The organism is Enterobacter sp. 3U4, from assembly GCF_057224565.1.
The window spans coordinates 1951602-2006464 of the sequence record NZ_CP136665.1 but is presented as its reverse complement, the minus strand read 5'-3'; the positions used below and the strand labels follow the sequence as shown (position 1 = coordinate 2006464).

Here is a 54863-nt window from a genome sequence, read left to right as displayed (position 1 = left end):
CCTGCGCAGCCAGCAGTACCGCCGCGTCACCGCGTTTGCCCGCCAGGCGGGTGGCAAAGTGACGAACGCCTAAAGCCACCTGCTCGCCGCGCCAGTAGAGCAGGGCGCTGAAGAGCAGCATCAGCGTACAGTGCATCATAAACCGGCCGATATGCGCCGCCTGACCCACAAACCAGGTCGTGGTCGTGCCAATGTACGGGCGGACTTTTGCCATCAGCGCGCTGCCGCCCATCTCCAGCAGGCTATGCCAGCCGCTGTAGAGCTTGGCGCCCACTACCGGAATGCTGTTCAGCCAGGCGAGATCCGGCAGCGTCAGGTCACCGCTGCTAATAGCGCGAATAACGGGGCCGCTGGAATCCACCAGGCTATTCACCAGCAGGGCAATCGGAATAATAAACAGCAGGAACAGCAGGAGCGTCATGACCAGCACGGCTAACCCGCGACGGCCAAACAGCAGCTTCTGCAAGCGCAGCAGCAAAGGCCACGTGGCGACGACAACCGTCGCAGCCCACGCAAAGCCGAGAATAAAGGGTTGAACAATCCACAGACACGCAATAATCATGAGGGCCAGAAACAGCACCGACAGCAAAATTTGCGCAACATCCCTGGGCTGGCGAAGATTGACCATAAATGAAACTTTCCTTAAAAGAACGCCAGTACGACTGGCGGGAACGGAAAACCGCGTCTCTCTAATCATTGATGATCTGAGCGGTTTTTAACAGGCGGATTTTGCCTGTAATTCAGCAGAGATTATAAGAAAAAAATGTGATAAAACTTTTAAGATACACGCAAACGATTTCATACAACTCTAATTAGGGTCGACAGTCATGATCCCACAGATTTCTCAAGCACCTGGCGTCGTTCAGCTGGTGCTTAATTTTTTGCAAGCACTGGAGCAACAGGGTTTTACAGGTGATACCGCCACGAACTATGCCGACAGGCTGACGATGGCGACCGATAACAGTATCTACCAGCTTCTTCCCGATGCCGTCGTTTTCCCTCGTTCAACGGCCGACGTGGCGCTTATCGCCCGGCTGGCAACGCAGGAGCGGTTTGCCTCGCTGGTCTTTACGCCGCGCGGCGGCGGCACCGGGACCAATGGTCAGGCGCTGAACCAGGGCATCATTGTTGATATGTCGCGCTATATGAACCGCATCATTGAGATCAACCCGGAAGAGGGATGGGTGCGGGTCGAAGCGGGCGTCATCAAGGATCAGCTTAACCAGTACCTCAAGCCTTACGGCTACTTTTTTGCCCCGGAGCTTTCCACCAGTAACCGCGCGACCCTTGGCGGGATGATCAACACGGATGCCTCCGGGCAGGGCTCGCTGGTCTACGGTAAAACCTCCGATCACGTGCTGGGCGTGCGCGCCGTTCTGCTGGGCGGCGATATTCTCGATACCCAGCCGATGCCGGTCGAACTGGCGGAAACCCTGGGTAAAGACAACACCGCCAGCGGGCGCATCTATCGTACCGTGCTGGAGCGCTGCCGCGACAACCGCCAGCTTATCCTCGATAAATTCCCGAAACTAAACCGCTTCCTGACCGGGTACGATCTGCGTCACGTCTTTAACGACGACCTGACCCAGTTTGATTTAACCCGCGTGCTGACCGGCTCCGAAGGGACGCTGGCGTTTATTACCGAAGCGCGGCTGGATATTACCCGGTTGCCGAAAGTGCGTCGTCTGGTGAACGTCAAATATGACTCCTTCGACTCCGCGCTGCGCAATGCGCCGTTTATGGTGGAAGCGAAAGCGCTGTCGGTGGAAACGGTCGACTCCAAAGTGCTCAACCTGGCTCGGGAAGACATAGTCTGGCACTCCGTCAGCGAGCTGATTACCGACGTGCCGGATAAAGAGATGCTCGGCCTCAATATCGTAGAGTTCGCCGGCGACGATGCGGAGTTGATTGAGAGCCAGGTCACCACGCTCTGCCAGCGGCTGGATGAGCTGATTGCGCAGGGCCAGGGCGGCGTGATCGGCTGGCAGCTCTGTAACGATTTGCCCGGGATTGAGCGTATCTATGCGATGCGTAAAAAAGCCGTGGGCCTGCTCGGCAATGCGAAAGGGGCGGCGAAGCCGATTCCCTTTGCCGAAGATACCTGCGTGCCGCCTGAGCATCTGGCGGATTATATCGTTGAGTTTCGCGCCCTGCTGGACAGCCACGGCCTGAGCTACGGCATGTTCGGCCACGTCGACGCCGGGGTACTGCACGTGCGTCCGGCGCTGGATATGTGCGACCCGCAGCAGGAGATCCTGATGAAGCAGATCTCCGACGACGTGGTGGCCTTAACCGCCAAATACGGCGGTCTGCTGTGGGGGGAGCACGGGAAAGGGTTCCGCGCGGAATATAGCCCGGCATTCTTCGGCGAACAGCTCTACGCGGAGTTGCGGAAGGTGAAAGCGGCCTTCGACCCGCATAACCGCCTTAACCCGGGTAAAATCTGCCCGCCTGAAGGTGTTGATGCCCCGATGCTGCAGGTGGATGCCGTCAAGCGCGGCACGTACGACAGACAGATCCCGATTGCGGTGCGCTCCTCCTGGCGCGGCGCGATGGAGTGTAACGGCAACGGCCTGTGCTTTAACTTTGATGTGAAAAGCCCTATGTGCCCGTCGATGAAAATCACCAGCAACCGTATCCACTCGCCGAAAGGGAGGGCGACGCTGGTTCGCGAGTGGCTGCGTCTGCTGGCCGACCGCGGGGTGGACCCGCTCAGGCTGGAGCAGGAGCTGCCGGAAAAACGGGCCAGCCTGCGCTCGCTGATTGAGCGCACCCGCAACAGCTGGCATGCCAACAAGGGCGAGTACGATTTCTCCCATGAGGTGAAAGAGGCGATGTCCGGCTGCCTGGCCTGCAAAGCCTGCTCCACCCAGTGCCCGATCAAAATCGACGTGCCGGAATTCCGCTCGCGTTTCCTGCAGCTTTATCACACCCGATATCTCCGCCCGGTGCGCGACCATCTGGTGGCGACGGTGGAAAGCTACGCGCCGCTGATGGCGCGTGCGCCAAAGACCTTCAACTTCTTTATAAACCAGCCGCTGGTGCGTAAGCTCTCCGAAAAACATATCGGCATGGTCGATCTGCCGCTGCTGTCGGTCCCGTCTCTGCAGCGCCAGCTCGTCGGTCACCGTTCGGCAAACATGACCCTGGAACAGCTGGAGGCGCTGAGCCCTGAGCAGAAAGCCCAGGTGGTGCTGGTGGTGCAGGATCCGTTCACCAGCTACTACGATGCGCAGGTTGTGGCCGATTTCGTCCGTCTGGCGGAGAAAGTAGGTTACCAGCCTGTGGTTCTGCCGTTCTCTCCGAACGGCAAGGCGCAGCACATAAAGGGTTTCCTGAACCGTTTTGCGAAGACCGCGCAGAAAACGTCTGACTTCTTAAACCGCGTGGCGCAGCTCGGAATACCGATGGTCGGCGTCGATCCGGCGCTGGTCCTTTGCTATCGCGATGAATACAAGCAGACGCTGGGCGATAGGCGCGGCGATTTTAACGTGATGCTGGTACACGAGTGGCTGCCGATGGCGCTGGAAGGCAAAGCTGTTCAGGATGTCAGCGGTGAACCGTGGTATCTGTTCGGCCACTGCACGGAAGTGACCGCGCTGCCGGGTGCCCCCGCGCAGTGGGCGTCTGTTTTTGCCCGCTTCGGTGCGAAGCTGGAGAGCGTCAACGTAGGCTGCTGCGGCATGGCCGGAACCTACGGACACGAAGTGAAAAACCACGCCAACTCGCTCGGCATCTATGAGTTGTCCTGGCATCAGGCGATGCAGCGTTTGCCGCGAAACCGCTGTCTGGCGACGGGGTACTCCTGCCGCAGCCAGGTAAAACGGGTAGAAGGTAACGGCGTACGTCACCCATTGCAGGCTTTACTGGAGATAATTGGATGATCTGGAAACGTGCCGTGACGCTGCAGGCGCTGAACGCCATGGGCGAGGGAAATATGGTGGGGCTGCTGGATATCCAGTTTATCCGCATTGGCGACGATGAGATTGAGGCCACCATGCCCGTCGATAGTCGCACCCACCAGCCGTTTGGTTTATTGCACGGCGGAGCGTCCGTCGTGCTGGCCGAAACGCTGGGCTCGGTGGCGGGGTATCTCTGTACCGAAGGGGAGCAGAAGGTTGTCGGACTCGAGGTGAATGCAAACCACATTCGCTCGGTGCGCAGCGGGCGCGTACGCGGTATTTGCCGCGCGCTGCACGCCGGAAGCCGCCATCAGGTGTGGCAGATAGATATTCTCGATGAGCAGGATCGCCTGTGTTGCTCGTCGCGGCTGACCACGGCGGTTGTGTAAAGTTTTCAGATGTTTTGCCTTTGGTCAAAAACTAGCCAGCGCGTTGTGATATACTGGTCAGGTTTTGTACATAAGCGAGGACATCATGGATACTGAAATAACCCCAACGCAGCTGGCAATTGAATATTTACGTCGCGATAAGAGCAACCTGTCTCCGGCGCAGTACCTGAAAAAGCTGAAACAGCTTGAGCTGGAGTTTACGGATTTGCTGGCGCTCTCTTCGAATGAGCTGAAAGAAGAGATCTACTTTGCCTGGCGGTTGGGCGTTCACGTCCATTGAGTACATGAGAATAAAAGGGCCGCGAATGCGGCCTTTTTTGTGTCTGAAATTCAGTATCGGCGGTGAAGCCACCCGACATTTTCTTTAGACATTCACCGCGTTAATCAGCCGCGACTTCATGGACTGATACGCCGACGCCGCAAAATCCTCCGCCCAGCGCTGATCCTCAATCGCCTCCAGCTGCACCGCGCAGTACTTCGTTTCCGGGGTTTTGGAGATGGGATCGAGGTTATCCTGGGTCAGCTCGTTGCAGGCACCAATCCACCACTGATAGGTCATATAGACGGCTCCAGCGTTGATACGCCCGCTGATGCTGGCGCGGGTAATCACTTTGCCGCGACGCGAGCGCACCCAGACAAGTTGACCCTCCGTGATGCCCAGCGTTTCCGCATCGGCAGGGTTCATTTGCACCCGGCCCGGCTCGTCGGCCAGACTCTGCAGCGCGGCGCAGTTCCCGGTCATCGAGCGGCAGGAGTAGTGCCCCACCTCGCGTACCGTACACAGCACCAGCGGGAAATCCGTATCCGGGGTTTCCGCCGGCGCGCGCCACGGGGCGGCGAAGAGCTGCCCTTTACCGGTTGGGGTGTCGAACTGATTGTCTTTGTACAGGTACGGCGTACCCGGATGATCCAGCGTCGGGCACGGCCACTGCACGTGGCCCATCTCGCCCATTTTTTCATACGTCACGCCGTAGAAGAGAGGGCACAGCTCGCGCATCTCATCCCAGATCTGCTGGTTGGAGTCATAATGCATCGGGTAGCCCATCTCGGTGGCGAGCAGGCTGATGATCTCCCAGTCGCGTTTCACGTTGCCGCTGGCGTCGATGGCTTTGCCGAAGCGCTGAAACCCGCGATCGGCACAGGTAAAGACGCCGCCGTGTTCACCCCACGAGGTGGCCGGGAGCAGAACGTCCGCCACCTCTGCCGTTTTGGTCATAAAGATGTCCTGAACCACGACAAAGTCGAGCGCCTCAAAACCGCTGCGAACGAGACCGAGATCGGCTTCGGTCTGAAGCGGATCTTCCCCCATGATGTAGTAGGCCTTGACCTTGCCTTCCAGCGCCAGATGAGGCACCTCGGTAATGCGCGTCCCGACCCGATCGTCCATTTTGTTGACGTCAATTCCCCAGGCGTCGGCGAACTTCTGCCTGACCGCCGGATCGGTCACATCCTGATAGCCGGGGAACATATTCGGCAGAACGCCCATGTCGCAGGCGCCCTGGACGTTGTTTTGACCGCGTACCGGCCCGACGCCGACGGCGGGGCGACCGAGGTTGCCGGTCAGCAGCGCCAGGCTGGAAAGCCCTTTGACCACATCCACAGCCTGACCAAACTGGGTCACGCCCATACCCCACATCACGGTGGCGGAAGGGGCCGCCGCGAAGGTGCGCATTGCCTGGCGGACGTCGCGGGCGGGAATGCCGGTAAGATGTTCGACCTTCTCCGGGGCATAGTCTTTCACCGTCTGGCGGTAGGCCTCAAGCCCTTCCGTAAAGCGCGCCACGTAGCTTTTGTCGTAGAGCTCTTCTTCCAGCAACACATAGCCAAAGGCGTTAACCAGCGCCATGTTGCTGCCGTTTTTCAGCTGCAGATGCTGGTCGGCAATACGCGCCGTTTCAATGCGCCGCGGATCGCAGACGATAATTTTCGCGCCGTTTTCACGCGCTTTCAGCACGCGGCGGGCAACGATAGGGTGGGAATCCGCGCAGTTATAGCCAAACACCAGCAGGCATTTTGAGTTTTCAATATCGTTGATTGAGTTGCTCATCGCGCCGTTGCCGAGCGTTTCCTGTAAACCGGCCACGGAAGGGCCGTGACAGACGCGCGCGCAGCAGTCCACGTTGTTGGTGTTCAGCACCGCGCGGGCAAACTTTTGCATCACGTAGTTGGTTTCATTGCCGGTTCCGCGGGAGGAGCCGGTGGTCATGATTGACCGTGGCCCGTGCTGCGCTTTAATGCTGCTGAGCTTGTTAGCGGTGTAGCGGATCGCCTCTTCCCAGGTTACGGGGGTGAATGCTTCGCCTTTGTGGTAGCGGATCATCGGCTGGGTGAGGCGAGGGGTGAGCAGACGGGTATCGTTAAGGAAGTCCCAGCCGTAAAAGCCTTTCAGACATAAGGTGCCCTGGTTTGTGACCCCCTCTGCCGCTTCGGCACGGATGATACGATTATTTTCAACGATAAGGTTCAATTTACAGCCTGCACCGCAGTACGGGCAGACGCTGGCGATCTTTTTCATCAATAACAGACCTGTTAAGAAATGAAGCAAAGTTGACTGGAAATCCAGTCCCGTATGCGGAGGTAAGCAGGAACTGTGCCAGTTTGATATTGCTGGTTTAACAGGGTGTTAAGCGGGATAAACGCGTGTCATCGTCAGGCCGATCGTCAGTTTTGACGATGACACGTTAGGGGCGTGGCGTGCAGGAACTTAGAGATCGTCCATCGTGTAACCCACCACGATTTCCAGCGTCTTGCGAATCACATCCGCCTGAACCACGTCGTGAGTGGCTTCCAGCGTCTGAATGAGCCAGAGGATGATCGCCTTATTAGACAGATGCCCCTCGGAGGCCAGAACACAGCGTACTGCAGTAGAAAAAATAGCGGACTCTTCAGCAAAACGATCGCCTGCATGACGGAAATATTCCGCCAGCGCACTGTCTAAAAAAGCAGAGTGGTATTCGGGTTGAAGCTGAATATTTTGTCTCATTTGTTCTCACCGTAGCTGTTAATTGCAGTCAATGTATTTTTTTGGGGTCGGACGGTTTTCCACTTCCAAATAACGGCACAACATTGTCTCTGTTATCGTTGAGAGGTCCCTCTCTTTTCGTTCGTCCTTGCGCGGTTCTGCGACGTGTAAAGGCGATGCTGTTTGAGCCGATCTCGGCAATCACCACCGCAAGTGTCTCCCGCCGCCGGGGATCCTTTTCATGTTCTTTCATTACCCGCAGACGCTGCAGCAATCCTTCGGTTGTCACTGGCCCCCGCTCTTTCAGAAGAGAAAGAACGGCTTCACCGATAAGCGTGTCGATCAGTCGGTCTGCGTCACTGCTATTCATCACGTTACCGTTCGAAGAGCAGACCAAGCAGCATGTGGTAATGCTCTTCCTCTTCTGGCCCATCGGCCTTTTCAAGGCGACTGAGCAGTTTGGTACAGAGCGATTTGCGATTGAGATTTCGCCCGTCGCTGAGGATTTCGACAACTACCTGTCCCAGCGTCTCTTGTTGAGTAGGTAGCGCGGCCTTTTCGAAGTACTGTGCGATCGCTGCTGCGGAATCTGTGGCGTAACCTTTCTGCTGCATGTTTCGCTCCTGTAAAATTTTGTAATCAGTAACGTTACATTTAAGGTATACATAATTTTCAAATCTGTACATCTAAAATGTACAGATTTTTAAATTTTTTACGATATATTTTATAAATAACTTATTTTTCATATTGTTATGTGAGGTGGGTGAAGCGGTGGTGGTGCAGGATATATTGTACAAAAGGCGCGGGTGCTGGTAAGTTGTACAGCCGAGGAAAAAGGTCTCATTAACTGCTGTAAATGGTTGAGATGTAAATTATTTGTCAGGCAATTAATGTGCTATAAATGTACCTTCCCCACGTCTTTCGTGGTCAAAACCCTAACCCCAGGAATAGCATGCTCACAACCATCATTTACCGCAGTCATATCTGCGAGGACGTTCCAGTGAAGGCGCTGGAAGCAATGGTCGCTGCTGCAAATAGTAAAAACCGGCATTCCAACGTCACGGGGATCCTGCTGTTTAACGGCACGCATTTTTTTCAACTGCTTGAAGGGCCGGTTGAGCAGGTTTCGGCTATCTATGAGCAGATCTGCAACGACCCGCGCCACCATAACGTGGTCGAGTTAATGCGCGATCACGGGCCTGTCCGGCGTTTTGGCAACGTGGGTATGGAGCTTTTTGATTTGCGCCACTTCGACAGGGACGAAGTGCTGCAGCAGGTGCTCAATAAGGGGACGTCACGCTATCAGCTGACCTACAACGACCGCCCTCTGCAGTTTTTCCGCACCTTTGTCGAGGCCACGGAAAAAGCGAACTATTTTGAACTGCCGCCTGCGGACTCATGGGAATTCGTTCGCGAAGAAACGCGCTTGTCCGCGCAGCCTGAGGTGGTCGCGAAGGGGGCGAATTGCAGCTTCGCGTTCCAGCCGATAGTCGATCCGTTTATGCAGCAGGTTGTCTCCTGGGAGGCGCTTCTCCGCACCCCGTCCGGCGACTCGCCGGGGGCCTATTTCGCCAGCCTTCCGCATGAGGAAGTGTACGCGTCTGATTTGCAAAGCAAGCAGGTGGCGCTCTCCATGGCCAGCGCGCTGGGGCTACAGGACCAGACGTTATCCCTTAACCTGCTGCCTATGACGCTGGTTAACATTCCCAACGCCGTGGACTTTCTGCTCTCCGCGATAGAAGCAAATGGGTTTGTGCCCGAGCAAATCGTGGTGGAGTTCACCGAGAGCGAAGCCATTTCCCGTTTTGATGAATTCACGGATTCGGTCAGGCAGTTAAAAAGCGCGGGTATCAGCGTGACGATCGATCACTTTGGTGCCGGTTTTGCCGGGCTGCAGCTGCTGGCTCAGTTCCAGCCGGACAGAATTAAGATTAATCGCGATCTGGTCGCGAACGTGCATAAAAGTGGCCCTAGACAGGCCATTATTCAGGCGATTATCAAATGCTGCTCCTCGCTTGAGATCCAGTTCTGCGCGGTAGGTGTAGAGAAGGCGGAAGAGTGGATGTGGCTGGAATCCGCGGGAATTTCCCAGTTCCAGGGACATCTTTTTGCCAGCCCACGACACGGCGGTATTCCCGCTATTGCCTGGCCGGAGAAAAAGTTCGACTTATGATAATGCTGTACACAATCGGACAGAGTTAACTGTACGAACGGCAAATTTTATACAACAATGTATTAACAGGTGAAGGGAGAAGCATCCCATTCACCTGAGCAAAATGCGGTCTTAGTTATACAAATGGTGTGTACAATCTGATAAGGTTGGTGCAGTTAGGTATGGAAGTTCTGAGCGTGAGGGAGTTAATGGCCTATTACAGTATCGGCGAAGTGGCCGAACGATGCGGTATCAACCCCGTTACGCTGCGTGCCTGGCAGCGCCGTTATGGATTGTTGAAGCCGCAGCGAAGCGAAGGGGGGCATCGTCAGTTTGACGATGAAGATATCCTCCGCATAGAAGAGATCAAGCGCCTGATGAAAAGCGGCGTCTCGGTCGGAAAAGTCAAAGCCTTGCTGGAAAACAAGGAAGTTCTGACTCAGGGCAACTGGGTCTCGTTCCAGGAAGAGATGATGACCGTTCTGCGCTACGCCAGCCCGGCAAAGCTGCGCGCCAAAATGGGCGAATTCCGCCGCGATCACCCGATAGATGCCCTGATTGACAATATTATTTCTCCCGTCCGTCAGCGCATGAATCAGGATCAAAACACCGTGCGTCACATGGCGAGCCTGTTTGACGGTGTCCTGATCGAATTCGCGATTGCAAGCCTGGCGGAGTCCCGCAAAAAAGCCGGTAAAGACGCGCTCCTGATTGGCTGGGAATGCGATGACCGCACCCACCTCTGGCTGGAAGCCGCGCGCCTGTCGCAGAAGGGCTGGCACATTGACGTCCTGGCAGAACCGATTGATTCGCCGCGTCCTGAACTTTTCCCGGGGCAAAAAATCTTCGTCTGGACGGGGAAATCCCCCACGCCTCGCCAGCAGGAACAGCTCGACCACTGGCGTGAGCAGGGTTTTGCTGTCTCATTCCATCACTGAGTGTAAGAGGCCTTGAGGGCCTTTTTTTGTTTTTATCACTTTCTGCGCAAAAGCTATCTCAAAAATAGGCATTTCCGATGCATATTTTACTTTTCGCTTCTCCGTCACAAACGCCACGACGAAATGCATTATTAATCAATGCATTGAACAATTAAATCCATCCTGACTGCATCCTCTCACAGGGTCTATGCTTAATAAAAGTAGGCAAAAAGGGCGGTTAAGCCGAATGCCCCTGCTGACAGAGGGTTGAAGTGATAATCGTTATCACTAACATGGTGTTATGCCCTGATGGCTTATCAGATGAGGTGGACCTATGGAACTGCATTCAGAAACCTTTAATCCTGCCGATTTCACCTGGCGCGGGTTAACGCTCACGCCAGCGGCTGCGGCACATATTCACGAGCTGGTAGCGAAAAAGCCCGAGATCCTCGGCGTGCGTTTGGGTGTCAAACAAACCGGCTGCGCAGGTTTCGGTTACGTTCTCGATACCGTCACCGAGCCCGAAAAAGATGACCTGGTGTTCGAGACCGACGGCGCGAAACTGTACGTCGCGTTGCAGGCCATGCCCTTTATCGACGGCACCGAAGTGGACTACGTCCGCGAAGGCTTAAATCAGTTATTCAAATTTCATAACCCGAAAGCCCAGAACGAATGCGGCTGCGGCGAAAGCTTTGGGGTATAGGCGGAACTATGTCTCGTAATACTGAAGCAACGAGTGAAGTAAATACCTGGAGCGGCGGGCACCTCAACTATAAAGAGGGGTTCTTCACCCAGCTGCAGACCGATGAGCTGGCGAAAGGCATCAACGAAGATGTCGTGCGGGCGATCTCGGCGAAACGCAATGAGCCAGAGTGGATGCTGGAGTTTCGCCTGAGCGCCTTCCGCGCCTGGCTGGAGATGGAAGAGCCGCACTGGCTGAAAGCGCATTATGACAAGCTGAACTACCAGGATTACAGCTACTACTCCGCGCCGTCCTGCGGCAGCTGTGACGACACCTGTGCCTCGCAGCCCGGCGCGGTGCAGCAAACCGGCGCTGAGAATAGCTTCCTCAGCAAAGAGGTGGAAGAAGCCTTTAACCAGCTGGGCGTACCGGTGCGCGAAGGAAAAGAGGTGGCGGTGGACGCTATCTTTGACTCGGTCTCGGTGGCGACCACCTACCGCGAGAAGCTGGCAGAGCAGGGGATCATTTTCTGCTCCTTCGGCGAAGCGATTCACGATCATCCGGAACTGGTGAAAAAGTACATCGGGACCGTAGTGCCTTCAAACGATAACTTCTTTGCGGCACTTAACGCAGCGGTGGCCTCGGACGGTACCTTTATTTACGTGCCGAAAGGCGTGCGCTGTCCAATGGAGCTTTCCACCTATTTCCGTATTAATGCCGAAAAAACCGGCCAGTTCGAACGTACCATTCTGGTGGCCGATGAGGGGAGCTACGTCAGCTATATCGAAGGATGCTCCGCCCCGGTCCGCGACAGCTATCAGCTGCACGCGGCGGTGGTGGAGGTCATCATCCATAAAGACGCCGAGGTGAAATACTCGACGGTGCAAAACTGGTTCCCCGGCGACGGCAATACCGGCGGTATTCTCAACTTCGTGACCAAGCGTGCGCTGTGCGAAGGGGAAAACAGCAAGATGTCGTGGACTCAGTCCGAAACCGGCTCGGCCATCACCTGGAAATACCCGAGCTGCATCCTGCGAGGGGATAACTCCATCGGCGAGTTTTACTCGGTGGCGCTCACCAGCGGCCATCAGCAGGCGGATACCGGCACCAAGATGATCCACATTGGTAAAAACACCAAATCGACCATTATCTCGAAAGGTATCTCCGCTGGACACAGCCAGAATAGCTATCGCGGGCTGGTGAAAATCATGCCGACGGCCACCAATGCGCGAAACTTTACCCAGTGTGACTCGATGCTGATTGGCGCAGACTGCGGCGCACATACCTTCCCGTACGTCGAATGCCGTAATAACACGGCCAAGCTGGAGCACGAGGCGACCACGTCACGAATTGGGGAAGATCAGCTCTTTTACTGCCTGCAGCGCGGGATCAGCGAAGAAGACGCCATCTCGATGATTGTTAACGGCTTCTGTAAGGACGTGTTCTCTGAACTGCCGCTGGAATTTGCCGTTGAAGCCCAGAAACTCCTCGCCATTAGTCTTGAACACAGCGTCGGTTAAGGAAAGCACATGTTAAGCATTAAAGATTTACAGGTCAGCGTAGAAGATAAAGCCATCCTGCGTGGCCTCAATTTTGACGTCAAGCCGGGCGAAGTCCACGCCATCATGGGGCCGAACGGTTCCGGGAAAAGTACGCTTTCTGCGACGCTGGCCGGACGCGAGGATTATGAGGTGACCCACGGCTCGGTCGAGTTTAACGGCAAAGATCTGCTGGAGATGTCGCCGGAAGACCGTGCGGGAGAGGGCATTTTTATGGCCTTCCAGTACCCGGTCGAAATTCCCGGCGTCAGCAACCAGTTTTTCCTGCAGACGGCGCTGAACGCGGTGCGTAAGTATCGCGGGCTGGAGGCGCTGGACCGCTTCGACTTCCAGGATCTGATGGAAGAGAAGATCAGGCTGCTGAAAATGCCGGAAGATTTGCTGACCCGCTCGGTGAACGTTGGTTTTTCCGGCGGTGAGAAAAAGCGTAACGACATTCTGCAGATGGCGGTGCTGGAGCCCGAGCTGTGCATTCTGGATGAGACCGACTCCGGTCTGGACATCGACGCCCTGAAGATTGTCGCTGACGGAGTGAACTCTCTGCGCGACGGCAAGCGCTCGTTTATTATCGTCACCCACTACCAGCGCATTCTGGACTACATCAAGCCGGATTACGTCCACGTGCTTTACCAGGGGCGAATTGTGAAATCCGGTGATTTTACGCTGGTTAAACAACTGGAGGAGCAGGGTTATGGCTGGCTTACCGAACAGCAGTAATGCGCTCCAGCAGTGGCACCGGCTGTTTGAGGTCCAGGGGGGCACGCGCTCCGAGCAGGCGCAGCAGCATCTTCAGCAAATGCTGCGTCTCGGGTTGCCGACGCGTAAGCATGAGAACTGGAAATACACCCCGCTTGATGGCCTGCTGAACGCCGAGTTTGTGACCCGCCAGGCGGATCTCACCCCGGCACAGCGCGACGCGCTGGCCTTGCGTGTCGATGCCCTGCGCCTGGTGTTCGTCGACGGTCAGTTCCGTCCGGAACTGAGCGACACGGTTCAGGAGAGCGGCTTTGAGATTGAGATAAACGACGATCGCCAGCGCCTGAGCGCCCCGGTTCAGCCTGAGGTCTTCCTGCACCTGACCGAGAGTCTGGCTCGCAGCGTGACGCACATCCGCGTGAAGCGTAACCAGCGTCCGGCAAAACCGCTGCTGCTGATGCACATCACTCAGGGGCTGAACGGCGATGAAATCAATACCGCGCACTATCGCCACCATCTGGAGCTGGCGGAGGGGGCGGAGGCCACGGTCATCGAACATTACGTAAGCCTCAATGAGACGCGTCACTTTACCGGGTCGCGTCTGACGATGAATGTTGCCGCGAATGCGCAGCTTCATCATGTCAAGCTGGCGTTTGAGAATGCGCAGAGCCACCACTTTGCCCATAACGACATTGTCCTGGGTCAGGATGCCGCAGCGTACAGCCACAGCTTCCTGCTCGGCGGGGCGGTGCTGCGCCACAACACCAGCACGCAGCTTAACGGTGAAAACACCACGCTGCGCATCAACAGCCTGGCGATGCCGGTTAAATCGGAAGTGTGCGACACGCGCACCTGGCTGGAGCACAACAAAGGCTACTGCAACAGCCGCCAGCTGCACAAAACCATCGTCAGTGATAAAGGCCGCGCGGTGTTTAACGGACTGATTAACGTGGCGCAGCACGCCATTAAAACCGACGGGCAGATGACCAACAATAATCTGCTGTTAGGCCGCCTTGCGGAAGTGGACACTAAACCACAGCTGGAGATCTACGCCGATGACGTGAAATGCAGCCACGGTGCGACGGTCGGGCGAATCGACGACGAGCAGATGTTCTACCTGCGCTCGCGCGGCATCGACCAGCAGGCGGCGCAGAAAATGATTATCTACGCGTTTGCCGCCGAACTGACGGAAGCGCTGCACGATGGTCAGTTAAAACTGCAGGTGCTGGATCGGATCGGTCAGCGCCTGCCTGGAGGCGAAGCATGAGTTTTCCCGTCGAGAAAGTACGGGCAGATTTCCCGGTTCTGACCCGTGAAGTAAACGGTCTGCCGCTGGCCTATCTGGACAGCGCGGCCAGCGCGCAGAAGCCGAATCAGGTGGTGGATGCAGAAGCCGAGTTTTATCGCCACGGCTATGCCGCCGTGCATCGCGGTATTCATACCCTGAGCGCCGAGGCGACCCAGCGCATGGAAAACGTGCGCACGCAGATTGCCGCCTTCCTTAACGCCCGCTCGCCGGAAGAACTGGTCTTTGTTCGCGGGACCACTGAAGGGATTAACCTTGTCGCTAACAGCTGGGGCAACGCTCAGGTCCACGCGGGGGATAACATCATCATCACTCAGATGGAGCACCACGCCAATATCGTGCCGTGGCAGATGCTCTGCGAGCGCGTGGGTGCGCAGCTGCGGGTAATCCCGTTGAATGCCGACGGGACGCTGCAGCTCGAGCAGCTAGACGCATTGCTTGACGATAAAACGCGGCTGGTGGCGGTTACCCAGGTCTCCAACGTGCTGGGGACGGAAAACCCGGTGGCAGATATCGTCGAAAAGGCCCACCAGGCGGGTGCGAAGGTGCTGATTGACGGTGCCCAGGCGGTGATGCATCACGCGGTTGACGTCCAGGCGCTGGACTGCGATTTCTACGTCTTTTCAGGCCACAAGCTCTACGGGCCGACCGGGATTGGCGTGCTGTATGTGAAAGAAGATATCCTGCAGGCGATGCCGCCGTGGGAAGGGGGCGGGTCGATGATCGCCACCGTCAGCCTGACGGAAGGCACCACCTATGCGCGCGCGCCGTGGCGTTTTGAGGCGGGCACGCCCAATACCGGTGGGATTATCGGGCTGGGGGCGGCGGTTTCCTACGTTTCCGCGATCGGCCTCGAAACCATTCAGGAGTACGAACAGCTGCTGATGAACTACGCGCTAGCGGAACTTGCCAGCGTGCCGGATTTGACCCTCTACGGGCCTGCCGATCGGCAAGGGGTGATTGCGTTTAACCTCGGGAAACACCACGCCTATGACGTGGGCAGTTTCCTCGATAACTACGGCGTGGCTGTCCGCACCGGGCACCACTGCGCCATGCCGCTGATGGCGTTTTACCAGGTACCGGCAATGTGCCGCGCATCGCTGGTGATGTACAACACGACGGAAGAGGTCGACAGGCTGGTGGCGGGGCTTAAGCGCATTCACCAGCTGCTGGGCTAACGGAGAAGCGAAAGATGGCAGAGCTGCCGGACAAAGATAAATTACTGCGCAACTTTTCGCGTTGCGCAAACTGGGAGGAGAAGTACCTTTATATCATCGAGCTGGGGCAGCGTCTGCCGCCGCTCGGTGAAGAGGCGCATAACCCGGAAAATATTATTCAGGGCTGCCAGAGCCAGGTGTGGATTGTGATGGCGCAGTCTGATGACGGCACGATCGAATTGCGCGGCGACAGCGATGCCGCCATTGTAAAAGGGCTTATTGCGGTCGTCTTTAGCCTTTACCAGCAGATGTCGGCGCAGGATATTGTTGCGTTCGATGTCCGCCCGTGGTTTGAAAAAATGGCCTTAACCCAACACCTCACCCCGTCCCGTTCTCAGGGACTGGAAGCGATGATTCGCGCCATCCGCGCCAAAGCTGCAATCCTTAGCTAGACTTACAGAACAGCATTCATTCTGTTTCGCGAGGTGGTTCCCGCCTCGCTGGTTTTTCAGCTTTCTGGCGTTCTGTCAGTGAATAAGGAATCTCAGCATGAAGCGCGCGTCTCTCATTACTCTATTACTTCTCAGTTCGCTCGGTGCCCTTAATTCGGCCCGCGCGATGGACTATCCCTTGCCGCCCGCAGGCAGTCGTCTGATTGGGCAAAATCAAACCTACACGATACAGGAAGGGGATAATAAGCTGCAGACCATTGCCCGTCGGTTTAATACGGCGGCGCAGGTGATCCTCGAAACCAACAATACCATTGCGCCGGTAAACCCTGCGCCGGGAACCGTTATTACCATTCCGTCGCAAATGCTGCTGCCGGATACGCCCCGCGAGGGAATTGTGGTGAATCTCGCTGAGCTTCGGCTCTACTACTTTCCGCCGGGGCAAAACATTGTTCAGGTTTTCCCGCTCGGCATCGGACAGCTGGGGCTGGAAACACCGGTCACGACCACGCGCGTAAGCCAGAAAATCCCGAATCCCACCTGGACACCGACACCGGGCATCAGAGCACGCTCTCTGGAGCAGGGCATTAAACTGCCTCCGGTGGTCCCTGCCGGGCCAAATAACCCCCTGGGACGCTTCGCACTGCGTTTAGGCGTGGGCAACGGGGAATATCTCATCCACGGCACCAGCGCGCCGGACAGCGTCGGCCTGCGGGTCAGCTCCGGCTGTATGCGGATGAACGCCCCGGATATCAAAGCCCTGTTCGAGCAGGTGCGGGTTGGCACGCGGGTACAGATCATCAATGAACCCGTGAAGTTCTCCGTTGAGCCGGACGGTAAACGCTATATTGAAGTCCACCGTCCGCTGGCGCAGGTAGAAGGGGAAAATCCACAGGTCTCGCCCATTACCCATTCCGCCGACTTTGCGACCTTTGTTTCTCAGGCGGGAAGCGATAAGGCGCTAATTGAGAAAGCCCTGTCACGTCGCGCCGGCATCCCGGTGATCGTGTCGTCAGGCAGCGGCGCGTCGGCCAGCAATAGCGTGTTGTCGGTGCAGAACAGCCGGGTGTCCGCAGCGGTCGCGGAAGATGAAGGGGAGAAGGTGACGCAGTAGCGATTTGAGGCAGGCAAAAAAAATGGCGCACAATGTGCGCCATTTTATTAACAGGTACTATTACTTACGGTATTTAGTAGCCTGGTTGTCCAGACGCTGGTTAGCGCGAGCTGCGTCGTCTTTAGCAGCCTGAACGTCGGAACGCATTGCGTTCACGTCGTTGCTCAGCTGGTCAACTTTAGCGTTCAGAGTCTGAACGTCAGAAGACAGCTGATCGATTTTAGCGTTGCTGGAGCAACCAGCCAGCAGAGTAGAACCCAGGATTACCGCGCCCAGTACCAGTTTAGTACGATTCATTATTAATACCCTCTAGATTGAGTTAATCTCCATGTAGCGTTACAAGTATTACACAAAGTTTTTTGGGTTGAGAATATTTTTTTGATGGGAATACACCTATTTTTGATCGTTCGCTCAAAGAAGCATCGAATCAGCCCTTTTTGGGCAAAAATCTAAGGAAAAAAAGGCATTTATCATCGGATTCATCTTAGATAATTCGCAATTAAATAGAAAAACCCGATTTGCATTTTGAATGACTTTGGCTAATGCCTGGAATAAAAAAAGCGCCCGGAGGGCGCTTTTTATCCAAATTAATTGGTTCGGGAATTATTACAGCACGTGAACAGATGCGGTATTGGTAGTGCCGCTTGGTACCAGCGCGCCAGAAACCATGACCACAACGTCACCTTTCTGTGCCAGACCGCGATCAACCAGCTCCAGAGCCACTTCTTTACCGAGACGGTAGAAATCATCCGTAGAGGCGATCTCTTTCACCAGGTGTGGGATCACGCCTTTGCTCAGCACCAGCTGACGGGCAGTGGTTTCGTTGGTGGTCAGCGCCAGGATAGTCGCATCCGGGAAGTATTTACGCACCGCACGAGCAGATTTACCGCCCTGGGTGGCAACCACGATCAGTGGTGCTTCCAGTTTCTCAGCGGTTTCTACTGCACCGCGGCACACCGCTTCAGTGATGCGCAGCTTGCGGCTATCGTTGTTGTAGTCCAGACGGCTTTTCATCACGCGGTCGGTACGTTCGCAGATGGTGGCCATGATGGACACTGCTTCCAGCGGGTATTTACCTTTCGCGGATTCGCCGGACAGCATAACCGCATCAGTACCGTCGAGGATGGCGTTTGCCACGTCGCCTGCTTCAGCGCGGGTTGGGCGTGGGTTTTTGATCATGGAGTCCAGCATCTGCGTTGCGGTGATAACCACTTTACGCGCGCGCACGCATTTCTCGATCATCATCTTCTGCGCGAAGATCACTTCTTCAACCGGAATTTCAACGCCCAGGTCGCCACGTGCAACCATGATGCCGTCAGACGCTTCGAGGATTTCGTCGAAGTTGTTCAGGCCTTCCTGGTTTTCGATTTTGGAGATGATCTGGATCTTCTCGCCGCCGTGCGCTTTCAGGTGCTCACGGATTTCAACCACGTCGGAACGCTTACGGATGAAGGAGGCAGCAACAAAGTCAACGCCCTGTTCGCAACCGAAGATCAGGTCCTGTTTGTCTTTTTCAGCCAGGGCTGGCAGCGCGATGGAGACGCCCGGCAGGTTAACGCCTTTGTTTTCGCCCAGGTCGCCGTTGTTCAGCACTTTACAGATAACCTTGTTACCTTCGATCGCGGTGACTTCCATACCGATCAGACCATCGTCTACCAGCACGGTGTTACCGACGGACAGATCGTTGGTGAAGCCTTCATAGGTTACTGCAACGATTTCGCTGTTGCCGACGACGGATTTGTCGGTGGTGAAGGTGAAGGTCTGGCCCGCTTTCAGAGAGACGTCGTTACCGCCTTCCAGTTTGATGGTACGGATTTCTGGACCTTTGGTGTCCAGCAGGATGGCAGCTTTTTTGCCGGTTTTGCTCATCACGTTGCGCAAATTCTGGATGCGCTGACCGTGTTCTGCGTAATCACCGTGGGAGAAGTTCAGACGCATCACGTTCATGCCGGCGTCCAGCATTTTGGTCAGCATCTCTTCAGATTCGGTTTTCGGGCCGATAGTACAAACAATTTTCGTCTTTTTCATGACAGTCTTAGTCTTTAAGTTGGGAAGGATATGGATATCTCGCTCCGGGGGCGCACCGCCGCGGAGTCAAACCTGTGTTGCAAAAGAGTATATGACACGCACTAAGGATAGGAGACATCAAATGAGCGTGCAGAAGAAAGTGTGCCTGAGTGACAGCCCAACGAAGGAGAGGAGAAGTTGTACGTTGTTTTTTGTATTCCAAGCGCTGAAACCATTCACCAGGGATTTGGCGCGCATTATACGCTGATTTTAAGATAAAAGGAAAATGGAAACGGTGTTTCAGAAATAATCAATGCAGTTTCACATAATATTGTTATCAAGGCGTTAAGCCATGATGACAACTTGTGGCGGCAGGTGATTGACCTGCCGCGTTTTGCTTATTTTTGCAGCGCCTGACTGAGGTCGGCAATCAGGTCTTTCGGATCTTCAATCCCGACTGACAGACGGATCAGCTGCGGCACAATGCCGTTTGCCAGGCGTTGCTCCAGCGGAATCGAGGCGTGCGTCATGCTGTAAGGCTGACTCACCAGACTTTCCACGCCGCCGAGGCTCTCAGCGAGGGTAAACAGCTTCAGGTTGCGAATCACCTCGGTGGCGCGTTGCGCATCGCCTTTGACCACGACGGAAATCATCCCGCCGGGCAGGGCCATCTGCGTACGGGCAAGCTGATATTGCGGATGTGATTCCAGGCCGGGATAGAATACCTTCTCGACCAGAGGATGCTGATCGAGCCATTGCGCAATCGCCAGCGCGTTGGTGCTGTGCTTTTCTACCCTCAACGCAAGCGTGCGAATACCGCGCAGCGTCAGGAAGCTGCTGAACGGATCCAGGACGCCGCCCACCGCGTTTTGCAGATAGCCCAGCTTATCCGCCAGCTCCCTGTTGTCCCCGACAATCGCCAGTCCGGCCACCACGTCAGAATGGCCGTTCAGATATTTAGTGGCGGAGTGCACCACGATATCGAAGCCCGATTCCAGCGGACGGTGGATCGCCGGCGACGCGAAGGTGTTATCCGCCACGCTGATGACGTTATGACGACGGGCGATTGCCGCAATGGCTGCCAGATCGGCCAGCTTCAGCAGCGGGTTGGTCGGCGTCTCGACCCACACCATGCGGGTATCCGGGCGAATAGCGGCCTCAAGCCCGGCTAAGTCATCCGGTTTAACCCAGCTGACCTGCAGGCCGGTGCTGCGCTTGCGCACGTTTTCAATCAGGCGGTACGTCCCGCCGTAAACGTCATCAATAGCGACAATATGGCTGTCTTTATCCAGCAGTTCGAGCACCGTGGAGATGGCCGCCAGACCGGAGGCGAAGGCGTAGCCGCGCGTGCCGCCCTCCAGTTCGGCGATGGCGGTTTCCAGCGCGTGGCGGGTGGGGTTGCCGCTGCGGGAATACTCATAGCCGGTATGCTCGCCGGGCGCGGGTTGCGCAAACGTCGAGGTGGCATAAATCGGCGGCATGACGGCGCCGTGCTGGTCGTTGAATTCGCCGCTGTGGACGCTCAGGGTAGCCAGGTTTTTCATCATCTATTCCTTTATTGCTGAAGACGGTTGCGCCAGGCGGTCAGAACGTCGCTGCGCGTAATCAGACCGAGAAAACGGTCATTGTCATTTATGACGGCCACCAGACCGCGGTCAAAGATGGCGTTCAGGGCGCTTTCCGGGGCGTGTTTATCCAGGAACTCCACCTGACGCGTCATGGCTGCCATAACCGGAAGCGCGAAGCGATCGCCGTCGCCGCCGATATGCCGCAGGAGATCCCACTCGTCGATAATGCCTACCACCTTGCCGTTCTCCAGCACCGGCAGCTGGGAGATGTCATACAGGCGCATGCGCGCCAGGACGGTGGAAAGCGTGTCGTCCGGGGCGGCGGTGACGGTGGCGCCTTCATCGTGGCGCAGGGCGATGTAGTCGGAGAGATCGCCGGCCTGAGGGCGGGTGATGAGCCCCTGCTGCCGCATCCAGTCGTCGTTGAACATCTTCGAGAGATATTTGTTGCCGCTGTCGCAGGCGAAGGTCACCACGCGCTTCGGCGTAGTTTGCGCCTGGCAATACTTCAGCGCGGCCGCCAGCAGCGTGCCGCTGGAGGAGCCCGCCAGAATGCCTTCCGTTTTCAGCAGCTCGCGCGCGGTGGTGAACGCTTCGCGGTCGGTGATGCGCCAGGCGCGATTTACGCCTTCAATGTGGGCCAGCGGAGGAATAAAGTCTTCGCCAATTCCCTCAACCAGCCAGGAGCCCGCGTCGCGGTAGCGTCCGGTTTCCACCTGGTCGGCCAGAACCGATCCGGCCGGGTCAGCCAGGACAAACTCCGTATGCGGAGAGTGCTCGGCGAACCATGCCTGCAGGCCGCCCAGAGTACCGCCTGAGCCGACGCCCACTACAATGGCGTCGATCCTGCCGTCAAGCTGCTCATACAGTTCCGGTGCCGTGGTGATACGGTGCGCCAGCGGGTTGGCTTCGTTATTGAACTGGTCGATGTAAAACGCGCCGGGCAGTTCGTTCGCCAGGCGCTGGGCGTAATCCTGGTAATAGGCAGGATGGCCCTTGTTGACGTCGGAGCGGGTCAGCACCACCTGGGCACCCAGCGCGCGCAGGTGGAAAATTTTCTCGCGGCTCATTTTGTCCGGCACGACCAGGATCAGCGAGTAGCCTTTCTGAGCGGCGATCAGGGCCAGGCCGAGACCGGTATTGCCCGCCGTGGCCTCAATAATCGTGCCGCCTGGCTGCAGCTGGCCGGTACGCTCCGCTTCGTTAATCATCGACAGCGCAACGCGATCCTTAATGGACCCGCCCGGATTCTGGTTCTCCAGCTTCAGGAACAGCGAGCAGGGACCGGTATCAAGCTTATGCAGCTGGATAAGCGGGGTACGACCAATCAGTTCAGTGACGGAGTGATAAATCGTCATGATTTTTTCCTTTCTGGATGTCATGACGGGATGATAGGGCGGTGAAATTTTCTCAATAAAGAACCATTCACTGCTCTTTAGAACAGAAAAGAATATAAATGCCATTTTTGGAAGTCAGGACAGCAAGACGTAAAGTTGTCTGGATGTGAGGATGGCTATATCGGGATAAAATGCTGCAAAAATGAACGTTTTTTGCGGCTGTCCGCCAGCGGATATGCATCCGGCAGATAATCATTGCTGAAATTGGTCTAAATGCTTCCCACCCGTTAAATCCGGTGTTTATTTCTGAAAGTTATAACAAATTCTTTTTTGTTCATTTAAAAGCTGATAACGCCTGTTTACTATCGTTTGGACATCCATACTGCTAAACAGCCATGCGCGAAACGGATAATGAATAAGAATGATTGTACTCAGGAATATTTCGAAAGTTTTTGACAACGGAAAGGTCGCGCTGACTGCCGTTGATAACGTCAATTTGACGATAGAGCAGGGACAGATTTACGGAATTATTGGCTACAGCGGAGCCGGGAAAAGCACGCTGATTCGTCTGCTGAACGGCCTGGAAAAACCCAGCGCCGGAAGCGTCACCATTAACGGGCAGGATATTTCTGCTGCGAAGGGTGAAGCGCTGCGCCAGGCGCGCCTGAAAATCAGCATGGTGTTTCAGCACTTCAACCTGCTGTGGTCGCGCACGGTAAACGAAAATATAGCTTTCTCCATGCAGATTGCCGGCGTGCCTAAAGCAAAAATCACCGCCCGCGTCGCGGAGCTGGTGGATTTGGTCGGCCTGAAGGGCCGCGAGCATGCCTACCCGTCGCAGCTGAGCGGTGGGCAAAAGCAGCGCGTGGGCATCGCCCGCGCGCTGGCTAATAATCCGGACGTGCTGCTCTGTGATGAAGCCACCTCCGCGCTTGACCCGCAGACCACCGATCAGATCCTCGATCTGCTGCTGGATATTAACCGCCGCTTTAAGCTGACCATCGTGCTGATCACCCACGAGATGCACGTGGTGCGCAAAATCTGCGACCGCGTGGCGGTGATGGAGAACGGTAAAGTTGTGGAGGAGGGCGACGTGCTGAGCGTCTTTACCCATCCGCAGCAGCCGATTACGCAGCAGTTTGTCCGTCAGGTGAGCCAGTACGCTGAAGAAGAAACGTTCAATACCGAACTGGCAAACGATCTGGAAGGTACGGTCATCAGGCTGACCTTTACCGGGCACAGCACGCATAAGCCGATCGTGGGCGAACTGACGCTGCGCTACGGCCTGCCGTTTAACATCCTGCACGGAAAAATGACGCAAACCGCCCACGGCGTGTTTGGTCAACTCTGGGTACACGTCGTGGCATCTGATGAACAACTGAACAATATCCTCGCCGACCTGCAGCACAGCGATATTGAAGGCGAGGTGATTAAACATGGCTGAGAATCTCTTTCCGCATCTCAAGTGGGATCAGCTCTGGGCGGCGACGCTGGAGACGCTGTACATGACCGCGCTGTCCGGCGTGGCGACCTTTGTACTGGGCATCGTGCTGGGTCTGGCGCTGTTTTTAACCGCGCGCGGCGGGCTGTTCCACAACCGCACGGTGTATAGCGTCATTTCGATTGTGGTGAACGTGTTCCGCTCGATTCCGTTCATCATTCTGATCGTGCTGCTGATCCCGTTCACCAAGACCGTTGTCGGCACCATTCTTGGCGCCAACGCGGCGCTGCCGGCCCTGATTGTGGGTGCCGCACCGTTCTACGCACGCCTGGTGGAGATCGCCCTGCGTGAAGTGGATAAAGGCGTCATAGAAGCAACGCGCTCGATGGGCGCACGACTGAGCACGTTAGTGTTTCGGGTTTTACTGCCGGAATCATCACCTGCACTGGTATCAGGTATTACGGTGACGCTGATTGCGCTGGTGAGCTACAGCGCAATGGCGGGGGTGATTGGCGCCGGCGGTTTGGGAAATCTGGCTTATCTGGAAGGATTCCAGCGCAACCATGGTGACGTCACGCTGGTGGCAACGGTGACCATTCTGATCATCGTTTTCATTATCCAGTTCTGCGGCGATGTCATTACTTCACTGTTAGATAAACGCTAATAAATACACACAGGAACCACATCATGAAAAAGACACTGACACTGATCGCCGCTGCAACCCTGAGCGCCCTGAGCTTCGCATCCTGGGCCGACACCCTGACCGTGGGCGCATCCAACACGCCGCACGCCGAAATTCTGGAGCAGGCAAAGCCGATTCTGGCGAAGCAGGGTATCGACCTGGAGATTAAACCGTTCCAGGACTACATTCTGCCGAACACCGCGCTGGCGGGTCATGACATCGACGCGAACTATTTTCAGCACATTCCTTACCTGAACAGCGTGCTGAAAGATCATGCGGGCGATAAGGACTACGATTTTGTCAGCGCGGGCGCGATCCACATTGAGCCAATCGGCATCTATTCCAAAAAATACAAGTCGCTGAAAGACCTGCCGGAAGGTGGCAAGATCATCATGCGTGACGCGGTTTCTGAAGAGGGCCGTATTCTCTCTATCTTCGAAAAAGAGGGCGTGATCAAGCTGAAGCCGGGCATCGATAAAGTGACCGCGCGCATCAGCGACATCGTCGAGAACCCGAAAAAGCTGAAGTTTACGCCTAACGTCGAAGCGTCTCTGCTGCCGCAGATGTACAACAACAACGAAGGCGATGCGGTGGTGATTAACGCCAACTACGCGATTGACGCCGGTCTGGATCCGGTTCACGACCCGATTGCGGTAGAGAGCGGTGAAAACAACCCGTACGCTAACATCATTACCGTGCATCGCGGTGACGAGAAGAAGAAAGACATCGTCGCGCTGGTGAACGTACTGCACTCGAAAGAGATTCAGGACTGGATCCGCACCAAGTACAAAGGCGCGGTCATTCCAGTAAACAACTAATTTACTGATTTTACTGATGAAGCCCGGCGAGTCTCTCGCCGGGCTTCTTTTTTGTATCCGGCAGGAGAATCATTTAAGCTCAACGTTTAACAGGCAATGGAGTGATGACGATGGGTAACGTGACCAAAGATGAAGCGCTGTATCAGGAGATGTGCCGGGTGGTCGGGAAGGTCGTGCTTGAGATGCGTGATTTAGGGCAGGAGCCAAAGCATATTGTCATTGCCGGGGTACTGCGTACCGCGCTGGCGAACCAGCGCGTGAAACGCAGTGAATTGACAACCGAGGCAATGGAAACGGTGGTTAAAGCGCTGGCCGGGTAAGACGCCAGCGCTTCGCAAGCTGCTCGAGCGAGCAGCAGAGCAGGTAGTAGACCACGCCCGTAAAGATAAAAATGGCCGCCGGGTAGATTTGCACCCGGTTGTTGACCTGTCCCGCCACCGTGGTCAGCTCCGGGACGTTCACGATAAACGCCAGCGACGTATCCTTCAGCAGGCTGATAAAAATCCCCACCAGCGACGGCAGAGTGTTCCTCAGCGCCTGCGGCAGCAGCACGCGCCACAGGGTTTGCTGCGTGCTGAATCCCTGTGACAGTGCGGCTTCGTACTGCCCGGACGGTAGCGCGTTAAGCCCGGACAGCACCGAGTGCATAACGGTTGCCGCCGTGAACCAGGCCAGGGCCAGCGTGACGGTCAGCGCTCCCGGCATGTCTCCTCCGGTGATAAGCGGCAGAAGATACCACATCCAGAAAATCACGAAGATAAGCGGGATACCGCGAATCAGCTCTGCCCACAAAAAGAGGGCTTTTCGCACGAGCCCGGTAAAGCGCCAGGACAGGCACGCGAGCGCAACGCCGCCGGGCAGGGCGATGACCGCTGCGCCAGCCGCCATCATTAACGAAAGCAAAACGCCTCCCGGTTCACCCGTTGCCGCGCGTCCCCACAGCAGATAATCGAGGTTATCGGTGATGACATTAAGTCCGGCAATCATGTTTTTCACTCCCTGCGGTGGCGACGTTTGGGCGTTTACGTTTCGCCTGTGGACCAAGGCATACCAGCGCCGTCCCCATGATCAGGCCGGTCAGCAGATAGAGTGCGGTACCGACGGTAAATGCCTCCAGCGCGTGCGCGTTATAGCTTTCGATCTGCCTGACCTGATAGGTGAGCTCGGCGAAGCCAATCCCGCTGGCGAGCGAGGAGAGCTTCATCAGGTTAAGGTACTGGCCCACAACCGGCTGCCAGGCGTTAGCCAGGCCCTGCGGCAGAAGAACGTAGCGAAACAAACGCCACGCGGAGAATCCCTGGGCGAGCGCCGCCTCCCGCTGCCCGGCTGGCACGGAACGCAATCCAGCTTCCACCTCTTCGATTAAAAACGCCGAGGTAAAGACGCCCAGCCCCCAGGCAGAACATAAAAACTCGGGCGTAAACCACCAGACGTCGCCGGGCAGAATTGACCAGCTGTGATCGGCGTTAACTACGTCGCGAAACGCCTGCGGCAGCCCGTTCCAGGCGGCAAAATACCAGAACAGCAGCTGCACCAGCAGCGGGGTATTGCGAAACAGCGATACCCAGCCGCTGACGATCGCTTTCCCGACGCGTCCACCGGACAGGCGCAGGAGCATAAAGAGCAGTGCGAGCAGGCTGGCCAGCGCGATCCCCGCCAGCGTCACCCACAGGGTGGTGAGGAATCCGGAGAGTATCCACTGCAGAGGCTGTCCGGTCAGCACCCCCTGCCAGTCGAGCGCGGGCATTACAGATGCTCCTGATGCAGCGGGTTGAGCACCTTTTGCAGGAAACGCTGCGCGCGCGGATGCGCTGGCCGGCTGAAAAATTGCGCCGGCGGTGCGGTTTCCAGAATTTTTCCGCCGTCGATAAAGACAATCCGGTCGGCAATTTCCCGGGCAAACTGCATCTCGTGAGTCACCACGATCATCGTGATTCCGCTGTGGGCGAGAGCTTTCATCACGAACAGGACTTCACCAATCATCTCGGGATCGAGCGCCGACGTCGGCTCGTCAAAGAGAATGATTTGCGGCGACGAGGCCAGGGCGCGGGCAATCGCCACGCGCTGCTGCTGCCCGCCGGATAGCTCTGCCGGGAAATGGTGGGCTTTTTCCAGCATCCCGACCTTCTCCAGCAGGGCCAGCGCGCGCTCCTGGGCTGGTCGTGGCTTCCAGCCGTGAACGTGCTCCAGGGCCAGGGTGATGTTCTGGCTGGCGGTGAGATGGGCATAAAGATTGAACTGCTGGAACACAAACCCCACGCGGCTTCGCAGCTGGCGCAGCCCGCTACCGGAGAGCTTTCCGGTAGGCTTATTGTCGACCAGAATCTCTCCGCCGCTCAGAGGTTCAAGCTGGTTGATAAGACGAATCAGGGTGGATTTACCGGAACCCGACGGGCCGAGGATGGCAACCACTTCACCGGGCGTAATGGTGAGGTTAATGTCGCTTAAAACCTGATGGTCACCGTAGCGTTTGTCCACATGACGAAACTCGACGCTGGCCTGTTCCAGATGTGAAAAATCCGCGGCACCGGCCGCGGAGTGTGAAAATAAACCTGAGAGCATAATTACCTGGCTTCTATTTTAAAGCCGCGAGGCTGTGGAGCAGGGGTGCCAGGACCAAACCAGACATCATAGATTTTTGCCGCCTGACCGGTCTTCTCAAGATTAACCAGCTCGTCGTTAACGGCCTTCAGCAGCGCCGTTTCACCTTTCTTCACCCCCACGCCAATCTCTTCTTTACTGAGCAGATCGGGCAGGATTTTGAAGTTCGCTTTGTCCGGCGCCTGCGCCAGCAGGCCGGCCAGAATGGTGCTGTCCTGGGTAATGGCCTGGACGTTGCCATTGCGCAGTGCGGTCAGCGCCAGGGGAATGTCGTCATAGGAGAGGACGCGGGACTGCGGGAAACGCTGGTGCAGCGCCTGCTCGCCCGTCGTTCCTTTGACCGCGCCAATGCGCGCCCGGCTATAGTCATCGAGCTTGTCCGGTGATTTCACCGGAACCAGGAACTGCTGGCCGGTGACGAAGTAAGGTGTTGAGAAATCAATGACCTGTGCGCGTTCCGGGGTGATGGTGATATCCGCTACGATCAGGTCGGCTTTGCCGGACTGCAGCAGCGGAATGCGGTTAGCCGGATTGGTGGCAACCAGTTCAAGCTTCACGCCGAGCGATTTTGCCAGCGCTTTGGCGAAGTCCACGTCATAACCCACGATCTCGTGCGTTTTTGCATCAATCGAGCCAAACGGCGGGTTGGCGTCAAACGTGGCCACTTTCACCACCCCTGCGGCCTTAATATCCGCCAGCTGATCGGCCTGTGCCTGCGCTGAAAGCAGGCTCCCCGCCGCCAGTAATCCAAGAACCAGTGTCCGTTTGGTAAACCCTTTCATGTTTGCTGCCATAGTCATTCGCCATCCCGTTGTTTTTGTTTTACCTCGTTACGCTCCCATAAGGGAAAGCTATCGCCAAATAAGAAATCGTTCTTTGCTATGAGCAAAAAAGCATTAGTGAACAAGGTGTTAATGAAGAGTGAAAAGAACGCAGTGCTATTTGCAGATCCTGCACATCGACAGTGGATTTTGGTATTTCCCCTGAACGGGATTTGGGTGCTTAACTGAAGGCAGACACGGCGAGAGAGGGTAAGACGATGAAAAAGTGGATCAGCACGTTACGGCGGTTTTTTGCGGCCCGGCCAGCGAATGCGGAGAACAGCGCGCAACGTGTTCTTGAATCGATACTGCCCGTCGCCAGCCTGTATGGTGTAGACGTTGCCAACATTGACCCGGAGTGGTTCCATGATAAAACGCCACGCTGAACTGCGCCGCACGCGCGAAACGTACTGGAACGAAGTGTGCGTGACGTTTAACGAGTGAAATAAAAAAGCACCGGTTTCCCGGTGCTTTTTTATTAGATCTTGCAGGCGTCGCCGCAGTCGTCGTCGGCGACAATCGCCTGCGCTTTTTTGTCCGCATCGTCCAGACGTTCCGCATTACGCTCTTCTGCTTCATCCAGACCGTTAAACACTAAGTTATCGAGATCAATTTCCATGTGGCACCTGCTCTGTTCAGTTTTCGATACTGGCACAGTATAGGGCAAAAAAAGCCAGCAATGTACCTCGCAGCACATAAGGATAATCCCTGCCATACTCAGTGCTTTATCGCTGAGGAGAGCACATGATTACACTCTGTAAAACCTGCGGAACTGCCTACGATGCCCGGCCGGACAGATGCCCGATTTGCGAGGATGAACGCCAGTATGTGCCCGCTACGGGCCAGGCGTGGACCGATCTTGATACCGTCACCGCCGCGCACAGCAACAAATGGCAGCTGCTGGAGCCGCGATTGTTCGGAATCAAAACGGTTCCTGCGTTTGCTATCAACCAGCGGGCACTGCTTCTGCAAACGCCCCACGGCAATATCCTCTGGGACTGCATCGCCAACATAGACCCCGCAACCAAAACGCTTATTACCGCCCTCGGCGGCATCAGCGCGATAGCGATTTCACATCCGCACTATTACACCACGATGCAGGAGTGGGCTGCGGCGTTTGACGCACCGGTGTACCTGCACGCCAGCGACAGAGAGTGGGTGATGCGCGACAGCCCGGCCATTCATTTCTGGGAAGGCGATGCGCTGGAGGTTTGCCCGTCGGTCACCCTGCTGCGTCTGGGCGGGCATTTTGCCGGTGGAACGGTGCTGCACTGGCAGGAGGGGGACGGGGTGCTGCTGGCAGGCGATATTCTGCAGGTCACGCCGGGTAAAGACGCCGTCTCGTTTATGTGGAGCTACCCGAACTATCTTCCGCTGCCGGCCCGCGCCGTGGCGTCCGTCGTAAGTCGTCTGGGAGGCAGAACGTTTGAACGTCTGTACGGCGCGTTCGAAGGGCAGAACATCCTCGCTAACGCGGACGAAATTGTGCAGCGGTCAGGCCAGAAATATATTGCTTGTCTGAAGTAAACGACGATAGGTAAACTTTACAAGTGTGATCTCGATCATACCTAAACTAAAACAGATAAAAGAGACATTGCTATGCAACATATCATTGAAGGTTTTCTCAGCTTTCAAAAAGAGATTTTCCCGCAACGTAAAGAACTCTTCCGCAGTTTAGCGTCCAGCCAGAATCCCAAAGCGCTGTTCATCTCATGCTCCGACAGCCGTCTGGTCCCGGAACTGGTCACCCAGCAAGAGCCAGGACAACTCTTTGTCATTCGTAATGCTGGCAACATTGTGCCGCCGTTCGGACCAGAGCCAGGCGGCGTGTCCGCAACCATCGAATACGCCGTTGTGGCGCTGGGCGTCACGGATATCGTGATTTGCGGCCACTCCAACTGCGGCGCGATGAAGGCGATTGCCGATAACGCGAACCTGGAACCAATGCCTGCCGTGTCGCACTGGCTTCGCTATTCCGACGCGGCGAAAGCCGTGGTGGAGAAGAAAACCTGGGATAAGCCGATCGATAAAGTCAATGCGATGGTGCAGGAGAACGTGTTTGCGCAGCTGAGCAACATCAAGACCCATCCGTCCGTTGCCGTGGGCCTGCGTAATAACTCCATCCGACTGCACGGCTGGGTTTACGACATTGAAAGCGGCGAAATCCTCGCGCTGGATAAAGCGACGAAAACCTTCGTTTCGCTGTCGGAAAACCCGGAAGTCTTCTTCGAGTAATCCGCAACAGCAGGGCACGGAAGCCCTGTCAGTTTTCAAAATAGTCTAATCTCCGCCGCACGCGCGACGCGGGTTTTTCCGCCGCTTTCGCCATCGCCTCTGCAATCTCTGCACACTCCGCCAGCCCCTGAACGAAGGGACGATCGTGCATCAGCCACGGTATCGCACCGAAAGCGATGCGCCCGCGAACGGTGTCAGGCGCTTTTAAGGTGTAATCCTCGCCGATATCGGGTATCTCATCGCCGGTCGCTTGCAGCTGTTTTCGCAGCGTCGGGAAGGGCAGATCTTTCGTTTTCAGCGGCTTTTGTCCGCGGGCGTCAATAAACACGTCGAAACGATTGACGGTCTCTTTTGTGGTTATCACCGTTCGATCGCCGCCTACGTCGAGCGTGTAGTCGTCCCCGAGCGCGGCCACGCTGATGATGCCGGCTTCGCGAAGCGCGAGCAGCCTGCGGATAGACTGCGGAGGGATGGCGGCATAGTTGTCGATAAATACCCGGGCCAGGCCTTGCTTAAAGCGCTCTTTGTCCTGGTCGTTGAGGTGGGGAACAATCTCCTGAACCACTTCATGCAGCCGAAGGACGGTATAGCGCCAGGCCACGGTACGGCGTTCCCGTTTGTTGCGTTCAACCTCGTTGAGGTTCTCTTCCGCCCAGGTAAAGGGGCCGTGGCGTTTACGATCCTCAAACCAGGCCTCACGAATAGTGTCCGCATTCAGCGTATGCAGAGACATTTCCTCGCACCACGCCGGATCGGAAAGCTGAAGCTCTTTGACCATCAGGGTAAATATACGGTCAAGCAGGCCATCCGATCCTGTGGCAATCTCGCGTTCAACCACGCGTTCGGTCAATACCGACAGCGGCTCGTAAGGAATCGGGCAGTAAAAATCGGCCTCCGGCAGAATGCCCGTCCGGGACATCAGCGTAATGGTTAACCCTTCGCTGCCATTGTTGAGGATGAATTTACCGTCTCTAAACGCGCCGTGCTGCATCACCACCGCCATAGCCGCATCGAGACCGCTTAACGATGTTCCCATGATACCGACGCGGCAGGGAGGAATACTGGCGTCCATCAGACCGGACCACGGGCTTGGGAAGAACGTGCGCGTGGCTTCATCCTCATCTGGCCAGACGTGGCCGGTGGCGATAACCGCCAGGTCGAATTGATCCGGTAAGGTGCGGTCGTTGACCGAAATCGTCACGCCGGTTGTCGAAGGGATGATGTCGGTGACCTTCGCGGATTCATGGACCTTAACCTCGAACCCCAGCTTATTAGCCTCTTTTACGATTGAACGAAAGCTGTCGCGAAAATACTCCCCCAGCAGGATCCGGGGCAGGAACTGTCGGTCATGCAGGCTGGCTTTATCCACCTTAAAGCGCGCCAGATGGGCATCGCTCTGTTCCTTGAGCCAGTCGAGGTAGGTCATAAAAATGGGCGGGATTTCAATGCTCGCAATGTTCGCCAGCATCAGCCGGGAATTATCGTCATCGTTATAGGGCATGCCCACGCCAGCTTCATCTGCCTGCTCGAAAACGGAAACGGAGAGCGGAGTGCCGTTTTGAAGCAGGTGATAAAAGGTGTAAATCCCTGTGGGGCCGGAGCCGATAATCGCGATTTTCTTCATCGACACGTTTCCTGTGTTTTTTCCATAGGAAAAGCGTAGCAGGAGAATAATGATGAAAATAAAGGATTAAGAAAATTCAGGCTATCAGAGGAGAATTTGCACCATTTCAGGACTGAAATGGTGCGTCCGAGTGGACTCGAACCACCGACCCCCACCATGTCAAGGTGGTGCTCTAACCAACTGAGCTACGGACGCAGAATGGTGCGTTCAATTGGACTCGAACCAACGACCCCCACCATGTCAAGGTGGTGCTCTAACCAACTGAGCTATGAACGCAACGTGTTGTCGGTGACAACGGGGACGAATATTAGCGGCACAGCACCGAGGTGGCAAGAGGGAAAATGCAATTTTCTCTCTGATTTCACGCGATTGCTGTATTACCGCGCAAAGTGAAGAGAAAGTAGCCGCCGGGTGGCGGCTACTGCGTATTTAACGGGCAGCGCGTTGCAAAATGATCGTTGATGGCTGGCGCTGCAGGAAGCGCATACGCATCATCATCATAATCGCCGCCGACGTCAGGCCGATGATAAAGCCCATCCAGAACCCTGCCGGCCCCATGCGGTCAACCACCAGGTCGGTCAGGGCCAGAATATAACCACACGGCAGACCCAGCACCCAGTAGGCGATGAAGGTGATAAAGAAGATGGAGCGCGTGTCTTTATAGCCACGCAGCACGCCGCTGCCAATCACCTGGATGGAGTCCGAAATCTGGTAAATCGCGGCCAACAGCATCAGGTGCGATGCCAGCGTGACGACTTCCGGATTGTCGTTATAGAGCAGGGCAATCTGCTCGCGAAGCGCAACGGTAAAAAGCGCCGTGCAAATGGCCATGCAGACGCCGACGCCCAGCCCGGTCCGGGCGGCCGTTTGCGCATCCAGCGTTGACCCCTGGCCCAGGCGGAAGCCCACGCGAATCGTCACCGCCGCTGCCAGCGACATCGGTAGGACGAACATCAGAGAGCTGAAGTTCAGCGCAATCTGGTGGCCCGCGACATCAATAATGCCCAGCGGGGAGACCAGCAGGGCGACTACGGCAAACAGGGTCACCTCAAAGAACAGCGCCAGCGCGATAGGCAGCCCTAACTGCACCAGACGCGTCATGATGTTCCAGTCCGGCGTGCTGAATCTGTTCTCGTTACGAATGTCGCGCATGGAGCGGGCGCGCTTCACGAAGGTAAGCATCGAGAAGAACATTACCCAGTAAACGGCTGCCGTCGCCACGCCGCAGCCGACGCCGCCCAGCTCCGGCATCCCGAAATGACCGTAGATAAAGACATAGTTCACCGGAATGTTGACCAGCAGCCCGATAAATCCCATCACCATGCCGGGCTTGGTTTTCGCCAGGCCTTCACACTGGTTACGCGCCACCTGGAAAAAGAGGTAGCCAGGCGCACCCCAGAGTAAAGCGCGCAGATAGCCCACGGCTTTATCCGCCAGTGCCGGGTCAATGTTATGCATAGCGCGAATGATATGGCCCGCGTTCCAGAGCACGACCATGATCAGCACGGAGACAAACCCTGCCAGCCAGAAACCCTGACGGACCTGATGTGCAATGCGCTCGCGACGACCCGAGCCATTGAGCTGAGCGATAACAGGCGTGAGCGCGAGCAGCAGACCGTGACCGAACAGGATGGCCGGAAGCCAGATTGACGTGCCGATAGCAACGGCCGCCATATCGGTGGCGCTGTAGCCACCTGCCATTACCGTATCCACAAATCCCATTGCGGTCTGGGCCACTTGCGCGATGATCACTGGTATAGCCAGTGCCAATAACTGGCGCGCTTCATTCATGTACTTCTGCACGTGAACACCTTTATTTTGTAGTTATTTGAGAGACTAAAAAAGCCGCCGAAACGGGCAGCAAGAAGAAAATGCAGGGGGGTGCCAGCTATTGTAGCGGGCTTTAGCTTTTAATCTAGTGAAAAAATCGCCAGAAAATGCGCTCCGCTGGCAACCTGTTTTTCCAACTGTTATTGTGGTGGGATTAAACGGTGTCACCACCGTCCGGAAAAAACAGGAGTTGTAAGCATGTTTACTGGTATTGTGCAGGGCATCGCCAAAGTGGTGTCCATTGATGAAAAACCTAATTTCCGTACTCATGTTGTTGAGCTGCCGGAATATATGCTTGAGGGCATTGAAACAGGCGCGTCGATTGCCCATAACGGCTGCTGCCTGACCGTTACCGAAATTAACGGCAACCAGATTAGCTTTGATTTAATGAAAGAGACGCTGCGCATCACCAATCTGGGCGAGCTGGCGGTGGGAGATACCGTCAACGTTGAGCGGGCGGCGAAGTTCAGCGATGAGATTGGCGGCCACCTGATGTCCGGGCACATCATGACCACCGCTGAAGTGGCGAAAATCGTAACCTCGGAAAATAACCGTCAAATCTGGTTTAAAATGCAGGATCCGTCATTAATGAAATACATCCTCTATAAAGGATTTATTGGCATTGACGGGATTAGCCTGACGGTGGGAGAAGTGACGCCAACGCGTTTTTGCGTACATTTAATTCCTGAAACGCTGCAGCGCACCACGCTGGGCGCCAAAAAACTCGGGCATCGCGTGAATATCGAAATCGATCCGCAAACCCAGGCGGTAGTGGATACGGTTGAGCGCGTGCTGGCAGCAAAAGAAGCCGCAATAATAAAGACCGCCGCAGAAGAAGAATAAAAAATAACCCCGGACATCCGGGGTTATTTTTTTAGCGTGCGACACGCAGTCCGTGTTCAATACCTCGGCTGAATACCACCTGCCAAAGCTGAATATCCCGCGCGCGAAACGCCCCCGCGCAGGCATTCAGATAATAGCTAAACATCCGCTTGAATCGTTCTGAATAGTTGTCCGCAATCTCGGGCCAGGCTTTCTGGAAACGTTCATGCCACGCCATTAAGGTGGTGTCGTAGTCCGCGCCAAAGTTATGCCAGTCTTCCATCACGAAATGGGGTTCACTGGCGTTGGCAATCTGGCGAACGGACGGCAAACAGCCATTCGGAAAGATGTATTTGTTGATCCACGGGTCAACGTTATTGTCGGTCCGCTTAGAGCCGATGGTGTGCAGCAGAAAGATGCCGTCTGGTTTCAGATTACGATCCACCACCTCAAAATAGGTAGCGTAGTTTTTCGGCCCGACGTGCTCGAACATGCCGACGGAAACGATCCGGTCAAACTGCTCGTTCAGGTCACGGTAGTCCTGCAGCCGGATATCCACATCGAGGCCCTGGCAGCGCTCTCGCGCCATTTTTTGCTGTTCCGCTGAAATCGTGACGCCGACGACGCTGACGGCATAGTGCTTCGCCATAAAATACGCCAGCCCGCCCCAGCCGCAGCCGATATCCAGCACGCGCATACCGGGCTGTAGCTGCAGCTTCTCGCTAATCAGACGCAGCTTTGCCTGCTGGGCCTCTTCAAGCGTCGACGCCTCTTTCCAGTAGGCGCAGGAGTACTGCATGAAAGGGTCCAGCATACGGCTGAACAGGTCGTTGCCAAGATCGTAGTGTTCTTTGCCCACGATCCACGCGCGTTTTTTACTTTGCAGATTGAACAGTCGGGCAGAGGCGACACGCAGGGTGTCTTTCAGATTGTGAGGGAGTTGATTTTCAAGACCGGCACGCAGCACGCTGGCGAAAAAGGTATCCAGACGTTCGCACTCCCACCAGCCGTCCATATAGCTTTCACCCAGGCCTAACGATCCCTCCCGCAACACGCGTTTAAAAAAGTCGGGATGTTTAACCTGAGGATCGGATGGCGATGATCCATTGATAGTGATGCCTGCTCGACCTAACAGTTCACTGACGATCCGGGACCAGTTATCGTCCGGAACGCTGACTTCTTCTATACACGATGAACTCATAGCTTCTCCATCACCCTACTGTGATCAGAACCTTAAAACAGCGTAGACGCTTTTTTTGGTTTGTGAGAAATCTCACGGTAAATACCGTGAGGCTAGTATCCGACGTAGAACAGAGGAAGGGAGATAACCCTTGCCGAAATGCCTTCCATGGTAAAACGGGAGCACTCCGGCTCCCGTTAACACTTAATATTTATCGTATTTAATCGAACCAAATTTAGTATAGGCCTCAAAATTTGGTGATTCAATATAAAATTCTTAGCAACCTAATGACTGAAATGTAACATGATTTCTGACGCAATCAGGCATGTGACGTTTCAACCCGAGCACTATTTTCCTGCTCACGCTGCGCGGAAGCCTGCATGCGGTAACCCAATACCGCCAGCACTACGGTGAACAGCATCACGCTGGTGGTTGTCAAAAGCGGCGTGGCAATCAGGGCCGAGACCACCAGACTTGCCAGGAAGCACAGCCCCAGCTGCAGGGTGTTCTGCAGCGCGGCGGCGCGACCTGTCGCCTGCGGGAACGGACGCAGCGCCTGGGCTACAACGATTGGGTAAATCGCCCCGTTCGCAATGGCCATCACGCAGAATGGGATCAAAATTTCGGCCAGACCGGCACCCGGAATAAAGCCAACTGCCCAGGTGCCGATGACGCTAAGCGCATACAGCACCAGCAGCCACGGCAGCATCTGCTGACCTTCCCACTTTTGCAGCGCCGCGCGACAGCCGTACCCGCCCACCAGGAACGCGATAGTCTGCGGAACATAGCTCAGGCCGATGGCTGCCGGGCTGTAGCCCATATCGTGCAGAATGAACGGCGAACCGGTGAGCCACGCGAAGAAGCTTGCCGAGCAGGCGGCATAGATCAGGACGTTACCGCGATACGCTTTGGTGCTGAGCAGGGAAGTGAAGGTAATGGGCTTCGCATCGGCATGCGCCTCTTTTTTATGCGCGGGCTTGAGGGCAAACGCAGGAAGCATCAGTACCAGGGTAATGGCAAACAGCGTGGCGAAGATGGCCTGCCAGTCGAAATGCGCGAGGATCCAGCTGCCCAGCAGCGGGGCGAGGGCAGGTGAGAGACCCACCAGCGGCATAATAGTGGCGAAAATACGGTTAGTGCGGTTAGCCGGATAATAGTCGGTGACCAGCGCCTGCCAGGTCACGGCCGCGGCACAGACGCCCACGGCCTGAATAAAGCGCAGCACCAGCAGCCAGGTGGCATCGCGTACCCACAGCATTCCCAGGCAGCCCGCGGCAAAAATGGCCAGGCCCAGCAACAGCACCGGTTTACGACCAAAGCGATCCGAGAGCGGTCCCCACAGCAGCTGCGCGAAAGCAAAGCCGGCGAGGAATAAACTCAGGCTGGCGCTGATGGCGGCAGCAGGGGTTTGCAAATCTTCCTGCATGGCGGCAAACGCCGGCAGGTACATATCGGTGGCCAAAAAGCCCAGCACGCTTAAGCCGCCGAGCCAGATTAAAAAACCGTTCCTGGGTTGCATTATTTTATTCTCCTGAGGAGGCAGGTATACATTGGCGCTGAGTGTAGGGAGTGCAAAGCCGCTTGTGAAACGCTAATATTTGGCGGGTGCATTCAAAAATTTTGCAGGCAGAAAATGTGGTCAGATTATTCTCTTGAAGTGGTCGATGCTGTTGCGCGTAACGGTAGCTTTAGCGGTGCGGCGCAGGAGCTGCACCGCGTCCCTTCGGCAATCAGCTATACGGTGCGTCAGCTGGAGGAGTGGCTGGCGGTTCCGCTGTTTGAACGGCGGCATCGCGACGTGGAATTAACGCCCGCAGGCGCGTGGTTTTTGAAGGAAGGGCGTTCTGTTATCAAAAAAATGCAGATCACCCGCGAACAGTGTCAGCAGATCGCCAACGGTTGGCGGGGACATCTTTCCATCGCGGTGGATAACATCGTTAAGCCGGAACGTACCCGACAGATGATCGTCGATTTCTATCGTCATTTTTCAGACGTCGAGCTGCGGGTCTCGCAGGAGGTGTTCAACGGCGTCTGGGATGCGCTGGCGGACGGCAGGGCCGAGATGGCGATTGGGGCAACGCAGGCGATCCCGGTCGGGGGGCGTTACGCTTTTCGCGATATGGGCATGCTCAGCTGGAAATGCGTGGTGGCACGCGATCATCCCCTGGCGGCGATGGAAGGGCCGCTGAGCGACGATTCGCTACGCAACTGGCCATCGCTGGTGCTGGAGGATACCTCCCGTTCATTGCCTAAGCGTATCACCTGGCTTCTGGACAACCAGCGACGGCTGGTGGCCCCTGACTGGGAATCGTCGGCGACGTGCCTCAGCGCCGGGCTGTGCGTCGCGATGGTGCCCGTTCATTTCGCGCGTCCGCGCATCGATACCGGAGAATGGGTTGAGCTGACGCTTGAAAATCCGTTCCCGGATGCGGCCTGCTGCCTGACCTGGCAGCAAAATGATGTCTCGCCCGCCATGGCCTGGCTGCTGGACTATCTGGGAGACAGCGAAACGCTGAATCGGGAATGGTTACGGGAGCCAGCATAGCTGGCCCCGTAAAGGGATTAACGACGGTAGTCGCGGAACGGACCATCCGCAACGGAACGGCGTTCAATCAGGCGCGGGTGAACTTCAATGGACTGCGACTCTTCGCGCTTGTTGACGATCCTGTCCAGCAGCATATTGAAGGCCGTTTCGCCCAGCGAATCTTTTGGCTGGTGAATGGTTGTCAGCGCCGGGGTGAAGAAGCGCGCGTTACGCACGTTGTCATACCCGATCACGGAAATATCCTGCGGTACGCGCAGACCCAGCTCGTCGGCAGCGCAGAGCGCGCCCATGGCCATGATGTCACCCCCGCAGAAAACGGCGGTCGGGCGGTGCGGCTGGGAAACAATCTGCTGCATCGCGCGGTAGCCTGACTCCGGCTCAAAGTCGCCCTGCACGATCCAGTTTTCCGGCACGGTGATCAGCGCTTCTTCCATCGCTTTCATAAAACCGGCCAGACGGCCCGCGCCGGTGTTACGCTCCAGCGGACCCGGGATCACGCCAATCTCGCGGTGACCGCGTTCGATCAGATAACGACCGGCCATATAGCCACCTTCAAAGGCGTTATCGATAACGGAATCGGTGAAATCCGCGCGCGCTTCGCCCCAGTCCATGACCACCATAGGAATGTGGCGATACTCTTCGAGCATCGACAGCACGGATTCCGGATATTCGGAACACATCACCAGCAGGCCATCAACGCGCTTCTGCGCCATCATCGACAGGTAGGCGCGCTGTTTTTCAATGCTGTTCCAGGCGTTGCCCAGAATCAGGGTATAGCCTTTCTGGAAGCAGTTTTTTTCAACCGCTTCAATGATCTCGGCAAAATAGGCCGCTTCACTGCTGGTTGCCAGCAATCCAATGGATTTGGTGTGATTAACCTTGAGGCTGCGCGCAACCGCACTTGGCGAATAGTGCAGTTCTTTGATCGCTGCCCAGACGGCGTTGCGCGTCTCTTCCGCCACAAAGCGGGTTTTGTTAATTACATGTGATACGGTTGTAGTGGAAACGTTTGCGCGTTTTGCTACGTCTTTAATTGTTGCCATTAAATGTCACTCCAGACCATATCCTAAACTCCTGAAAAACTTGAAGGTAAACGTTTGCCTTCTCTCACCCTTATCACGCAATCTTGAATTGCGGCACGCCGGGAAAACGACACGGGACGTCAGGAGGGGGTCAATGGCCGGTACGCTAATAAATTTAGCGTGGAATTTTGTCCTATCTTGATGAAAAGGGGAAGAGGTAAAGTGGTTATCAGTATAAATCCAGGAAGATTTTTAACGTAATCTGTGCAAAAATGAGCAAGCTCACTTTTCGTGGGGGGATTAAAAGGAGAAAAATTGATGAGTTCCGATCTGAAGTTTTCGCTGTTCACCACCGTTATTGTGCTGGCTCTGATTGTTGCGGCCGGTCTGACGGCTGCGCTGCACTGATTTACGCGGAGGGAGAGCCTTCTCCCTCCCGATTGTTACTTCTCTGGCAAAAATCTTTTGCCATTTTGTTAACTTCTCATTTTTTGTGATTGATGTCATGCTTTCCGCTTCTTTGTTCTGTGTCACCACATGACACGGCATCCGGAGTTGACGCATGAAAATCAATTTTCCCCTGCTGGCCCTGGCGATTGGCGCTTTTGGGATTGGCACCACTGAATTCTCCCCGATGGGGTTACTGCCCGTTATTGCCCGGGGCGTAGATGTCTCGATCCCTGCGGCAGGGATGTTAATCAGCGCCTACGCCATCGGCGTGATGGTCGGTGCGCCGTTGATGACGCTTTTACTTTCGCACCGCGCGCGCCGTAATGCGCTGATTTTCCTGATGGCGATTTTCACCCTGGGCAACGTGCTTTCGGCCATTGCACCGGACTACACCACATTGATGCTGTCACGCATTCTGACCAGCCTTAACCACGGCGCGTTCTTTGGGCTGGGGTCGGTCGTGGCTGCCAGCGTGGTGCCTAAACATAAGCAGGCGAGCGCCGTGGCAACTATGTTCATGGGGCTGACGATTGCCAATATCGGGGGGGTGCCTGCGGCAACCTGGCTGGGAGAAGCGATCGGCTGGCGTATGTCCTTCCTGGCGACTGCCGGACTGGGCGTGGTTGCGATGGTGGCGCTGTTCTTCTCCCTGCCGAAAGGCAGCGCGGGGGAACGTCCTGACGTGCGCAAAGAACTGTCGGTGCTGATGCGCCCGCAGGTGCTCTCCGCGCTGCTCACCACCGTGCTGGGGGCAGGGGCGATGTTTACCCTCTACACCTATATTTCACCGGTATTGCATGACATCACCCACGCAACGCCTCTCTTTGTGACCGCGATGCTGGTGCTGATTGGCGTGGGCTTCTCGATCGGCAACTATCTCGGCGGGAAATTTGCCGACCGTTCCGTGAGCGGGACGCTGAAGGGCTTCTTAACCCTGCTGATTGTCATCATGATTGCCATTCCGTGGCTGGCGCGTAATGAGTTCGGGGCCGCGATCGCGATGGTCGTCTGGGGGGCTGCCACTTTTGCCGTGGTGCCGCCGCTGCAGATGCGCGTGATGCGCGTCGCGCATGAAGCGCCGGGCCTCTCATCTTCGGTCAATATTGGTGCCTTCAACCTGGGCAATGCGCTCGGTGCGGCGGCCGGTGGGGCCGTGATTTCAGGGGGACTGGGGTACAGCTTTGTGCCGGTGATGGGGGCGATTATTGCCGCGCTCGGCCTGCTGCTGGTGATGATGTCGGGTCGTAAGCAGCCAGAAGCCGCCTGCGCTGCGGAATAAACCAAAAACGCAGAAGGGCGAACCCTTCTGCGTGTCTCTTACGCAGCGAAGTTCTTCGCCACAAAGTCCCAGTGAACCAGTGCCCAGAAGTGCTCCAGGTAGTTAGGGCGCGCGTTGCGGTAATCGATGTAGTAAGCGTGTTCCCACACGTCCACGGTCATCAGCGGCTTAGCGCTGGTGGTCAGCGGGGTGCCCGCGTTAGAGGTGGACACGATAGCCAGTTTGCCATCCGCCTCTTTAACCAGCCACGTCCAGCCAGAACCGAAGTTTTTGATGGCGGCATCGGTGAATTTCGCTTTGAAATCCGCGAAGCTGCCAAATGCGGCATTGATAGCGGTAGCCAGTTCACCGACAGGTTCACCGCCGGCATTCGGCGCCAGGCAGTGCCAGTAGAAGGTGTGGTTCCACACCTGAGCCGCGTTGTTAAATACGCCACCCTCTGAGCTGCGAACGATCTCTTCCAGCGTTTTGCCTTCAAAATCGGTGCCCTTGATCAGATTGTTCAGGTTGGTGACGTAAGTCTGGTGATGCTTGCCGTAGTGATATTCCAGGGTTTCCGCAGAAATGTGCGGGGCCAGGGCGTCTTTTGCATACGGTAGTGCAGGTAATTCGAACGACATTGCTTCTCTCCTTATTGTATTTTGCGTTGCCAAATAACCACACAGACAACATGGACAGGATAGCAAATTGAAAGGGTATGCAAAAGAGGAACTTACCCTGCCACGGATGTGGCAGGGCAGGGGTTAGCGAATGGTTTTCGGCGTCATCACGCGACGCGCGCCGACGTAGTGGCGTACCCAGTAATCTTCACTGAGAGAGGTGATCTGAATATCCTGGCCGCTACGCGGTGACTGGATGAATTTCCCGTTGCCGACATAGACGCCGACGTGGTCAGCCGTGCCGCGACCCTGAGTGCGGAAGAACACCAGATCGCCGTTTTCCAGCTCACCGCGGTCAACCGGTGAGGCATCGCGCAGGTGGTACATTTCATTGGCAGTACGAGGAATGCGGAATTTGACCAGATCTTTATAGGCGTAATAAACGAGGCCGCTGCAGTCAAACCCGGTACGCGGCGAGCTGCCACCCCAGTGATAAGGTTTGCCAATCTGCCCCATCAGTTTGTTCATCGCGGTCTTTTGCGCTTTCTGTACGCGCACTTTATGCACTTCCGCTATTTTCGTGACCTTCGTGCATTTCGCCTTGTGGCCTTTACGGGTGATGCATTTTTCAGTAACGAGGTTAGCGGCGGTTTGCGAAGCTTTACTTTTAGCGGAGTGGGCAGTGCGGGAAGGTTTTGTTTTCGTCTTGCTGGAAGCGGTCTGTTTCGTCTGAGCCGGTGTTTTTTTCTTACGTTCTGTGGCTTTCACCAGATGGTTTTTTTGTACAGCAGAATGCCGCGCCTGCTGAGAGGCGTTTGCCACTGGCGTGAAGGTGAGTGAAGTAAACAGTAAAGCACAGAGCGTGATCGAGATTTTATTTATCCGCGCCACTGGGCAGTCCCCTGATAAATGCAGGTCATCAATAATACCCGCGTGTGATTTACAAAGCCCGTCGATTCTAATCTATAAAAACCCAGAAAGTTAATAGCATTTTTCAATCTACAATCCTGTTTCGTTAGCAAGTGCAAAAAAATTCATCGTTCTGTCGCACATTTGCCCACTCCCTAAGCAAAACCCTGACTGCCGCAGGGGTAAACACCATTTGCAATGCAACTTTTCGTGACTCGGGGTAGAATGTATAAACGTGACAAAAATGTTATTTTCCGATGCCAGTCTGAACCGCTACAATGTCAGACGAATGCCGTAACAGAAGTTAAAGGAAGCAAGACATGAGCACCACTATTGAAAAAATCCAGCGCCAGATCGCTGAAAACCCGATTCTGCTGTATATGAAAGGTTCTCCAAAGCTGCCGAGCTGCGGCTTCTCCGCGCAAGCGGTTCAGGCGCTGTCAGCCTGTGGTGAGCGTTTTGCTTACGTTGATATTCTGCAGAACCCGGACATCCGAGCTGAGCTGCCGAAGTACGCGAACTGGCCGACGTTCCCACAGCTGTGGGTTGACGGTGAACTGGTTGGCGGCTGCGATATCCTGATTGAAATGTATCAGCGTGGCGAACTGCAGCAGCTGATCAAAGAGACGGCGGCTAAGTACAAAACTGAAGAGCCGGACGCAGAGTAATTTTCTGCGCAAATAAAAAAGCGACCCGCTATGTGGTCGCTTTTTTTTTGTCGGGTGGCGCTGCGCTTACCCGACCTACGATTGGTGCTCGTCCTCATCACCCATCGGCAGCGGCCAGCCGCCCAGACGCTTCCAGCGGTTGACGATCTCACAGAACAGCTCAGCGGTGCGCTCCGTGTCATACAGCGCGGAGTGCGCCTGCGTGCCGTCGAACGGAATGCCAGCCGTAATACAGGCCTTTGATAACACCGTTTGTCCCAGCGCCAGGCCGCTCAGCGCGGCGGTGTCGAAGGTCACAAACGGATGGAAGGGATTGCGTTTGAGCGCGGCGCGCTCGGCTGCGGCCATGGTAAAGCTGTGATCGAAGGTGGCGTTATGGGCCACCATGATGGCGCGGCTGCAGTTGCTCTCTTTCATGCCTTTACGCACCATTTTAAAAATGGCGTGCAGCGCGTCATATTCACTGACTGCACCACGCAGCGGGTTATGCGGATCGATACCGTTAAACGCCAGCGCTTCCGGCTGTAAGTTTGCCCCTTCGAAAGGTTCAACGTGGAAATGCAGCGTGGTGTCCGGGATAAGCCAGCCCTGTTCATCCATCTTCAGCGTGATGGCCGCAATTTCGAGCAGCGCATCGGTTTTAGCGTTAAATCCGGCTGTTTCTACATCAATGACAACGGGATAAAAACCACGAAAACGGTCGCACAGACCGCTAAATTGAGCGTTATCGGACATCAGGGTCTCTTACATGGGGAAAAAGCAGAGCGCATTATGGCAAATTTTGCGGGGTGATGCAGTAAAACTACGGGCGCACGTTGCGCCCTGAGGGATCAGTTGCCCAGACCGCGACCGGCGTCTTTGGCTTCGATCAGCTCGATTTTATAACCGTCCGGATCTTCCACAAACGCAATCACGGTGGTGCCACCTTTTACCGGGCCCGCTTCGCGCGTGACGTTACCGCCGTTGCTGCGAATGCGCTCACACGCTTCGGCCGCGTTGTCCACTTCCAGCGCGATATGGCCATAGGCCGTGCCCAGCTCATAGCTGTCGACACCCCAGTTGTAGGTCAGCTCGATCACCGCTTCATCCGTTTCCGGGCCGTAACCCACAAACGCCAGCGAGTATTTGTATTCCGGGTTTTCGCTGGTGCGCAGCAGCTTCATGCCCAGGACGTTAGTGTAGAAATCGATAGAACGTTGCAGGTCGCCAACGCGCAGCATGGTGTGAAGTAGGCGCATAATTTCCTCATTAACCAATGGAATAAAATAGCTTTTTGAACAGAAACGATGTTTTAGTATAGCGGCGAACTGTCGCCGCTATCAATGTACAATGGCGAGATTACAGTGAAGGGTAGTCGGTGTAGCCTTCCGCGCCGCCGCCGTAGAAGCTTTCCGGACGCTGCGGGTTCAGAGCCGCCTTTTTCTGCAGTCGGGCAACCAGATCCGGGTTGGCGATGTAGTCGCGGCCAAACGCGACGGCATCGATCAGCCCTTTGCCGATCAGGTCTTCGGCTTTCTCCGGGGTATAAGCCCCCGCACCGATGATCACGCCGTGGAAACGCTCGCGCACTTTCTGACGGAAAGCGTCCGTGTAAGGTTTACCGCCAGCCCAGTCCGGCTCGGACATGTGCAGATAAGCGATGCCACGTTTAGCCAGTTCTTCGATCAGATACAGGGCATCGGCCTCTTCGTTCGGACCGTTGTCGACGTTCTGGAAGGACCCGATTGGGGAAACGCGAATGCCGATACGGTCCGGGCTCCACTCCTGGCACACGGCGTCAACCACTTCCAGCACCAGGCGAGCGCGGTTTTCAACGCTGCCGCCGTACTGGTCGGTGCGGTGGTTAGAAGACGGTGACAGGAACTGGTGCAGAAGATAGCCATGCGCGGAGTGCAGCTCAATCAGGTCAAAACCGGCTTCACGTGCGTTGGCCACGGCCTGGCGGAAGTCGTTAACGATCCCAGGGATTTCGTCCAGCTCAAGCGCGCGCGGCATAGAGGTATCCACGCGGATCGCATTGCCGTTTTCATCGCGCAGGGAAGTACGGGTATTGGCGCTCAGAGCCGAAGCGGAAACCGGAGCCAGGCCGCCAGGCTGAATGCTGCTGTGAGAGATACGGCCGGTATGCCACAGCTGGACCGCAATGCGACCCTCTTCAGCGTGAACGCCCGCGGTAATTTTCTGCCATGCGGCGATCTGTTCCGGGCTGTGAAGGCCCGGCGCACCGGCATAACCCTTAGCCTGAGCAGAAATCTGCGTGGCTTCGGTGATGATCAGGCCAGAGCTTGCGCGCTGACGATAGTATTCGCCCATCAGTGGGGTTGGGATGTCACCCGGCTCAATGCTGCGCAGACGGGTCAGCGGAGCCATAAACACGCGGTTTGGCGCCGTGACGGCACCCACTTTCAGTGGGGTAAACAGTTTTTCAGCTGACATAAAGACTCCTGAGTAGACCAGTCGACTAGTAATAAGGTAAATAAAAAGCGCCCGTTATACGCCAGGCGCAGTAATGCTGTTTTTCACATGTGCCAGCGCGCTTTCCAGCGGCACGGCACTGCGCGAAATTTTTGCCTGCAGGTTGGCCCCTAACCAGAGGGAGTAGAGCACCTGAGACTGCATTAAGGGGTCGCCGGAAAAGGCCAGCGTTTTTTCATCGCGGCCTTTCTCCAGCGCCTGGGCCAGCAGGGCGATAACGCCGCGGGCACCTTTATCCATCGCCGAGCGCATATCTTCGGAAAGATCGCACACTTCGGCAGACAGCTTGACCGTCAGGCATCCGCTGATAATGCCCTGCTGACAGAACTGGTTCAGCGTTTCCTGATAGTAGTTCAGAACACGATCCCGATAGTTTCCTTCGCCCGACGCAAAGTGGGTCGCCAGACGCTGGTGGTAACCCGCGTAATGACGCTCCAGCATCGCGACGCCAAAGGCCTCTTTGGACCGGAAGTAGTGATAAAACGACCCCTTCGGTACCTCAGCGGTTTTTAATAACTCGCTCAACCCCATACCGGTAAACCCGCGATGCATGCAAAGGCGCTCGCCGGTTGCCAGTAGATGTTCGCGGGTATCGTGTTCAGTATTTCTGCTCATGGGCCGCACTCTAATAGACCGTTCGGTCTAATGCAAGCGAGTTTAGTGCCGACATGCGCTCAGTATATCCAGCTGCTGTTGATAAACCGTTGATTTCACGTCCATCATACCTAATACGGTTGAGAATAAATTGTCCTGGGAGACCGCATTTTTTGCTGCATGGTCGCGTAAACACTGTTCATTGACGCCAAAGTTTTTCGCGTAGTCCGGCGACAGCCAGAACATAAACGGAATATGCGTTTGCTGCTCCGGCGCCAGCATGTACGGCGTACCGTGCAGATAAATGCCGCTTTCACCCAGTGACTCACCGTGATCTGAAAGATAAATCAGCGCGGTGTTCATGCTCGCCTGGCGCGCTTTCAGCGCATCAATGGTTTTGCTGACCATGCTGTCGGTATACAGGATGGTGTTGTCATAGGTATTTAGCAGCGCCTGATGGTCGCAATCCTGAATTTCATTGGTGTCGCAGGTTGGGGTAAATTTCCGGAAATTGTCCGGGTAACGGCGATAGTACGCCGGGCCGTGGCTCCCCATCAGGTGAATAACCAGCACCGTGTCCTGCTTCAGACCATCCAGCACGTTGTCCAGACGGTAGAAATTCACATCATCAATACAGGATTTGTCTTTGCAGAACTGATCCAGATTCCACTGCGTCATATCGGTATGCGGCACGCGATCGCAGGCACCTTTACAGCCTCCGTCGTTGTCGCGCCACAGCAGGTTGATACCCGCATGTTTCAGAACATCGAGCAAACCTTCCTGATGGTGAGCCAGGTCGGCATCGTATTTGCTACGCGTCATGCCGGAGAACATGCACGGAACGGAAACGGCGGTTTCAGTGCCGCATGAGGAGGCCTGCGGGAAGTTAATCACATCCTGCTTTTTCAGCTCCGGGTTCGTTTCACGATCGTAACCATTCAGGGAATAGTTCGCCGCGCGAGAGGCTTCCCCGACGACCAGTACCAGAACGGTTTTCTTTTGCTGACCCGAAATCAACGGTCCTTTATGGGCATCTTCGCCAATCCGTACCAGCGTTTGATCGCCGGCAAACCAGCGCATTTTGCTGTACTTCACCACGGCGCTGACATAGTTGGCCGGGGTCACCATTTTGACGATGCTTTTGTTGTTGCGGAACAGCGAGGCGTAATCTTTATAAAACACGGCGGCAATCAGGATAATTACCAGCAGGGCGCCAAGCATCGCAGCGACGCGCGTCAGCAGGGCATACCACCATTTACCGGTACGAATGCGGGTCAGAGCCAGCACCACGGAAGGCACGAGGCCAGCAATAACAATCCACAGAATCATCTGCGGCGTCACAAGGGCTGTCGCTTCCTGAGAGTTGGTTTCGAACACGTTCACAATCATGTTCTGATCGATCACCGCGCCGTAGGTGTACATAAAATAGGTTGCCGCGGCGCATCCGATCGTCAATACAATCAGCAGCGGCTTACGGATATAGGGGATATTCAGCAGGCTAAAGACAATCACCCAGCCGCAAAACAGCACCAGCGGTACGGACGCGGCAAAGAGGATGTCGTGCAGGTGCGCAGGGGCAATAATGGCCCAGCTGCGCTGGATAAACAGCCCGTTGATTAGCGTAAAAAAGAGTGCACAGCCCAGAGTAAATTTAATATCGTTACATTGTAACTTTTTGATTAACCACATCGATCGGTAAACCTGTCATTGTCATGATGGGCCGAGTATAAAGAGGGAAGATTAGTGAAACCTTAATGCCATAAATCTGTGGTATAGGCCTTGCACGTGGCGCGTTTAGCGTCTTCACTGTAGGTGAGAATGGCTTTCTGGAGGTGAGTGTGGAAGAGCAGCTGGAGTTTTTCCCCATCCAGAGCCCGTGCCGGGGGATTTGTCAGGTGGATGAACGCGGATATTGCCGCGGGTGCATGCGTACCCGCGACGAGCGTTTCAACTGGCAAAACTTTAGCGACACGCAAAAGCAGGAGGTGCTACGCCTCTGCCGACAGCGTCTTCTGCGCAAAATACGCGCAAACAAAGCCGGTGAGACCGAAGAACCCCAGCAACCTTCACTTTTTTAACACGGTAATTGCGTATACTCATGACATCACGTCCTTGAGGAAAATGTTATGGTTCAGCGAATTACCCTTGCCCCCCAGGGGCCAGAATTCTCCCGTTTTGTGATGGGCTACTGGCGCCTGATGGACTGGAATATGTCCCCCCTCCAGCTGGCGAGCTTTATTGAAGAGCACATCGATCTGGGCGTCACCACGGTCGACCATGCGGACATCTACGGTGGCTATCAGTGTGAGGCCGCATTCGGCGAGGCGCTCAAGCTTGTTCCGGCTCTCCGCGACCGCATGGAGATTGTCACCAAATGCGGGATTGCCACCACGGCAAAACCGGAACACGCCCTTGGGCATTACATCACCGACAGCGCGCATATCATCAAGAGCGCTGAGCAGTCGCTGGTCAATCTGGCGACCGACCGTATCGACCTGCTGTTAATCCACCGCCCGGATCCGCTGATGGATGCCGATGAGGTGGCAGAAGCCTTCCTGAACCTGCATCAGAGTGGGAAAGTGCGTCACTTCGGCGTTTCCAACTTTACCCCGGCGCAGTTTGCACTGCTTCAGTCTCGTCTGCCGTTTACCCTGGCTACCAACCAGGTAGAGATTTCCCCGGTACACCAGCCGCTGCTGCTGGACGGTACCCTCGACCAGCTGCAACAGCTGCGTATTCGCCCGATGGCCTGGTCATGCCTGGGAGGCGGACGCCTGTTTAATGATGATGAATTCCAGCCGCTGCGCAACGAGCTTGAAACCATCGCCCGCGAACTGAACGCGGAGAGCATCGAACAGGTGGTTTACGCGTGGATCCTGCGCCTGCCGTCAAAACCGCTGCCTATTATCGGTTCCGGCAAAATAGAACGCGTGCGTTCTGCACTGACCGCTGAAGAGCTGGAGATGACCCGTCAACAGTGGTTCCGCATCCGTAAGGCCGCGCTGGGTTACGACGTACCATAAACCGCCAGAAGGTGACTTTCCGGTGAAATCTTTGCCCCTGGTATACACTTAAGGGGCAAAAAATAACCAGCGGAGGTCATATGAAGCGTTTTGCTCTGGCATTGGTCACGCTGGTTGTTTGCGCAGGGGCGCAGGCAGCCAGCGACGAAGTGGAAATGAATCTCGTCACCTCTCAGGGTGTGGGCCAGTCCATCGGTACGGTGAAAATCACGGAAACCGACAAAGGACTGGAGTTCGCTCCCAACCTCAAAGCACTCCCTCCCGGCGAGCATGGTTTTCATGTTCACGCCAAAGGCAGCTGTCAGCCCGCATTAAAAGAGGGTAAAGCGTCGGCGGCGGAAGCGGCAGGGGGGCACCTGGATCCCCAGCATACCGGCAAGCATGAGGGCCCGGATGGTATGGGACATCTGGGCGATCTGCCCGCGCTGGTGGTCAATAACGACGGTAAAGCCACCGATCCCGTTGTCGCACCGCGTCTGAAAAAGCTGGACGAGGTAAAAGGTAAAGCGCTAATGATTCACGTCGGCGGCGACAATATGTCCGATCGGCCTAAACCGCTTGGAGGCGGCGGGGCGCGTTATGCCTGCGGCGTGATCTGATCCCCAATCGTACCCGGCGGTGGGGCCTGCTCCAGCTGCGACAGCGAGCAGTGCAGCCGCCAGATTATCGAGGCCAAATCACGGGCTGCGGGCAGATGATGGCGTGCAAGCGTATCGCAAATCCGCTGCAGTTCATTCAGCGTGGTTGCCAGCGGGCGCTGCTGTACACCGCGTTCGCTCATCACATCGCGCAGCAGGGAGATGCAAACATCACGAACCTGCGACAGCGGGTCGGACCGTGTTTCCCACCCGCGAAGCTGCCAGACCACGTGCGAGCAGTTCAACAGCACCACGCCCCAGCGCAGCAGCCAGCGCCGGGAAAGCGCGTCCTGGCTGTTATTCAGTTGGCTGACGTGATGATAGACCAGCGATTCATACTCGTTTTCGCTCAGATGCGGTTTACGGCTGAGCTGGTCGACAAACCCTCTGCGTAGTTCCCGAATATGCCTGCGGCTCTTTCGTGCATCGGAGCCGGGTCGCAACACCGCGAAAGCCAGCCAAGCCAGCCCCACGCCAAGGATTTTCGCCAGGTTGTCATTGAGAAAATCGGCGTAATCATAAACCGGCGGATTGGTCACGGAGATAAACGAGCCCATAAAGACAATCAGCTGCCCCCAGAGGCCCGCCTGTTTTGGCATTTGCAGCTTGAGCAGCTGCATGGTGGTCAAGAGCGGAAACAGAAACAGCAGGAACTGCCACAGATCGCTTATCTGCACCATCAGGCCAAATTTAACCACGAAGCTGAACAGCGACAGCAGCACCAGCGTACGCAGCAGCAGCGTAAGCGAGTTGAACGGCGAAGCCGCGACGGAGTAAAGCACGCAGCTGATGGCGGCAAGCGTCAGGGCCGCCGTACCGGACTCCCACTGCGTGGTAATGCTCCACGCCCCCACCAGCATCAGCGCACAGAAGGTGCGAAAACCGCTCCACAGCGCTTCCAAATAGTCGGTATGGCGGGCGAGAGCCGGGCTCCCGGGAACGTTGAACTCCGTGACCGGCGTGGCATTCTCAACCGCGTTAATCCAGCGGCTGCTGCGCAGGTAGAGTCGGCAAAAGTAATTCAGACGTTGCCAGAAGGCGCGATGGCGATAGTCGTACTCATCAACCGGGGCGAGCGGGGCGATTATCCGCGCTACGGTGTAAATGTCCGCATCCGGGCGCGCGAGGGCCGCAAGCAGCGTTTCAATCACGGCTCGGGTGTTTTCAGGCGGCGTCGGCCAGTTGAGCAGCATCCGGCGCAGGCTGGAGATAGCGCTGGTCATGCGCAGCTGCTGATGCAGCAGATAGTTAAGCAGAGTGTTCTGGCGGCGAAAGCGGTAATGGCTCCAGAACGCCTGAATACGCAACAGATTCATGGTCAGGATCTGCCCGATTACCTTTTCATGCGCCAGGCGTATATCGTCGCTGGTATCCGGTTGCCACAGCAGACTCGCGTGTTCCAGCAACCGGGTATGCATGGTCTTTAGCGCAGTGATGAGCGCGGTACCGTCGGATGTGCTTGGGAGGATCATCATCATGAAGCCGCCGCTGAGGATCCCGACAATCACTTCACAAACGCGCGCCTGGGCGATATCCCACAGCTCGGTGGTGTCGAGCACGTTAACCACCGGAAAGGCGATAATGGCGGCGGTATAGCCCGCCAGCTGGAACGCGTAAGCGACGTTATTGGTAAAATGGGCGCAGGCCCAGGTACAGCACCCCAGCCATGCGGCCATGCTCAGCAGGAACAGCCACGGATCGTTCAGCGTATGGCCGGCGATAATTAGCGCCGCGGTGGCGCCTAGCAGGCTGCCGGCGATGCGCCCAAGACTTTTACTGATCACCCCGCCTACCGTCGGAAAGCTCACCACCGCGGCAGACGTCATCGCCCAGTAGGGCTCATCCAGGTTCAGGTAATAGGCGACGGTCAGCGCCAGACACATGGCAATGCCGTTACGCAGCGCGTAGCGCCACTGAGGACGCGTCGCTTTGATCCACGGCGTGTTTTGCCAGGAGAGTGCCGGCAGCTTCATCACCGGTTTCCGATGGAGACAGTACAGGTGGTGCCGGAGACCAGCGTGATGTCCTGCGGTAAATTGTCAAACTCCACGCGAACCGGAACGCGCTGGGCCAGACGCACCCAGGGCACGTTCGGCTTGATGTCCGGCACCAGGCCGGAATCCGTTTCGACGCTTTGATCGTAAATGGCGCGGCCAATGCTGGCTACGTGACCCTGTAACTTCTTCGGGCCGCTGTAAAGCGTAATGGTGGCGGGCGATCCCTCGCGGATATGCCGAAGCTTGGTCTCTTCGAAATAGCCGACGACGTAGAAGGAGTGGCTGTCAACGAGGGCGAATATCGGTTGTCCCGTGGTGGCATAATTACCCACGCGGGCAGAAAGGTTGGTCACCCATCCATCGACAGGTGCCGTAATCTCGGTTTGTGTGAGCTGCCACTGCGCCTGCTTCAGCGTTGCCTCCGCCACGTTGACGTTAGCCTGCATCGCCTTAACGTTGATATTGGCGGTATCTAAATCTTCCGCTGAAATGTAGTTTTGCGACAGGTGGCGGCGGCGGTTGGCCTCGTTGTTGGCCTTTGCCAGATCCGACTCGGCTTTTGCCAGCTGCGCCTGGGCGTTCAGGATCGCAATGTGGTACGGGGTGTCGTCAATTCGGAATAAAACATCTCCCTTTTTGACGAACTGGTTATCCTTAACCAACAGCGCTGTAATGCTTCCCGACACCTGAGGGGTAATGCTGACCTGCTCAGCGCGAACTTTGCCGTCACGGGTCCACGGCGACTGCATATAAAAATTCCACACCCACCAGCCCGCAATCAGCGCGAGGGCAAGAATAAACAGAGTGGAAAAGTACTTTAGCGTTTTCAGGGACATATTCACCACACAGTCAAAACGGCAAGGCCCAGGCATACGGAAAGGGCAAACAGGGAAAGATCCATCAGCATGGGATGCCAGATTTCACCGGAGTACATCCAGTCGCGAAGCAGACGATGCGCGATGAGCCAGAAGATAAAGCCCACCAGAACGGCCTTAAACAGGGGAGGAAAGTAGACTGACGCACCGAAGATCAGATCCTGAAGGGGTAAACCCTCTGAGCGATGAAAAAACGTCACGGGCAGAAATCCTTTGCAGTGAACAGAATGCCGCGTTGGCTTGTCATAGTATGATGAAGCATCACAATTCAGTGTAAGTCATACTTTTAAGTTCGATGAATGCAGTATTGCATTTGTTTTGGCAATACAAATGCTGCACACTATTCTAAAATCAGTATAATAACTTAGCAAGCTAATTATAAGGAGATGAAATTGGAATCGCCATTAGGTTCTGATCTGGCAAGGTTGGTACGCGTCTGGCGTGCTCTGATTGACCATCGCCTGAAACCTCTGGAATTAACACAGACGCATTGGGTCACGCTGCACAACATTCATCAGCTGCCGCCCGATCAGTCACAAATTCAGCTGGCAAAAGCGATAGGCATTGAGCAACCGTCGCTGGTGCGCACGCTTGATCAGCTGGAAGAGAAGGGGTTGATCTCCCGACAAACCTGCGCCAGCGATCGTCGTGCTAAGCGGATTAAACTCACTGAGAAAGCGGCGCCTATCATCACCGAAATGGAAGCAGTCATCACCAAAACGCGCGGTGAAATCCTCTCAGGCGTTTCACCGGCGGAGCTGGAAATGCTCATTAGCCTGATTGCTCGCCTTGAGCAAAATATCCATGAGCTACAGTCCCGTGACTGATAAACACGAAGGCCTTGCAGCAGCAAGGCCTTTTTTTACTTAAAGACGACCACACGATTACGACCCGTCTCCTTCGCTTCATACATCGCCTTGTCGGCACTTTCCACGCACGCTTCTGCGGTTATCGTTGATGACGTTGCCGTAAACACCCCCATACTGATGGTGATGGGCTCCGGCAACTGACCGTCACTGCTGGTTTTATCAAAGCTGCTTAGCTTCAGGCGTATGCGTTCAGCCACCTGGTAGGCGGAGTCTGCCGACGTATTGGCCAGCATCAGCACAAATTCCTCGCCGCCGATACGGGCCGCGATGTCCTGCGGGCGCACGGAATCCATCAGCAGGTTGGCGACAAACTGCAGGACCTTATCGCCCTGGAGATGCCCGTAGGTGTCATTAATGCGCTTGAAGCGGTCGAGATCGCTGACGATGACGGAAACGGGGCGGTTGGGTTTGGCGATATCCAGCGCCTGGTTTAACGATTCATAAAAATAGCTGCGGTTATAAAGGCGCGTGAGCGGATCGCGAATCGAGTTCTGATAGGACTGCTGATATTTTACGTGCGAGTCACGATACAGTCTGAAGACATCGTAAAGCAGAACAAAAATAATCAGCAGCGTGGCGACAGTTTCAAATAACCGGGCGCGGTACCAGGAAATATCTTCGGCATGTCCCCCCGCTAACAGCATTGAAAGCGTGACGATATAGCAGACG

General features: G+C 55.8%; 59 protein-coding genes and 2 tRNA genes (2 of these 61 cut by a window edge). 28 read left to right on the top strand and 33 right to left on the bottom strand.

Going from position 1 to position 54863, the window contains the following annotated elements; all coding sequences use genetic code 11:
* Positions 1 to 628 carry the 5' portion of an AI-2E family transporter YdiK gene (gene ydiK / locus RVY89_RS09470; protein WP_045910283.1) on the bottom strand. Its footprint begins 488 nt before the window's first position, so only the first 628 of its 1116 coding nucleotides appear in the window; it begins with the start codon at positions 626 to 628; its stop codon lies beyond the left edge, outside the window.
* Between the two features lie 199 nt (positions 629 to 827).
* Between ydiK and ydiJ the strand changes: the two genes are divergently transcribed.
* From ydiJ to RVY89_RS09455, 3 genes are all read left to right on the top strand, one after another.
* Positions 828 to 3884 (top strand): D-2-hydroxyglutarate dehydrogenase YdiJ, encoded by a 3057-nt coding sequence (ydiJ, locus tag RVY89_RS09465; protein ID WP_484827634.1) that lies wholly within the window; start codon positions 828 to 830, stop codon positions 3882 to 3884.
* Positions 3881 to 4291, top strand: coding sequence for a 1,4-dihydroxy-2-naphthoyl-CoA hydrolase (gene menI / locus RVY89_RS09460; RefSeq protein WP_029739768.1), 411 nt, complete (start codon positions 3881 to 3883; stop codon positions 4289 to 4291). The genes ydiJ and menI overlap by 4 nt, the downstream gene beginning before the upstream one ends.
* An 85-nt stretch (positions 4292 to 4376) precedes the next feature.
* Positions 4377 to 4571 (top strand): YdiH family protein, encoded by a 195-nt coding sequence (locus RVY89_RS09455; RefSeq protein WP_003857766.1) that lies wholly within the window; start codon positions 4377 to 4379, stop codon positions 4569 to 4571.
* Positions 4572 to 4655: 84 nt separating this feature from the next.
* Here RVY89_RS09455 and fdhF read toward each other — a convergent pair whose 3' ends face one another.
* The 4 genes from fdhF to ycgZ form a co-directional block, all read right to left on the bottom strand.
* Entirely contained in the window at positions 4656 to 6806 is a 2151-nt protein-coding gene (gene fdhF, locus RVY89_RS09450) for a formate dehydrogenase subunit alpha (RefSeq protein WP_484827633.1), read from the bottom strand.
* A 189-nt stretch (positions 6807 to 6995) separates the two neighbouring features.
* Entirely contained in the window at positions 6996 to 7274 is a 279-nt protein-coding gene (locus RVY89_RS09445) for a biofilm/acid-resistance regulator YmgB/AriR (RefSeq protein ID WP_048977426.1), read from the bottom strand.
* A gap of 28 nt (positions 7275 to 7302) precedes the next feature.
* Positions 7303 to 7623 carry a hypothetical protein gene (locus RVY89_RS09440; RefSeq protein WP_371897656.1) on the bottom strand — a complete coding sequence of 107 codons (321 nt, stop codon included), beginning with the start codon at positions 7621 to 7623 and terminating at the stop codon, positions 7303 to 7305.
* A 4-nt stretch (positions 7624 to 7627) separates the two neighbouring features.
* Positions 7628 to 7867 carry a regulatory protein YcgZ gene (gene ycgZ / locus RVY89_RS09435; protein ID WP_024909397.1) on the bottom strand — a complete coding sequence of 80 codons (240 nt, stop codon included), beginning with the start codon at positions 7865 to 7867 and terminating at the stop codon, positions 7628 to 7630.
* Positions 7868 to 8205: 338 nt separating this feature from the next.
* On the opposite strand from ycgZ, the gene RVY89_RS09430 reads away from it, so the two are divergent.
* The 9 genes from RVY89_RS09430 to ldtE all read left to right on the top strand — a co-directional run bounded on the left by RVY89_RS09430 (position 8206) and on the right by ldtE (position 17285).
* Positions 8206 to 9426: a diguanylate phosphodiesterase gene (locus tag RVY89_RS09430; protein ID WP_484827632.1), complete on the top strand. Its 1221-nt coding sequence runs from the start codon at positions 8206 to 8208 to the stop codon at positions 9424 to 9426.
* A 188-nt stretch (positions 9427 to 9614) separates the two neighbouring features.
* The gene (locus RVY89_RS09425; protein ID WP_484827631.1) at positions 9615 to 10343 is read left to right on the top strand and encodes a MerR family transcriptional regulator; all 729 of its coding nucleotides are present in this window, start codon (positions 9615 to 9617) and stop codon (positions 10341 to 10343) included.
* Between the two features lie 313 nt (positions 10344 to 10656).
* Positions 10657 to 11025 carry a Fe-S cluster assembly scaffold SufA gene (gene sufA, locus RVY89_RS09420; protein ID WP_028017260.1) on the top strand — a complete coding sequence of 123 codons (369 nt, stop codon included), beginning with the start codon at positions 10657 to 10659 and terminating at the stop codon, positions 11023 to 11025.
* Positions 11026 to 11033: 8 nt separating this feature from the next.
* On the top strand, positions 11034 to 12524 hold the full coding sequence (gene sufB, locus RVY89_RS09415) for a Fe-S cluster assembly protein SufB (protein ID WP_484827630.1): 1491 nt from the start codon (positions 11034 to 11036) through the stop codon (positions 12522 to 12524).
* 9 nt (positions 12525 to 12533) lie between these two features.
* Positions 12534 to 13280: a Fe-S cluster assembly ATPase SufC gene (sufC, locus tag RVY89_RS09410; protein WP_024909391.1), complete on the top strand. Its 747-nt coding sequence runs from the start codon at positions 12534 to 12536 to the stop codon at positions 13278 to 13280.
* The gene (gene sufD, locus RVY89_RS09405; protein WP_157189005.1) at positions 13255 to 14526 is read left to right on the top strand and encodes a Fe-S cluster assembly protein SufD; all 1272 of its coding nucleotides are present in this window, start codon (positions 13255 to 13257) and stop codon (positions 14524 to 14526) included. The genes sufC and sufD overlap by 26 nt, the downstream gene beginning before the upstream one ends.
* Positions 14523 to 15743: a cysteine desulfurase SufS gene (gene sufS / locus RVY89_RS09400; RefSeq protein WP_484827629.1), complete on the top strand. Its 1221-nt coding sequence runs from the start codon at positions 14523 to 14525 to the stop codon at positions 15741 to 15743. The genes sufD and sufS overlap by 4 nt, the downstream gene beginning before the upstream one ends.
* Positions 15744 to 15757: 14 nt before the next feature.
* Entirely contained in the window at positions 15758 to 16174 is a 417-nt protein-coding gene (sufE, locus tag RVY89_RS09395) for a cysteine desulfuration protein SufE (RefSeq protein WP_248098446.1), read from the top strand.
* Positions 16175 to 16271: 97 nt separating this feature from the next.
* Positions 16272 to 17285, top strand: coding sequence for a L,D-transpeptidase LdtE (ldtE, locus tag RVY89_RS09390; protein ID WP_484827628.1), 1014 nt, complete (start codon positions 16272 to 16274; stop codon positions 17283 to 17285).
* Between the two features lie 60 nt (positions 17286 to 17345).
* Here ldtE and lpp read toward each other — a convergent pair whose 3' ends face one another.
* The 5 genes from lpp to RVY89_RS09365 form a co-directional block, all read right to left on the bottom strand.
* Positions 17346 to 17582 (bottom strand): murein lipoprotein Lpp, encoded by a 237-nt coding sequence (gene lpp, locus RVY89_RS09385; protein ID WP_001082307.1) that lies wholly within the window; start codon positions 17580 to 17582, stop codon positions 17346 to 17348.
* Positions 17583 to 17891: 309 nt separating this feature from the next.
* On the bottom strand, positions 17892 to 19313 hold the full coding sequence (gene pykF / locus RVY89_RS09380; RefSeq protein WP_029739779.1) for a pyruvate kinase PykF: 1422 nt from the start codon (positions 19311 to 19313) through the stop codon (positions 17892 to 17894).
* Positions 19314 to 19320: 7 nt separating this feature from the next.
* Positions 19321 to 19515: a protein YnhH gene (ynhH, locus tag RVY89_RS09375; protein ID WP_484827627.1), complete on the bottom strand. Its 195-nt coding sequence runs from the start codon at positions 19513 to 19515 to the stop codon at positions 19321 to 19323.
* Positions 19516 to 19690: 175 nt separating this feature from the next.
* Positions 19691 to 20836, bottom strand: coding sequence for a trans-sulfuration enzyme family protein (locus RVY89_RS09370; protein ID WP_484827924.1), 1146 nt, complete (start codon positions 20834 to 20836; stop codon positions 19691 to 19693).
* Between the two features lie 11 nt (positions 20837 to 20847).
* Positions 20848 to 22218: a pyridoxal-phosphate dependent enzyme gene (locus RVY89_RS09365; RefSeq protein WP_484827626.1), complete on the bottom strand. Its 1371-nt coding sequence runs from the start codon at positions 22216 to 22218 to the stop codon at positions 20848 to 20850.
* Between the two features lie 400 nt (positions 22219 to 22618).
* Between RVY89_RS09365 and RVY89_RS09360 the strand changes: the two genes are divergently transcribed.
* The 4 genes from RVY89_RS09360 (at position 22619) to fumD (ending at position 25458) form a co-directional block, all read left to right on the top strand.
* Positions 22619 to 23641 (top strand): methionine ABC transporter ATP-binding protein, encoded by a 1023-nt coding sequence (locus tag RVY89_RS09360; protein WP_484827625.1) that lies wholly within the window; start codon positions 22619 to 22621, stop codon positions 23639 to 23641.
* A complete protein-coding gene (locus RVY89_RS09355; protein ID WP_008500617.1) occupies positions 23634 to 24302 on the top strand; it encodes a methionine ABC transporter permease in 669 nt (222 codons plus the stop codon). Before RVY89_RS09360 ends, RVY89_RS09355 begins: the two co-directional genes overlap by 8 nt.
* Positions 24303 to 24325: 23 nt before the next feature.
* The gene (locus RVY89_RS09350) at positions 24326 to 25138 is read left to right on the top strand and encodes a MetQ/NlpA family ABC transporter substrate-binding protein (protein ID WP_008500616.1); all 813 of its coding nucleotides are present in this window, start codon (positions 24326 to 24328) and stop codon (positions 25136 to 25138) included.
* Positions 25139 to 25248: 110 nt separating this feature from the next.
* The gene (gene fumD, locus RVY89_RS09345) at positions 25249 to 25458 is read left to right on the top strand and encodes a fumarate hydratase FumD (RefSeq protein WP_008500615.1); all 210 of its coding nucleotides are present in this window, start codon (positions 25249 to 25251) and stop codon (positions 25456 to 25458) included.
* Here fumD and RVY89_RS09340 read toward each other — a convergent pair.
* The 4 genes from RVY89_RS09340 to RVY89_RS09325 are packed head-to-tail and all read right to left on the bottom strand — an operon-like array spanning position 25439 to position 28533.
* Positions 25439 to 26125: an amino acid ABC transporter permease gene (locus tag RVY89_RS09340; protein ID WP_484827624.1), complete on the bottom strand. Its 687-nt coding sequence runs from the start codon at positions 26123 to 26125 to the stop codon at positions 25439 to 25441. The two genes, fumD and RVY89_RS09340, sit on opposite strands and share 20 nt — an antisense overlap.
* Positions 26109 to 26885: an amino acid ABC transporter permease gene (locus tag RVY89_RS09335; protein ID WP_484827623.1), complete on the bottom strand. Its 777-nt coding sequence runs from the start codon at positions 26883 to 26885 to the stop codon at positions 26109 to 26111. The genes RVY89_RS09340 and RVY89_RS09335 overlap by 17 nt, the downstream gene beginning before the upstream one ends.
* Positions 26885 to 27700 carry an amino acid ABC transporter ATP-binding protein gene (locus RVY89_RS09330; protein ID WP_484827622.1) on the bottom strand — a complete coding sequence of 272 codons (816 nt, stop codon included), beginning with the start codon at positions 27698 to 27700 and terminating at the stop codon, positions 26885 to 26887. The genes RVY89_RS09335 and RVY89_RS09330 overlap by 1 nt, the downstream gene beginning before the upstream one ends.
* 2 nt (positions 27701 to 27702) lie before the next feature.
* Complete coding sequence (locus RVY89_RS09325; protein WP_484827923.1) at positions 27703 to 28533, bottom strand: ABC transporter substrate-binding protein; 831 nt, start codon at positions 28531 to 28533, stop codon at positions 27703 to 27705.
* Positions 28534 to 28778: 245 nt separating this feature from the next.
* On the opposite strand from RVY89_RS09325, the gene RVY89_RS09320 reads away from it, so the two are divergent.
* Positions 28779 to 28946, top strand: a complete 168-nt coding sequence (locus RVY89_RS09320) for a hypothetical protein (protein WP_032666818.1) — start codon at positions 28779 to 28781, stop codon at positions 28944 to 28946.
* 92 nt (positions 28947 to 29038) lie between these two features.
* Here RVY89_RS09320 and RVY89_RS09315 read toward each other — a convergent pair whose 3' ends face one another.
* Positions 29039 to 29179 carry a hypothetical protein gene (locus RVY89_RS09315; RefSeq protein WP_003857665.1) on the bottom strand — a complete coding sequence of 47 codons (141 nt, stop codon included), beginning with the start codon at positions 29177 to 29179 and terminating at the stop codon, positions 29039 to 29041.
* A 125-nt stretch (positions 29180 to 29304) separates the two neighbouring features.
* Here RVY89_RS09315 and RVY89_RS09310 point away from each other — a divergent pair, with 125 nt between their 5' ends.
* A complete protein-coding gene (locus RVY89_RS09310) occupies positions 29305 to 30087 on the top strand; it encodes an MBL fold metallo-hydrolase (protein WP_484827621.1) in 783 nt (260 codons plus the stop codon).
* Positions 30088 to 30159: 72 nt separating this feature from the next.
* Positions 30160 to 30795 carry a carbonic anhydrase gene (locus tag RVY89_RS09305; protein WP_335244136.1) on the top strand — a complete coding sequence of 212 codons (636 nt, stop codon included), beginning with the start codon at positions 30160 to 30162 and terminating at the stop codon, positions 30793 to 30795.
* Between the two features lie 28 nt (positions 30796 to 30823).
* On the opposite strand, the gene RVY89_RS09300 is transcribed toward RVY89_RS09305, so the two are convergent.
* The 4 genes from RVY89_RS09300 to mdtK all read right to left on the bottom strand — a co-directional run bounded on the left by RVY89_RS09300 (position 30824) and on the right by mdtK (position 34222).
* A complete protein-coding gene (locus tag RVY89_RS09300; RefSeq protein ID WP_484827620.1) occupies positions 30824 to 32419 on the bottom strand; it encodes an FAD-NAD(P)-binding protein in 1596 nt (531 codons plus the stop codon).
* Between the two features lie 118 nt (positions 32420 to 32537).
* Positions 32538 to 32614, bottom strand: a tRNA-Val gene (locus RVY89_RS09295).
* A gap of 4 nt (positions 32615 to 32618) precedes the next feature.
* Positions 32619 to 32695 (bottom strand) — tRNA-Val (locus tag RVY89_RS09290).
* Positions 32696 to 32848: 153 nt separating this feature from the next.
* Positions 32849 to 34222, bottom strand: a complete 1374-nt coding sequence (gene mdtK / locus RVY89_RS09285) for an MdtK family multidrug efflux MATE transporter (protein WP_484827619.1) — start codon at positions 34220 to 34222, stop codon at positions 32849 to 32851.
* 225 nt (positions 34223 to 34447) lie between these two features.
* Here mdtK and RVY89_RS09280 point away from each other — a divergent pair, with 225 nt between their 5' ends.
* A complete protein-coding gene (locus RVY89_RS09280) occupies positions 34448 to 35092 on the top strand; it encodes a riboflavin synthase subunit alpha (protein WP_371897643.1) in 645 nt (214 codons plus the stop codon).
* 31 nt (positions 35093 to 35123) lie between these two features.
* On the opposite strand, the gene cfa is transcribed toward RVY89_RS09280, so the two are convergent.
* Positions 35124 to 36272, bottom strand: coding sequence for a cyclopropane fatty acyl phospholipid synthase (gene cfa, locus RVY89_RS09275; RefSeq protein ID WP_484827618.1), 1149 nt, complete (start codon positions 36270 to 36272; stop codon positions 35124 to 35126).
* Positions 36273 to 36570: 298 nt separating this feature from the next.
* Entirely contained in the window at positions 36571 to 37770 is a 1200-nt protein-coding gene (punC, locus tag RVY89_RS09270) for a purine nucleoside transporter PunC (RefSeq protein WP_484827617.1), read from the bottom strand.
* 114 nt (positions 37771 to 37884) lie between these two features.
* Between punC and punR the strand changes: the two genes are divergently transcribed.
* Complete coding sequence (punR, locus tag RVY89_RS09265; protein WP_484827616.1) at positions 37885 to 38796, top strand: DNA-binding transcriptional activator PunR; 912 nt, start codon at positions 37885 to 37887, stop codon at positions 38794 to 38796.
* A 17-nt stretch (positions 38797 to 38813) separates the two neighbouring features.
* Here the strand turns inward: punR and purR are convergent, their stop codons facing one another.
* Positions 38814 to 39839, bottom strand: a complete 1026-nt coding sequence (gene purR / locus RVY89_RS09260) for an HTH-type transcriptional repressor PurR (protein WP_008500597.1) — start codon at positions 39837 to 39839, stop codon at positions 38814 to 38816.
* Between the two features lie 297 nt (positions 39840 to 40136).
* Between purR and cydH the strand changes: the two genes are divergently transcribed.
* Both cydH and RVY89_RS09250 read left to right on the top strand, forming a co-directional pair.
* Positions 40137 to 40226 carry a cytochrome bd-I oxidase subunit CydH gene (gene cydH / locus RVY89_RS09255; RefSeq protein ID WP_020688313.1) on the top strand — a complete coding sequence of 30 codons (90 nt, stop codon included), beginning with the start codon at positions 40137 to 40139 and terminating at the stop codon, positions 40224 to 40226.
* A gap of 154 nt (positions 40227 to 40380) precedes the next feature.
* Positions 40381 to 41547 (top strand): MFS transporter, encoded by a 1167-nt coding sequence (locus RVY89_RS09250; protein ID WP_484827615.1) that lies wholly within the window; start codon positions 40381 to 40383, stop codon positions 41545 to 41547.
* A gap of 38 nt (positions 41548 to 41585) precedes the next feature.
* Here RVY89_RS09250 and sodB read toward each other — a convergent pair whose 3' ends face one another.
* Both sodB and RVY89_RS09240 read right to left on the bottom strand, forming a co-directional pair.
* Positions 41586 to 42167 carry a superoxide dismutase [Fe] gene (sodB, locus tag RVY89_RS09245; RefSeq protein WP_484827614.1) on the bottom strand — a complete coding sequence of 194 codons (582 nt, stop codon included), beginning with the start codon at positions 42165 to 42167 and terminating at the stop codon, positions 41586 to 41588.
* Positions 42168 to 42290: 123 nt separating this feature from the next.
* Entirely contained in the window at positions 42291 to 43037 is a 747-nt protein-coding gene (locus tag RVY89_RS09240) for a C40 family peptidase (protein WP_484827613.1), read from the bottom strand.
* A gap of 338 nt (positions 43038 to 43375) precedes the next feature.
* On the opposite strand from RVY89_RS09240, the gene grxD reads away from it, so the two are divergent.
* Positions 43376 to 43723, top strand: a complete 348-nt coding sequence (gene grxD, locus RVY89_RS09235; RefSeq protein ID WP_003832760.1) for a monothiol glutaredoxin 4 — start codon at positions 43376 to 43378, stop codon at positions 43721 to 43723.
* Between the two features lie 75 nt (positions 43724 to 43798).
* Here the strand turns inward: grxD and rnt are convergent, their stop codons facing one another.
* The 5 genes from rnt to eptA form a co-directional block, all read right to left on the bottom strand.
* Entirely contained in the window at positions 43799 to 44458 is a 660-nt protein-coding gene (rnt, locus tag RVY89_RS09230) for a ribonuclease T (RefSeq protein WP_371897638.1), read from the bottom strand.
* Positions 44459 to 44553: 95 nt separating this feature from the next.
* Complete coding sequence (gloA, locus tag RVY89_RS09225; RefSeq protein ID WP_013096923.1) at positions 44554 to 44961, bottom strand: lactoylglutathione lyase; 408 nt, start codon at positions 44959 to 44961, stop codon at positions 44554 to 44556.
* Positions 44962 to 45061: 100 nt separating this feature from the next.
* Complete coding sequence (gene nemA / locus RVY89_RS09220) at positions 45062 to 46159, bottom strand: N-ethylmaleimide reductase (RefSeq protein ID WP_484827612.1); 1098 nt, start codon at positions 46157 to 46159, stop codon at positions 45062 to 45064.
* A 54-nt stretch (positions 46160 to 46213) separates the two neighbouring features.
* Positions 46214 to 46813: a TetR/AcrR family transcriptional regulator gene (locus RVY89_RS09215; protein WP_045910326.1), complete on the bottom strand. Its 600-nt coding sequence runs from the start codon at positions 46811 to 46813 to the stop codon at positions 46214 to 46216.
* Between the two features lie 42 nt (positions 46814 to 46855).
* On the bottom strand, positions 46856 to 48481 hold the full coding sequence (gene eptA, locus RVY89_RS09210) for a phosphoethanolamine transferase EptA (protein WP_484827611.1): 1626 nt from the start codon (positions 48479 to 48481) through the stop codon (positions 46856 to 46858).
* 149 nt (positions 48482 to 48630) lie between these two features.
* On the opposite strand from eptA, the gene RVY89_RS09205 reads away from it, so the two are divergent.
* The 3 genes from RVY89_RS09205 to sodC all read left to right on the top strand — a co-directional run bounded on the left by RVY89_RS09205 (position 48631) and on the right by sodC (position 50414).
* Positions 48631 to 48870 (top strand): DUF1289 domain-containing protein, encoded by a 240-nt coding sequence (locus tag RVY89_RS09205; RefSeq protein ID WP_484827610.1) that lies wholly within the window; start codon positions 48631 to 48633, stop codon positions 48868 to 48870.
* Between the two features lie 48 nt (positions 48871 to 48918).
* Positions 48919 to 49815: an aldo/keto reductase gene (locus RVY89_RS09200; protein ID WP_484827609.1), complete on the top strand. Its 897-nt coding sequence runs from the start codon at positions 48919 to 48921 to the stop codon at positions 49813 to 49815.
* An 80-nt stretch (positions 49816 to 49895) separates the two neighbouring features.
* Positions 49896 to 50414 (top strand): superoxide dismutase [Cu-Zn] SodC, encoded by a 519-nt coding sequence (gene sodC / locus RVY89_RS09195; RefSeq protein WP_484827608.1) that lies wholly within the window; start codon positions 49896 to 49898, stop codon positions 50412 to 50414.
* On the opposite strand, the gene RVY89_RS09190 is transcribed toward sodC, so the two are convergent.
* From RVY89_RS09190 to RVY89_RS09180, 3 genes are read right to left on the bottom strand one after another with little or no spacing between them, the layout of a single operon-like run.
* Positions 50393 to 52426 carry an FUSC family protein gene (locus tag RVY89_RS09190; protein ID WP_484827607.1) on the bottom strand — a complete coding sequence of 678 codons (2034 nt, stop codon included), beginning with the start codon at positions 52424 to 52426 and terminating at the stop codon, positions 50393 to 50395. The two genes, sodC and RVY89_RS09190, sit on opposite strands and share 22 nt — an antisense overlap.
* Entirely contained in the window at positions 52426 to 53286 is an 861-nt protein-coding gene (locus RVY89_RS09185) for an efflux RND transporter periplasmic adaptor subunit (RefSeq protein WP_484827606.1), read from the bottom strand. The genes RVY89_RS09190 and RVY89_RS09185 overlap by 1 nt, the downstream gene beginning before the upstream one ends.
* 2 nt (positions 53287 to 53288) lie before the next feature.
* On the bottom strand, positions 53289 to 53525 hold the full coding sequence (locus RVY89_RS09180) for a DUF1656 domain-containing protein (RefSeq protein WP_371897630.1): 237 nt from the start codon (positions 53523 to 53525) through the stop codon (positions 53289 to 53291).
* 186 nt (positions 53526 to 53711) lie between these two features.
* Between RVY89_RS09180 and slyA the strand changes: the two genes are divergently transcribed.
* Positions 53712 to 54152, top strand: coding sequence for a transcriptional regulator SlyA (gene slyA / locus RVY89_RS09175; protein ID WP_021241135.1), 441 nt, complete (start codon positions 53712 to 53714; stop codon positions 54150 to 54152).
* A gap of 35 nt (positions 54153 to 54187) precedes the next feature.
* Here the strand turns inward: slyA and RVY89_RS09170 are convergent, their stop codons facing one another.
* Positions 54188 to 54863, bottom strand: partial view of an MASE4 domain-containing protein gene (locus RVY89_RS09170; RefSeq protein WP_484827605.1) — the end only. 686 nt of this gene lie beyond the right edge of the window; only the last 676 of its 1362 coding nucleotides appear in the window; its start codon lies off the right edge, out of view; the stop codon is at positions 54188 to 54190.

What these genes read in the sequence shown, in the direction of transcription:
- ydiJ (WP_484827634.1), top strand. Translation starts at nt 828, where the DNA reads ATGATCCCACAGATTTCTCAAGCACCTGGCGTCGTTCAGCTGGTGCTT.
- menI (WP_029739768.1), top strand. Translation starts at nt 3,881, where the DNA reads ATGATCTGGAAACGTGCCGTGACGCTGCAGGCGCTGAACGCCATGGGC.
- RVY89_RS09455 (WP_003857766.1), top strand. Translation starts at nt 4,377, where the DNA reads ATGGATACTGAAATAACCCCAACGCAGCTGGCAATTGAATATTTACGT.
- fdhF (WP_484827633.1), bottom strand. Translation starts at nt 6,806, where the DNA reads ATGAAAAAGATCGCCAGCGTCTGCCCGTACTGCGGTGCAGGCTGTAAA.
- RVY89_RS09445 (WP_048977426.1), bottom strand. Translation starts at nt 7,274, where the DNA reads ATGAGACAAAATATTCAGCTTCAACCCGAATACCACTCTGCTTTTTTA.
- RVY89_RS09440 (WP_371897656.1), bottom strand. Translation starts at nt 7,623, where the DNA reads ATGAATAGCAGTGACGCAGACCGACTGATCGACACGCTTATCGGTGAA.
- ycgZ (WP_024909397.1), bottom strand. Translation starts at nt 7,867, where the DNA reads ATGCAGCAGAAAGGTTACGCCACAGATTCCGCAGCAGCGATCGCACAG.
- RVY89_RS09430 (WP_484827632.1), top strand. Translation starts at nt 8,206, where the DNA reads ATGCTCACAACCATCATTTACCGCAGTCATATCTGCGAGGACGTTCCA.
- RVY89_RS09425 (WP_484827631.1), top strand. Translation starts at nt 9,615, where the DNA reads ATGGCCTATTACAGTATCGGCGAAGTGGCCGAACGATGCGGTATCAAC.
- sufA (WP_028017260.1), top strand. Translation starts at nt 10,657, where the DNA reads ATGGAACTGCATTCAGAAACCTTTAATCCTGCCGATTTCACCTGGCGC.
- sufB (WP_484827630.1), top strand. Translation starts at nt 11,034, where the DNA reads ATGTCTCGTAATACTGAAGCAACGAGTGAAGTAAATACCTGGAGCGGC.
- sufC (WP_024909391.1), top strand. Translation starts at nt 12,534, where the DNA reads ATGTTAAGCATTAAAGATTTACAGGTCAGCGTAGAAGATAAAGCCATC.
- sufD (WP_157189005.1), top strand. Translation starts at nt 13,255, where the DNA reads ATGGCTGGCTTACCGAACAGCAGTAATGCGCTCCAGCAGTGGCACCGG.
- sufS (WP_484827629.1), top strand. Translation starts at nt 14,523, where the DNA reads ATGAGTTTTCCCGTCGAGAAAGTACGGGCAGATTTCCCGGTTCTGACC.
- sufE (WP_248098446.1), top strand. Translation starts at nt 15,758, where the DNA reads ATGGCAGAGCTGCCGGACAAAGATAAATTACTGCGCAACTTTTCGCGT.
- ldtE (WP_484827628.1), top strand. Translation starts at nt 16,272, where the DNA reads ATGAAGCGCGCGTCTCTCATTACTCTATTACTTCTCAGTTCGCTCGGT.
- lpp (WP_001082307.1), bottom strand. Translation starts at nt 17,582, where the DNA reads ATGAATCGTACTAAACTGGTACTGGGCGCGGTAATCCTGGGTTCTACT.
- pykF (WP_029739779.1), bottom strand. Translation starts at nt 19,313, where the DNA reads ATGAAAAAGACGAAAATTGTTTGTACTATCGGCCCGAAAACCGAATCT.
- RVY89_RS09370 (WP_484827924.1), bottom strand. Translation starts at nt 20,836, where the DNA reads ATGAAAAACCTGGCTACCCTGAGCGTCCACAGCGGCGAATTCAACGAC.
- RVY89_RS09365 (WP_484827626.1), bottom strand. Translation starts at nt 22,218, where the DNA reads ATGACGATTTATCACTCCGTCACTGAACTGATTGGTCGTACCCCGCTT.
- RVY89_RS09360 (WP_484827625.1), top strand. Translation starts at nt 22,619, where the DNA reads ATGATTGTACTCAGGAATATTTCGAAAGTTTTTGACAACGGAAAGGTC.
- RVY89_RS09355 (WP_008500617.1), top strand. Translation starts at nt 23,634, where the DNA reads ATGGCTGAGAATCTCTTTCCGCATCTCAAGTGGGATCAGCTCTGGGCG.
- RVY89_RS09350 (WP_008500616.1), top strand. Translation starts at nt 24,326, where the DNA reads ATGAAAAAGACACTGACACTGATCGCCGCTGCAACCCTGAGCGCCCTG.
- fumD (WP_008500615.1), top strand. Translation starts at nt 25,249, where the DNA reads ATGGGTAACGTGACCAAAGATGAAGCGCTGTATCAGGAGATGTGCCGG.
- RVY89_RS09340 (WP_484827624.1), bottom strand. Translation starts at nt 26,125, where the DNA reads ATGATTGCCGGACTTAATGTCATCACCGATAACCTCGATTATCTGCTG.
- RVY89_RS09335 (WP_484827623.1), bottom strand. Translation starts at nt 26,885, where the DNA reads ATGCCCGCGCTCGACTGGCAGGGGGTGCTGACCGGACAGCCTCTGCAG.
- RVY89_RS09330 (WP_484827622.1), bottom strand. Translation starts at nt 27,700, where the DNA reads ATGCTCTCAGGTTTATTTTCACACTCCGCGGCCGGTGCCGCGGATTTT.
- RVY89_RS09325 (WP_484827923.1), bottom strand. Translation starts at nt 28,533, where the DNA reads ATGGCAGCAAACATGAAAGGGTTTACCAAACGGACACTGGTTCTTGGA.
- RVY89_RS09320 (WP_032666818.1), top strand. Translation starts at nt 28,779, where the DNA reads ATGAAAAAGTGGATCAGCACGTTACGGCGGTTTTTTGCGGCCCGGCCA.
- RVY89_RS09315 (WP_003857665.1), bottom strand. Translation starts at nt 29,179, where the DNA reads ATGGAAATTGATCTCGATAACTTAGTGTTTAACGGTCTGGATGAAGCA.
- RVY89_RS09310 (WP_484827621.1), top strand. Translation starts at nt 29,305, where the DNA reads ATGATTACACTCTGTAAAACCTGCGGAACTGCCTACGATGCCCGGCCG.
- RVY89_RS09305 (WP_335244136.1), top strand. Translation starts at nt 30,160, where the DNA reads ATGCAACATATCATTGAAGGTTTTCTCAGCTTTCAAAAAGAGATTTTC.
- RVY89_RS09300 (WP_484827620.1), bottom strand. Translation starts at nt 32,419, where the DNA reads ATGAAGAAAATCGCGATTATCGGCTCCGGCCCCACAGGGATTTACACC.
- RVY89_RS09280 (WP_371897643.1), top strand. Translation starts at nt 34,448, where the DNA reads ATGTTTACTGGTATTGTGCAGGGCATCGCCAAAGTGGTGTCCATTGAT.
- cfa (WP_484827618.1), bottom strand. Translation starts at nt 36,272, where the DNA reads ATGAGTTCATCGTGTATAGAAGAAGTCAGCGTTCCGGACGATAACTGG.
- punC (WP_484827617.1), bottom strand. Translation starts at nt 37,770, where the DNA reads ATGCAACCCAGGAACGGTTTTTTAATCTGGCTCGGCGGCTTAAGCGTG.
- punR (WP_484827616.1), top strand. Translation starts at nt 37,885, where the DNA reads ATGTGGTCAGATTATTCTCTTGAAGTGGTCGATGCTGTTGCGCGTAAC.
- purR (WP_008500597.1), bottom strand. Translation starts at nt 39,839, where the DNA reads ATGGCAACAATTAAAGACGTAGCAAAACGCGCAAACGTTTCCACTACA.
- cydH (WP_020688313.1), top strand. Translation starts at nt 40,137, where the DNA reads ATGAGTTCCGATCTGAAGTTTTCGCTGTTCACCACCGTTATTGTGCTG.
- RVY89_RS09250 (WP_484827615.1), top strand. Translation starts at nt 40,381, where the DNA reads ATGAAAATCAATTTTCCCCTGCTGGCCCTGGCGATTGGCGCTTTTGGG.
- sodB (WP_484827614.1), bottom strand. Translation starts at nt 42,167, where the DNA reads ATGTCGTTCGAATTACCTGCACTACCGTATGCAAAAGACGCCCTGGCC.
- grxD (WP_003832760.1), top strand. Translation starts at nt 43,376, where the DNA reads ATGAGCACCACTATTGAAAAAATCCAGCGCCAGATCGCTGAAAACCCG.
- rnt (WP_371897638.1), bottom strand. Translation starts at nt 44,458, where the DNA reads ATGTCCGATAACGCTCAATTTAGCGGTCTGTGCGACCGTTTTCGTGGT.
- gloA (WP_013096923.1), bottom strand. Translation starts at nt 44,961, where the DNA reads ATGCGCCTACTTCACACCATGCTGCGCGTTGGCGACCTGCAACGTTCT.
- nemA (WP_484827612.1), bottom strand. Translation starts at nt 46,159, where the DNA reads ATGTCAGCTGAAAAACTGTTTACCCCACTGAAAGTGGGTGCCGTCACG.
- RVY89_RS09215 (WP_045910326.1), bottom strand. Translation starts at nt 46,813, where the DNA reads ATGAGCAGAAATACTGAACACGATACCCGCGAACATCTACTGGCAACC.
- eptA (WP_484827611.1), bottom strand. Translation starts at nt 48,481, where the DNA reads ATGTGGTTAATCAAAAAGTTACAATGTAACGATATTAAATTTACTCTG.
- RVY89_RS09200 (WP_484827609.1), top strand. Translation starts at nt 48,919, where the DNA reads ATGGTTCAGCGAATTACCCTTGCCCCCCAGGGGCCAGAATTCTCCCGT.
- sodC (WP_484827608.1), top strand. Translation starts at nt 49,896, where the DNA reads ATGAAGCGTTTTGCTCTGGCATTGGTCACGCTGGTTGTTTGCGCAGGG.
- RVY89_RS09190 (WP_484827607.1), bottom strand. Translation starts at nt 52,426, where the DNA reads ATGAAGCTGCCGGCACTCTCCTGGCAAAACACGCCGTGGATCAAAGCG.
- RVY89_RS09185 (WP_484827606.1), bottom strand. Translation starts at nt 53,286, where the DNA reads ATGTCCCTGAAAACGCTAAAGTACTTTTCCACTCTGTTTATTCTTGCC.
- slyA (WP_021241135.1), top strand. Translation starts at nt 53,712, where the DNA reads ATGAAATTGGAATCGCCATTAGGTTCTGATCTGGCAAGGTTGGTACGC.